This is a genomic window from Paenibacillus dendritiformis (genome assembly GCF_945605565.1).
In the GTDB taxonomy this organism is placed as follows: domain Bacteria; phylum Bacillota; class Bacilli; order Paenibacillales; family Paenibacillaceae; genus Paenibacillus_B; species Paenibacillus_B dendritiformis_A.
Window position 1 is genome coordinate 6,036,287 of sequence record NZ_OX216966.1, and the last position, 57,671, is coordinate 6,093,957.

Below are 57,671 nucleotides of genomic sequence, written 5' to 3' on the forward strand. Positions count from 1 at the left end.
CCTTTTGATCTTCCTGAATGTGGCCGTGCACATCATTCGTATGGGCAATCGTAATATGCTCCGTCAGCGCGGCTCCCAATGCTTCCGTAAATTGCTCGCGGGTGACTGAGGTGCCCGCAGGCAGCTCCAGCGCAACGCCCAGCTTCTGCGCAATCTCGGCCAGGCGTTCGGCGGAAGGCGCCTGTCTGTCATCGGCGCTCTCCTTCTCCGTAATCGCGCCCTGTCCGGCAGCCCAGTCAAGATAGCTCTGCGCCCAATAGCCCTTCTGCTCCGGAATCGCCGCCCCGGTGCCTCTCGCAATCAGCGCGACGGCTTCCCCCAACGACACAGGGCGCTCGAGTCGCAGATCCCCTTGCTCATAGCCTGCAATAATATGCTTCTGCTGCATCCATTCATTGTGCTCCACCGGATGGAGCGGAGCGGCAAAGGCCGATGCCGAGAACAGCATCCCCAATGCGCCGGTCACGAGAAATGAAGCCGCTTTCATTTGGAATCTCAAAAAATTCACTCTCCCTTTCATCTTGTTGATAGAATGACGACCAAAAGTGAACAAATGTAAATATACGAAATACTTTTTGTCAACTCATAGTATACATAGTTTATTTTTCGGCGGTCAAGATAAAGTTTCATGCCGAGATAGTAGAGAAAACATAGGATTTTCATAGATCATCGCTCCGCACAGAATGAACATTTGTAAAACCTATCGTTTCATATCGAATTGAAAACGAACTTTAGCCAAATTTCCGCCAGGCCATCCTTCCCCATTCGGAATTCATACTCCGTTCATATTCGTTGCTTAGGATGAAGGTGCATACATCGAACTGATCAGGAGGAATGCCGATATGAGTAACATGATATCCCGCGAGCAGTATGATCGTGCCGCGAGACTGCTGAACACCGAATGGCAACAGCATGTGTTCAACGGCCGCGCCGTTCCGAACTGGCTTGCCAGCGGGAACCGGTTCTGGTACCGCCGCGACGTGCGGCTTGGCAGTAAGAAGGGAACCGAGTACATCCTCGTCGATCCCGAGACGAACACCTCGAAGCCGGCCTTCGATCATGAACGCCTTGCTTCTTCCCTTAGCCAGGAGCTTGACCGGACGCTGGATCGCCATCATTTGAAGCTGGAGCGGCTGGAGCTGCCCGAGTCCTGCCATCTCATCCGCTTCGATATGGACGGGGAGCGCTGGGAATGCGATCTGTCCAGCTACCGGAGCACCCGCCTTCCGGCCCGGCCGCGGCCAGAGCCGTACGAACTGCCCTCTCCCGACGGGCAGTGGGGCGCCTACGCCGAGAAGCATAATCTGTTCGTCCGCCATCTCGAGAGCGGGGAAGTGCGGCAGCTCACCTTCGGCGGCGAGCCTTATTATGATTATGCAGGCAGTGTGGAGGCGATGAACCTGAATCTTCGCCCCGAGGGCAAGTCATTCCCGGCCGCCTTATGGTCGCCCGACTCCACGAAGCTCATGACGATGCGGCTCGATCAGCGTTCGCTCCGCGAGCTTCATCTGCTTCAACACGTGCCCCCTGCGACAAGCGGGGACCTGCGGCCTGTCCGGCATGCGATACGCTATGCTTGTCCGGGCGATCCCCATGTTCCGCTGGCCGACATCGTCATCTGCGATATAGAGCGGCAGGACAGCATCACCGTAGAGGCGCCCCGGATGATCCTGGGTTCCGACACTCCCTTCAGTCCGATGGCGCCGCAGGCCGGCTGGAGCAAAGACAGCAAGCAGATCTGCTATCTGTCCATGGCCCGCGATTACCGTTCGGCCAAGCTGATTGCCGCCGATGCGGAGACGGGATCGGCGCGAATCGCCGTCGAGGAACAGAGCGATACGTTCCTGTTCATCGATCTGTATCATTTCGGCAATCTGGACTTATACTTACGGCCGGATCCGAACTTCCGCCTGCTTCACGACGATACGGCCCTCTGGCTCTCGGAGCGCGACGGATACGCTCATCTGTATCTGTTCGACAGCCGCTCGGGACAGATCATCCGGCAGATGACGTCCGGCCAGTGGAACGTCCGGCGGCTGGCAGCCGTGGATGAGCGGCAGCAATGGGTCTATTTTACGGCCAGCGGCCGCGAACCGGGGCGCGATCCGTATTACCAGCACCTGTACCGCATCCGACTCGACGGGACGGGCTTGACGCTGCTGACGCCGGAGGATGCGGATCATAAGATCGCCTTCGCTCCGGATCTGAGCTGCTTCACGGACACGTATTCGCGCGTCGATCTGCCCCCGGTGTCCGTGCTGCGCCACAACGACGGCAGCCTTGTCCGGGAACTGGAGCGGGCCGATATCGAGCTGCTGCTGGAGCAAGGTTATCAGCTCCCGGAACGGTTCACGGTCAAGGCGGCGGATGGAGTTACGGATCTGTACGGCATTCTGGTCCCTCCCGCATCCTGCGAGCCGGGGCGGAAGTATCCGCTGATTGACTATTTCTATGGCGGGCCTCAGCTTCTCAATACGCCGAAATCATTCCTCTGGGAGTCCGCTATCGATTTCTCCGGCGGGGCCCAATCGTTCGCCCAGCTCGGGTTCGCAACCATCGTGATGGACGGAACGGGCACGCCTTACCGCTCCAAGGCGTTCCATGACGCGTCCGACGGCAGGCTGGAGCATGCGGCCGGATTGGCGGATCATGCCGCCGCCATCCCGCAGCTGGCCGAACAATTCCCGTTCATCGATCCGAAGCGCGTCGGCATCTGGGGCGTGTCCGGAGGCGGCTACGGCGCGGCCCGGGCGATCCTTGCCTATCCCGATGTCTATTCCGTCGCCGTCTCGGGGGCCGGCAATCACAACCAGCGGGCCTACATTACGGCATGGGGCGATCGCTTCCAGGGGCTGGCCGACAAGGAACATCCCGATCGGTATGCCCGTCAGGACAATGCCCAGCTGGCGGCCAATCTGAAGGGCAAGCTGCTGCTCGCGCACGGCGATATGGATGACAACGTTCATATGGCGCATACGATGCAGCTCGTCGACGCGCTGATCCGGGCGAACAAGGATTTCGATCTGCTCATCATGCCGAACGTCGGCCATAGCATTCAAATGAACCGCTATTTCATCCGGCGGAAATGGGACTATTTCGTGAAGCATCTGCTGGGAGCCGAACCGCCCGCCCAGTATGAGATTGCGCCGAAGGCGCAGCACTTGCCCGCAGAGGCCGCTCTGTCCATTCCCGACTAATCCAATGAAAATTAAATTGACAACCGCAGCAATCCTGTGTATGATTCTCACAAGACAATTTCATTTTCTTGACCTTATCAAGAGTGACTGAGGGAATAGGCCCTATGACGTCCGGCAACCTTACCCATTATGGTAAAAGGTGCTAAATCCTACAGAATGCACAGCATTCTGAGAGATAAGTGGTTCCTAGCGATGCAATGCAGCCTCTTTCTCTCATGAAAGAGGCTTTTTTTCATTCCGTAGATTAGAAGCCGGCCGGGCGAGACAATACAGCATGAATGTTGGAGTGTGAGAGAGATGATAGAGCTAAGGAATCTCGTCAAGGAGTACCGAAGCAAGACGGGAAGGTCGTCGGTGTCGATAGTGTCTCGCTGCATATAGAGAAAGGCGACATTTACGGCATCATCGGGCGAAGCGGAGCGGGCAAAAGCTCCCTGCTGCGCTGCATCAACCTGCTGGAGGAGCCGACTTCGGGCCGCATCCTCGTCGACGGCGTCGATCTGACCAAGCTGCAGGGCGAGCAGCTGCGGCAGGCCCGGTTGAAGATCGGCATGATCTTTCAACATTTTCACCTGATTCGATCCAAGACGGTGTATGAGAACATCGCCTTCGCGCTCAAGGCGAACCGGACATCCAAGGCGGACATCGAAGCGCGCGTGACCGAGCTGCTGGAGATGGTCGGCTTGTCCGACAAGTTCGACGTCTATCCGTCGCAGCTGAGCGGCGGCCAGAAGCAGCGGGTGGGCATCGCCAGGGCGCTCGCGAACGATCCGCATGTGCTCCTCTGCGATGAGGCGACATCGGCACTGGACCCGGAGACGACCCAGTCCATTCTCGACCTGCTGCAGAAGATCAATCGCGAATGGAAGCTGACGATCGTGCTGATTACCCATGAGATGGAAGTCGTCAAGGCAATCTGCGATCGGATGGCCGTCATGCAGAACGGCCGCGTCGTCGAGGAGGGGCCTGTCTATGATATCTTTTCGGATCCGAAGCATCCGATGACCCATTCCTTCATCAGCAGCCTGTTCCAATTCGAGCTGCCCGACCGCTTGCTCCGGAACAGCGCCGGCACCGTCGTCAAGATTCACTTCGTCGCGCCGCAGGCGGAGGAAGCCGTCATTACCGATATGCTCAAGAGATTCGACGTCCAAGGCAACATCCTGCATGGCAAAATCGAATATATCCATGATACGCCTCTCGGCATCCTCATCCTGGAGCTGAACGGCAATCCGTCCGAAGTGCAACGGGCCATGGATTATATCGCATCACGAACGCACCGACTGGAGGTAATCAGATAAGATGGACTCCCTCATACAGATCTTGCCCGATCTGTACAAGGCGTTTTTTCAGACCTTGTATATGGTGGGCATCTCATTAGTTGTCGCTTTAATTCTGGGTCTTCCTATTGGAATAATATTATTTGTAACGGATAAAGGACTGTTCCTGGAGAATCGCCTCACCCGCGTCATCCTCGGCTTCATCGTCAACATGATCCGATCGGTTCCTTTCATCATTCTGCTCGTGACGCTGCTCCCGGTAACGAAGCTTATTGCCGGCACTACGATCGGTCCGACGGCCGCATCCGTCTCCTTGTCGGTAGCCGCCATCCCGTTCTTCGCCCGGCTCGTCGAGACCGCGCTGCGCGAGATCGACAAGGGCGTCATCGAAGCGGCGGTGTCGATCGGAGCCACGCCCTGGATGATTATCAAGGATGTGCTGCTTCCCGAAGCGAAGCCCGGCATCGTGCAGGGGATCAACATTACCGCCATCAGTCTCGTGGCCTACTCGGCCATGGCCGGGACGGTCGGCGGAGGCGGCATCGGCGATCTGGCGATCCGGTTCGGCTATTACCGCTATGACAACACGGTCATGTTCACCACTGTCATCGTCCTGATCTGCCTCGTGCAGCTCATTCAATATGGCGGCGATTTCCTGGCCAAGAAGGTAGACAAGCGCTAACGCGAGGTTACAACATCATTTCACATATATGGAGGGTATCATCATGAAAAAGACAGCCATTCTTCTCTCGCTCATCCTGACGTTCGGCCTGCTGGCCGCCTGCGGCGATTCGTCCTCCAACGGGGACACTGCGAAGCAGGAAGAGAGCAAAACCTTAAAGTTCGGGGCCACCGCCGGCCCATACAGCGATATGCTGACGAAGGCGATCAAGCCGATCATGGAGAAAAAAGGCTACACGATCGAAATCGTCGAATTCGGGGATTATGTGCAGCCGAATCTGGCGCTCTCCAACGGCGATCTGGACGCGAACCTGTTCCAGCATAAAATCTATATGGATAACTTCGCCAAGGAAAACAAGCTGGAACTGACCGATCTCATCGTCGTGCCGACGGCGCCGATGGGCATCTACTCCTCGAAGTACAAGTCAGTCGACGAGATCGCCGACGGCAGCACCGTCGCTCTGGCCAATGATCCGACCAATCTGGCCCGTTCGCTGGGGCTGCTCCAGGACGCCGGCCTGCTGACGATGAAGGATGACATCGATCCGCTGCGCGTCTCGGAGAAGGACGTCAAGAACAATCCGAAGCAGCTCGTGCTGCAGCCGATCGAAGCCGGCCAGCTGCCGCGCGCCGTCGACAGCGCCGATATCTCCCTCGTGCCGGGCAACTTCGCCCTCGCGGCCAAGATGAATTTGCTCGATGCGCTGCAGTTGGAAAATATGCCGGACGACTACCGCAACCGGGTCGTCATCAACACGGCCGACAAGGACAAGGCCTTCGCGAAGGATCTGAAGGAAGCGGTCGAGTCGCCGGAATTCGAGCAGATTATCGATGAGCAGTTCCAGGGCTTCGGCAAGCCGGAGTGGATGCTGAACCGGAAATAAGTCCAAACCGTGGGGAGGGATAGGAAATGACAACGCTCGATCAGCCGCTGATCGTCAGAGGGGCTCCCGCCATCTACCGCTGCGAAGCCGGCATCTTGGAGAAGCTGGAGTCTCTGCTCCAGCCGTACGGCTGCCGCCGGGTGTGCGTCGTGCACGGCGAGCGCTCCTGGGAAGCCGCGGCTCCGTATTGGCCGCAGCAGACGGAGCTGACGCTTCTGCCGCTGGCGTACCGCGGCGAGTGCACGCTGGCGGAGGCTGGCCGGATCGCCCGCGAAGCGCGGGCGGCGCAGGCCGATATACTGCTCGGGCTCGGCGGCGGCAAAGTGATGGACCTCGTCAAGGCCGCAGGCATCGAAGCCGGACTCGACACGGTACTCGTGCCGACGCTCGCCTCGAACTGCGCGGCCTGGACGCCGCTCAGCGTGTTCTACGATGAACAGGGCCGCTTCACGCATTATACGCTTCATCCGAAGAGCCCGCTCATGGTGCTGGTCGATCCGCGAATCGCCCTGAGCGCGCCGGCCGCTTACCTGCGGGCCGGCATCGCCGACACGCTCGCGAAATGGTACGAGGCCGACGTGCTCGTCCGTCAGTGGAGCCGGCCGCCCGCGGCGGTGCAGATCGCTCATCTCACCGCCCGCCTGTGCCAGACCGCTCTGCTGGAGCACGGCCTGCAGAGCGTGCGGGATGCCGAGCGGCAGCAATTGACGGACGCGTTCACGCTCGCCGTGGAGACGATCATCATGACGGGCGGCACCGTCGGCGGCTTCGGCGACCATGCGGGACGGATCGCTGGAGCCCATTCGATCCATAACGGGTTGACGGCAGCCCCGGCGACGCATCACCTTCTGCACGGGGACAAGGTCGCCTATGGCATCCTTGTCCAGCTCGCGCTGGAGGGCAAGCTCGGCGAAGTCGAGCGGCTGCTGCCGTTCTACCGGGATATGGGGCTTCCCCGCTGCCTGTCCGATCTCGGGCTGTCCGCCTCGGATCGCGAGACGCTGGACCGCGTCGCCGCCGCATCGGTCCTTCCGCAGGAGTCGATTCATCTGATGAACCGGAAGGTGACGGCGGACGATGTGCGGCAGGCGATGCTGCAGTTGGAAGCCGTGACCGCCGGAACATCATAGCGATTGGAGGGCGGGGGCGCATGCTCCCGCTCTTTCTCTGCCTCGGCAATCACTTTTCTTAATCGCCTCGACAAAAAATTAGAAATATCACTTATCACCCGCTCGTTGTAAAATGGTGGAAAAAGGAGGGGTTGATTTGGTTAACGCAAGCTTGTCCGACCGTTTCGCACGCTTTGCGCGTCAAGAATGCGCAGGCTCCTGTGATCTGTACGAGCATCTGGCGCTGCGCATCGCCGCCGATGATGAATTGCTCCGGGTCGCCTCGCATGCAAGACCGGGTCAGCCGGTGCCGAACCTGCTCTTCGGCGCGGTTCAATACTTGCTGCTCTCCGGCGCCGATCACGAGCTGCGCCGCTACTATGACGGACTCGTCGAGGAGCCGGGAGACATCCGGCAATCGTTCCCGCCGTTCAAGGATTTCTGCCTCACATACGCTGACGGTATCGTGCCGCTCCTGAAGACCAAGATCGTACAGACGAACGAGGTCAGGCGCTGCGCCTATCTGTACCCGAGCTTCTGCCTCATCTACGAGAACATACGCAAACCGTTGGCGCTGATCGAGATCGGCACGAGCGCGGGACTGCAGCTGATATGGGATCAGTACGGGTACTCCTACGGATCCGGAGACGTGTACGGCAACCCGGCCGGAGAGGTCCGGATCGCGGCGGCCATCATCGGAGGCGGAGACACTGCCCCGCCGCTGCTGCCGCACAGTCCCCCTGTTACCGCCAGGATCGGCGTCGATCTGCATATCAACCGGCTGTCCGATCCGGAAGACCACCGATGGCTGCGGGCTTTGATCTGGCCCGGACACCGGGACAGAGTCGCGCTGTTCGACGATGCGGCCCGCTGCCTGACCGGACAGCCGGTGAAACTGATCGAGGGAGACGGGATCGAGCTGCTCCCGAGTCTCGCGGCCGGCATTCCCGACGACGCGGCCATCTGCGTCTTCCATACCCATGTCGCCAATCAGATGCCGCCGGAAGCGAAGCGGCGCCTGGAGCAGCAAATCAGGGAGATGGGCAGCAGACGCGATCTGTTCCACCTGTACAACAATATGTGGGACGCGAATCTGCATCTGGATAAATATATCGGCGGGGTTGAGCGCAGAACGGTGCTTGCCGAGACCGAAGGACACGGGCGATGGTTCCGCTGGATCGATCCCGGCATATAAAAAACCGAGCAGCGCCCTTCTTGACTGCCGTCCAATCGTATAGTAGTATTTCTAAATAAGACTAAAGGATGCCATTCAAGGAGGAGCTCTCCTCGCCTTGAACGTCCTTATCGAGAGGAGGTTGCCATCCGATGATCGAGGAATTGCGCAAGCTGGGCCTGTCCGAGCTGGAAGCAAGATGCTATCTGGCGCTGCATGCGGAGCCGAATATTTCAGGATATGAAGTGGCCAAAAAGGTCTCCGTCTCCCGCACCAACGTGTACGCCGCCCTGCGCTCCTTGACGGACAAAGGAGTATGCCGGGCGATCGAAGCCGACCCCGTCCTGTACGATGCCGTCCCGATCGAGCAGCTCGTCCGCATGCTTCAATCCGATTTCGAGCAGACCGCCCGCACGCTGGTGAAGCAACTGAAGTCTCCGCCGCAATCGGCGGCGTCCTTCTACAATTGGCAGGGCGACAACGCCATTCGCACCGCCATCCGGCGCCTCGCGGCCAATGCGGACAAGAGCATCGTCGTCGACATATGGGCCGAAGATGTCCATTGGGTCGAGGAACCGCTGCTGGAGGCGGAGCGAAGAGGCGTCTTCGTGACGCTGATCGTGATCGGGGAATGCGCCGTCCGCCTGAACCGCGTTCTGTTCCATCACCGGAGCGAGGCCTGGGACGCGTCGGAAGCGCGAAAGTTCTCGATTCTATGCGATTCCCGTTCCGCTCTGCTCGGCAGCTTCGGCAGCACCGTCAAGCTGTCCGCCCTGGAGACGAATCATCCCGCCGTCGTCGAGCTGCTGCTGAACGGGTTCTACCACGACGTCATTATGGAGCGGGTCGAGCAGGACTTCGGCCGCATGTTCACTGAACGCTACGGCGATCATTACGATGACATTATTCACCCTTACCGGAAATACTTAGATTAATTTTACGGAGTATTTCCTCTTTTTTTGGAGAAATTGTAGTAGTATTTATAAATACCTCTAAAATAAAAAACAATCTGACACAAGGAGAACTTACTATGAACAAAGTGTATGCACAGGCATCCCCGGCATTCGATGTCAGACGCTGGTGGGCCCTGGCCGTCTTATTGCTCGGCACGTTTATGGTTATCTTGGACTCGTTCATCGTCAATGTCGCAATCCCGACGATTCAGAGCCAGCTTCAGGCCAACGCTGCGCAAGTACAGTTCATCGTCGCAGCCTATGTGCTGTCCTACGCCGTGCTCCTCATTCCCGGCGCCCGGCTCGGGGATCGCTTCGGCCGCAAAAAGATGTTCATTGCCGGCATGCTTGTCTTCACCGCCGCCTCGGGACTGTGCGGCATGGCGACCAGCGCGGCGTTCCTTATCTTCGCCCGGGTACTCCAGGGTGTCGGGGCCGCCATGCTGATTCCTCAGGTGCTGACGATCATTCAAGTTATTTTCCCGCCCGAGGAGAAGGGCAAGGCGATCGGGTTCTACGGCGCGGTCAGCGGACTGGGACTTATCGCCGGACAGATTATCGGCGGCATCATTTTACATTGGAACGGCTGGGGATTGGGATGGCGTTCCGTCTTTCTCATCAACCTCCCTATCGGAATCGCAGCGGTGCTGTGCATAATTCCGCTGGTGCGGGATACGCGGGCGGAGGAGCAGAAGAGCATGGACGTGACCGGCATTGCGATCCTGACCTGCAGCCTGCTCCTCTTGATCTATCCCTTGGTCATCGGGCGGGAAGCCGGCTGGCCGCTGTGGGTATTCATCAGCTTCGCCGGAGCGGCGCTCAGTCTGCTCCTGCTGATGGTTCACGAAGCGGGACTGGCCAAGCGCGGGCGTCATCCGCTGATTCCCCCTGGCCTGTTCGCCGGGCGTGCCTTCACCCTGGGCGTGCTCGCGATATTGGCGTATCAAATCGGGAACAGCGGCTTCTTCCTCGTCGTCTCGCTGACGCTGCAGGACGGCTTGGCGCTGGCCGCGATGGATTCGGCGCTCGCCTTTGTTCCGATCGGCGCCGCCTTCTTCCTCGGGTCGCTATGGGGCCCCCGTTGGGCGCGAGACGGGCGGCCGGTTCTGGCCTGGGGCGCTCTCGCTCTGATGGCCGGCTATGCGGCCGTGCTCCTCGTGACGATGGCGGGGGGCGCCGAACTGTACTGGCAGCAGTTGATCGTTCCGTTCCTGCTCGTCGGGTTCGGCCAAGGGCTGGTCGGCGCTCCCCTGATGGGGACGATTATGTCCGCCGTCCGCCCGGAGCATGCCGGCTCCGCTTCCGGCATACTGAGCACCTGCATGCAGACCGCGAACGCGCTCGGCGTCGCTGTCATCGGCACCCTCTTCTTCTCGGCGCTCAGCCGGCACGAAGCAGGAAGCGGGGGAGCAGATGCGATCGTCCCGTATCTCGCCTCTTTCCAGGCGGCGCTGCTCTGCAGCCTCGGGCTGGCGCTCGTAACGCTGCTGCTCGTGACCGGGCTGCGCCGGGCCCAGCGAGCGCAAGCCGGAGACCCATTCTACGTAATGGCGGCTTGGCATGACTTGACATATAGACGCGTTGATGCGTATACTTCACACTGTAAGGAATTAACTTTGTAATGAGGTGGAAAGGAAAATGTTGCATTTATCGACTGTTCTTCAACGGGATTTGGCTTAAGACGGGATAGATCTGCCCATTTTTAGCTCTAAGCCAACCGAAGAACAGAAGATAAAGAACCGATTTCCTTTCATGCATATCGATCTGTATGGGTAAGGTGCGCGTTCGCCTTACCCATTTTTTGTATATTTTTTTCGCTTGCCGATACAATTGAAGACTGTCTTTATTTTGCTGTTCTCCCGGTTGGCTTCCTATCTTGAAGCGAATAAAGGAGAGAACCGATATGAGCATTGTCACGGTTGAACAACTGTCCCATACGTACGGGGACAAGAACGTATTTCACAATATTAGCTTCCGCCTCGTGCGGGGAGAGCATGCCGGACTGGTCGGCGGCAACGGCGCGGGCAAGTCCACGCTGCTCCGCATCCTGTCGGGCGAGCTGCTTCCCGATCGCGGCACCGTCGATTGGCTGCCGGGCATCCGCGCCGGATACCTGCAGCAGCATATCGATCTGCAGGCGGGAATGACCATTATCGAGTATTTGCGCAGCGCTTATGCGGAGCTATATGCGATGGAGGCCCGCATGAATCAGCTCGCGGCCCGGATGGCCGAGGCCGGGGACGATCTCGATTCCTTGTTGACTCGCTACGGCGAGCTGCAGCAGCAGCTGGAGCATTCCGGCTTCTATCTGATTGATACGAAGATCGAGGAGGTCGCTGCCGGACTGGGCATTCTCGCGCTTGGCCCGGATCGCGACGTGAGCGAGCTGAGCGGCGGCCAGCGCACGAAGCTGCTCTTGGGCAAGCTGCTGCTGGAGCAACCGGATGTCCTGCTGCTCGATGAGCCGACCAACTATTTGGATGACGTGCATATCGAGTGGCTTACCGGATATTTGACCCGGTATGAGCAGGCCTACCTCGCCGTCTCCCATGACGAGCGGTTTTTGAATGCGATCACGACGACGATTTTTCATTTGGAGCACCAGTCGATTCGGCGTTACCCCGGCAATTACGAGCAGTTCAAGCGCAGCTATGAATTGAACAAAGAGCAGCTGCAGGCCGCTTATGCGCGACAGCAGCGGGAGATCGAGCGGCTGGAGGACTTCATTCAGAAGAACCGCATCCGCAAGGCGAAGCAGGCCAAGAGCCGGGAAAAAATGCTGGAGCGGATGGAGCGGATCGACAGACCGTCCTCCGGGCCGCAGCCGCGCTTCGCCTTCCGGGTGCACGCCGATCCGGCGGGCACGGTCATCGAAGCAAGACGGCTTCAGATCGGCTATCGCGAGCCGTTGTTCGCTCCCGTCGATCTGACGGTGAAGCGCGGGGAGAAGATCGCCATCGTCGGCTACAACGGGATCGGCAAGTCGACGATGCTCAAGACCTTGCTCGGCCTTATTCCGGCGCTGGGCGGCAAGGTGCAATTCGGCGATCGCGTCAAGACGGCCTATTTCGCCCAAGAGGAGCAGCCTCCCGATCATAGCCCGCTGGAACATTTATCTGCATTGCGCCCGGATATGACGCTGAAGGACTTCCGGCGCCTGCTCGCCCAGTCCGGGCTGACCGAGAAGCATATCCGGAAGGCGATCCGTCTCCTGAGCGGCGGGGAGCAAGCCAAGGTTCGGCTGTGCGAGCTGATGCTGACCGACAGCAATGTGCTCGTGCTGGATGAGCCGACCAGCCATCTCGACGTCCGGGCGAAGGAGGCCTTTCAGGACGCGCTGCAGAAATATGCCGGCACGATCCTGCTCGTCTCCCATGAGCCGGACTTCTACGAGGATTGGGTCACCCAAGTATGGAATGTGCAGGAGTGGACGAAGAAATAACACGAGGGGCGCCGGCCATAGTTTTGCGCGTTACAGACCGGGCCGGGGCCCTTTGTCCCCTCAGCCGGCTTGCCCGCTGCCGAATCCTTCGTTAACGGGGCCGGCAGCAGGCAGCGAAAATAAACGATAACGTCAACCGCTTGCCATGCAACCGGTGGTTGAATAGGAGAATCAATAATCGATATGAATCATTTATATCTGCTTGAGATCGAGTTTGAATATAATGGACAGCAGCAGGCCATCACCCCGGTCCTGCTTCAGGATGGGAACGATACGATACTCGTCGACTGCGGGTATCCGGATTTCACGCATCTGCTTGAAGAAGCGGCCAACCGGGAGGGAATCCGTCTCGATTCGATGACGGCCTTGATCGTGACCCATCACGATATGGACCACATCGGCTCGCTGGCCGCATTGAAGCGGGCATACCCGCGCATCAGAATCGTCGCGCATGAGCTGGAACAGCCGTACATCGAAGGCGAGCGCAAGCCGCTGCGACAGCAGCAGGCAGAATCCACGATCGACGACTTGCTGGAGGAAGCCAAGCCGGATGCGGAGCAGTTCATTCGCTTCCTGCAGTCGATCGAGCCGGCCCAGGTCGATCGGGCGGCGGCCCACGGAGAACGGCTGCCCTGGTGCGGCGGCATCGACATTGTCCATACCCCCGGGCACACGTCCGGACATATCTCGCTGTATCTGCCCGCGAGCAAGACGCTCATCGCGGGAGACGCTGTCGTCATCGAAGACGGACAATTGAATATCGCCAATCCCCAGCATGCGTGGGATTTGAAGGAGGCCGTCCGCTCCGTCCAGCGCCTGCTCGACTACGACATTGAGCGAATCATTTGCTACCATGGGGGCCTATTCCGCGGCGATGCCCAGCAGGCGCTCCGGCAGCTCGTTCATGCCTATACGTCTTGAGCAGGAACGAATTCCGGGCGGAATTCAATGCTTCGGCCGGACGATGATCATTTCATAATGGAGGGGATGTTATGGAGTATATTCGTCCCGTATGAAACATGGGTAGCCGCGCCCTCATACAACCTGCTCGGAAGACTGGACAACCATCGTTAGAATGGCATCACATCCCCATGTTAAAAGGGGCTGTCTCATAAGCAGTTTTTAGCTGCAGCGAGACAGCTCACCTTACTTCTCACAGCGAAGTGGCTGAAAAAACTGTGAATATGCAGTTTTCCATGGTGACGTGTACACCGTTACAGGAGTTCCTGCAAAACGGCATCAATTTCAGACTATTCAATAGATCAAAGACAAAAAGCGATGAAAATAATGTACTTTTGCAGGAACTTCATCAAATAGCGCCTCAAATAACGAAAATTGCTGTATTAACGCAGGATTTCACTGCCTCATCCATCTTCTGTCGCTTTGCCCGCCGCCGTTTTCCCGCATCCACATTCTCTGTTGACCCGTTACCTCAATCATTATGCAATGCCTATGAGACACCCTCTTGCTTGTTGCTTGCGCCCGGCTTCTAACGGCGGGCTATGATGAGGAAGCGCGCCGAATTGGTCTGAATGCCCCGCTCCGTCCGGTTCAACGCGACGAACCGCTCGAAACGTTCGGCATCCCCTTCGACTTCTCCGAAGCAGGGGATGATCGGGGTATGCTTCAGCAGGAACAGCAGATCCTCTGCCGCCCGCATATATTCGACCGCATCGTATTCCTCACAATGAATCTCGGTGAAGCCTGCCTCCTTCAACTGCTCGGCGCAGCGGCACATCAGCGTTCCGTTCGGCTCGCCATAGGCCTGGCCGCGTCCGAACGCCTCCTTCACATTCCATTTGTCGCGCTCGCTCACCTGCTGCGTGACGAATACGCCGCCTTCCGTCAGCACCCGGGCCACTTCCCCGGCGTGGAATGGAGCATGGCGGCAAATGACGGCGTCGAACAGCCCGTCAGGGAACGTCAACTCTTCCGCATCCATGCATGCAAAGCGGACATGGCACGCGGACGAGCGGGCCGCATGACGCCGAGCTGTCTCAATCATGTCCGGCGAACGGTCGATCCCGATGGCCAGCCTCACGGCTTCCGCCAGCGGCAATAACGCCTCTCCTCCGCCGGTGCCGATATCAAGCAGCACATCGGCCGGCTTGCATAATTCCGTTACCTTCGCACCATAATCCCAAGCCGTGCCTTCGGTGACCGAACGCACAGACCGGAAATCCCAGCCGTTGATCGCTCCAATCCGGTCATAAAAAGCTTTTTCATCAAATGCAATCATCGTTCATTCTCCTTCCAATGGATATCGCCTGACAGGTAAATGCTCTGCTCCAATCGCTCCGGTTCCGGGTCCCAAGGGCAGACTGATCCCTTGATGGCTGGCACGCGTATTAACCCAGCCCGGAGACTATCTACCTCGAACGATTCGAAACGGCATTCCCATCACCCCGTTGGAAAGATATAATCAAATTATACGCATTCCGTAAGCACTTCAACAAGCGACATTATCAAGCGGCATCATCAAGAGGATACATTCAAGAGGTATTCAATCAAGAGGGGTTCATTAAAGCCCAACCTACCAATGGAAAGGAGAACGTCCATGCGATCAATCGAGCACGAGACCTAACAACCTTGCCCTTATGCCCGAGGTCCGCCGGATCGTATCCGTATAGAGTGACATTCGATTTGCGGAATAACGAACTGGAGGGACCTGGATATGATGACAAAAGACAAGCAATTTCAATGGTGGATAGAACAAGCGAATCAGCCGTTCTCGGGATGGGATTTCTCGTATATTTCCGGAACGGGCCGCATGAGCAGCGACTGCTTGGACTGGTCGTACGGCAGCATGGCCATTCCGCTAATGCAGGGCGCGCAATCGATGCTGGATATGGGAACCGGCGGCGGCGAGCTTCTATCAAGACTGAGACCATGGCCGAAATCCGTCTGCGCCACGGAAGGCTATCCGCCGAATCTGCCCGTCGCCAAGGAACGGTTGGAGCCGCTGGGCGTGACGGTCCTCCCGGTGGAGGATGACGAGCATCTCCCCTTCGAGACCGGCCAATTCGACCTCGTGCTGAACCAGCACGAATCCTATTCGCCGCGGGAGGTGCGGCGGGTACTCGCCGATGGCGGCTTCTTCTTCACCCAGCAAGCGGGCGGCAGCGATTGCTTCGAGATCAACGAACGGTTCAGAGTGCCGCTGAATGAAGAATTTGCGGAATGGAAGCTAGACATCGCCGCGCGGGAAGCGCAGGAGCATCGCTTCGAGGTCGTGAAGCAAGCGGAGCAATTCCTGAGCCAACGCTTCTATGATGTCGGCGCGCTAGTCTACTATTTGAAGGCCATTCCGTGGCAGATCCCCGATTTTGAGGTGGAAAAATATAGAGAAGAGCTTAACGGCATTCATCAGCTTATTGAGCGGCAAGGCTATTTCGAGGTGACGCAGCACCGGTTCTACTTGGTAGCCAAAGCGTTGTCCTAGTCCGGCCGCAACAGTGGCGCATCACACAAGGCCAGCCAGAATATCTGGCTGGCCCTTTTTTACGAATCCGATCCTGGCTCCCGCTCCAAATCCATCCCGAATAGATCCTTGAAGCCTTGCTTGCCGGCCGCCGTAACCGTGACGGCCCTTGTCCCCGTCAGACGTTGAATCCAGCGAAGCTCTAACCATTTATCCAGAAGGGCATGGCCCAGCGCGCCCGCCAGATGATGGCGCCGCTCGCTCCAATCGAGACAGCAATGGCTGAAAGAGCGCCGCTTGGCCCGGGTTCGCCCCAGATCGATGCCCACATCCGCCAAAAATTGCTCGCCGTTAGCCGTAACGGCGAATTCCTTCTCTCCCTTAATCAGGAGCCCTCTCGCCAGCAGCCCCTCCGTTACCTGTACCCCTGCAAATCCGGCCAGGTGATCATAGCAGGTTCTTGCATACCGAACCGCCTTGTCCTCCACCGATTGCTTGAGAGACGAAATGACAGGAGGCGGGGCGATAGACAGCATCGTCTCCATAACATGGGCCACTTCTTGATTCCGGATGCCGTAATAACGGTGCCGCCCATGCTTCTCTACACGGACGACATCCGCTTCCGACAGCTTGGCCAGGTGGAAGCTGGCCGTCTGCGGCTTAATGCCCGCCATATAGGCCAGTTCGCTCGCGGGATGGAAGCGGCCGTCCAGCAGCGCGGTCAATATGGCCGCCCGCGACGGCTCGCTGACAAGCGAAGCGATGATAGCGACGTTCGCATTGGCTTTCACAATGATCTCCCCTTTGCATTCCATATTTCGATGATAATTGAAATATTGCTATTTTACAATAAATACGAATGACAAAGCCAAAGGAGAATACAAACATGAACCAAGCGAAATCTGTCGCCAAGACCAAAGTTATCCGCCCGAAAATTTTATATTACGGGATGCCTGTCATCTTGCTGAACACATTGAATGAAGACGGAACGGTCAATATTAGCCCGATGTCCTCGTCCTGGGCCTTGGGAGATTCGATTGTCTTGGGAATCGGTCCCGGATCGAAGGCGCTCGAGAATGTGCAGCGTCATCCCGAGTGCGTCATCAATGTCCCCGGTCCGGATCTGTGGAAGCAGGTCGAGAAACTGGCTCCTTACACCGGGCGAAGCCCTGTCCCTGACTTTAAGAAACAGATGGGATTCACGTATCACAAAGACAAGTTCGAACTGAGCGGGTTGACTCCCGTTCCTTCAATGGCCGTGCAGCCGACACGAATTGCGGAGTGCCCGCTTCAGATCGAGGCTCAAATCCGGCATATTCGGATCTCGGACAGCGCGCTGCCGTTCGCCATCGTCGAGACGCAGGCGATTCAGGTGCATGCTCACGAGGAGATGATTATCGGAGAGCATCATATCAACCCGAATCAGTGGAGCCCCCTCATTTATAATTTCCGCCACTACTTCGGTCTTGGCCCTGCGCTGGGCAAGACGTTCAAGTCGGAGACCTAAGCGGAACCGACCGAGCCGGCGTCTTGGAACAACGATGAAGGCACGGACAGCCTTGCGGATCTTTCTGTCGACAACCGGCCGACATCAAGTATGATTAATGTATCGATACGATATATCTACTCGATATATTATTGTGCATGGCGAAGGGATGTCGGCAGATGCTGGAATATATTATTTTGGGCCTTCTGATGGAAGGCCCGATGAGCGGATATGAGATGAAGAAGACCATTGACAGCTCGGTTGGCCTGTTCTACCGGGCGAGCTACGGCAGCCTCTATCCCGCGTTGAAGCGGTTGGCGGATAAGGGGCTCCTGTCGGCAGCCGAGGCCGAAGGCGGCAGGAACAAAAAAGAATATACGCTGCTTCCCGCAGAGAAGGAACAGTTTGTGAACTGGCTGACCGAGCCGCTTCCCGTCTCCCGCAATGAAGTGCTGCTTCGCATTTTCTTTTACGATTACTTGGATGAAGACACGCGGCTAGCGCGCCTGGCCGAGTACGAGAACAAGCTTGAATCCGAGATGAGGCGGCTTCAGGGCGTGCAGGAGATTGTAGCGGGGGAACTGGAGCAGATTGAACACCCGGAGACCTACTATTACCGCGTGTCCGTGCTCACCTATGGATTGCATTATTTCGGAATGGAGAAGAAGTGGATGCAAGTCATTAAGCAGCGGGGGGAAATGAAACCATGACTTTACCAGACACAGAATCATTTTCGAAGAAGCGCCCGGTATTGACGGTCGTGTTGGTGCAGCTGCTATCATTGCTTGTCGTCTTCGCCGCCGGAGCGTATGCCACGATCAAGCAGCTTCCTTATACATCAGCGGTGATGATCGCCTTCATTCCGATTGCGCTTGCGCTGCTCTGTTACATGACAATCAAAAAGAGATGGGCGCACTACGGGTTCCGCTCGCCCTCCACTCTTCATGCCCGAGACTGGATCGACTACGTCCCTTTGCTTGTCGTGCTTGTCATTCTCAGCATCAAAAACTTTCATGACATTTCGCTATCCGAAGCCGGCTTTTTCCTGCTCTTCACGCTGCTCATCGCCTTCGTGGAGGAGATGATATACAGAGGATTGATTCTGAGGACCCTTATCCGCAAAAACGCCGCCGCAGCCGTGATCACATCCAGCGTTCTCTTCTCCTTGACCCATATGATCAATATGCTGTCGGGACAGAATGCGGCGGACACCGTTAAGCAGTTGGTCTATGCGCTGCTGGTCGGCTTCGTGCTCGCCCTGCTGATGGTGAAGCATCACAATATCTATCCGTTGATTCTGTTTCACTTCGTTCATAACTTTATTGAGTTCATCGGGAACGAGAGCAACCTAATCCATGCTTCCCTCGTTTTCCTCGTACTGGGCGCGCATTGTGTCTGGCTGCTGATCAGTGCAAGAACTTCCGCCCCCAAGACAACCGCTTCGCTCTGAACCTCATCGCCCGAACAACCTCCGCATGGACACGGTCTTCTCCGTATTTATGCGGTTTTTTACATATTCCTGTCCCTCCCGGGAAGACTAATTCAAAAATCGGGAAAGGCTGGGATAAGTACATGATGGAGGAAACCTGGGTCGTCATCGTTCGATCCATAATCGCCTTCTTCAGCCTCGTGATCTATACACGGCTATTAGGCAAGCAGCAAATGGGGTCCCTCTCCTACTTCGACTACATTAACGGCATCACGATCGGGTCATTGGCAGGGACGTTGGCGACCGATCTGTCATCGAAGGGCTGGCTGCATTTTATCGGACTTACCGTGTTCGTAATCATTACGTTTCTATTCCAGATTTGGACATTGAAAAGCCGATTTTTCTCCAAAGTGATAGATTCCGAACCGACCGTAGTGATTCAGCATGGCAAAATTTTAGAACAGAACTTAAAGAAAATGCGTATCCGCTTCGATGAAATCATGATGCTGCTGCGCGAGAAAGATACATTCGATATCACCAAGGTCGAATACGCTATCCTGGAGCCGAACGGGGGACTCTCCGTCTTGCTCAAATCCGAAGAGCAGCCGTTGACGCCGAAAGATCTGAATCGGACGGTCACGCCTGCCCGCATGATGACGGACGTCGTGCATGAAGGCAAAATTTTGACCAATAACCTCCAACGGAGGAATAAGACGACGAAATGGCTTCATCATGAACTCAAGAAGCAAGGGGTCGAAAATATCAAGCAAGTCAGCTTTGCCGCCATCCTGCCAGACGACACGCTATATGTTGACTTGTACAAAGATAATCTGTCCAATGAAACGGATAACCGCGAATAGTTCATAGCGAGGTGAGCAGCATGCAAATGAGAAAATGGCTGATGTTGGCCTTGGCCGCTCTTCTTCTCGTATTTTTCGGCGCCGTCCTCGGCTCGGGCAATTTTTTGAAGCAGCCGCTGGGCAAAGAGGACCGGCTTCTTGAAGCGGTCCAGTCCATAGAACAGCATATTGAGAAGAAGAATTGGAAGCAGGCCAAGGACAAAGTCGAATACGCCTCCAATGCATGGAGACGTATTGTCAATCGGATTCAATACAGCGTCGAACGCGAATACATGTACGATATTTCCGGCATCCTCAGCCGCATCCGGGGAGGAATCGTAGCCAAGGACGATGCCGCGGTCATGGAAGAAGTTTATTTTTTCTACGAGCTATGGGACAATCTCGGACGCTAACTCACGCACTCCCGCGTCAATGCTTCATACATCCGCTCCAGCGCCGCGACCCCTTGCTCCTCCGCTGCCTTGGCGGCCTTCAGGAGAGCCTCCGCCTCGCTTGCGCTGGCCGGATCGTTAGGCTCTCCGCCCTGCGGGAAGGGGAACAGCCGCTGCAGCCCGCGGAGCGCTTCCGCCACGGCTCCATAATGCTTCGCCGCTTCTGCGCCAAGCCGGCGGAGCGCTTCCTCCCGCTCGGAATCCCCCGTCCATCGTTCCGGGAACGACTCCAGGAAGCGAACCCCGAACTCGCGGGCGCAGCAGACGACCGCCGTATTATACGCATTGCCGAACGGATCAACGGTCCGGTGGCGGAAGGCCTCCATCCAGGCGTCATAGCCCGCCAGGCCGTGCTTGTATTCCGCCGACAAGGACGGCGCCTGTCCCCGCGCGAATTCAATTATCGACCGCAGTCCCTTCGTCCACGCCTCCAGCGGATCGACGTCATGACTGTCCGTAACCCGCAGCATATAGACGAACTTCATCGGCAGCTCGTTCAGCTTCGTGTAAGGAAGCGCCCCATCCTGCCGCGGATCGCGGCAGTACAGCTCCTGCTTCTCATCGTCATAGCCGTAGATCAGCCCGAACTCCGGCACGAACAGACTCCAACCGATAACCGGCAACCCCCGATCGATGCTCGCTTGGGCGAACTCGATCGCTTCCCTTAGCTGCTCGGGCGTTGCGGGCGTAGAGAAGCCGTGCAGCGGCTCCGTCGCGAAGCCCAACAGATGAAGGCCATCCTCCAGCAGCTGTTCGGGATCGAACATCGTGGGACCGGCCGCGTTCACATCCCCCGGATGAATATTAATGCGGAAGGCATGTCCCGACACCCCCATGACATCGGTCAGTGTATAGTGCTCCTTCTTGTCGGTGTACGGCAGCAGCGCATAGATCGCCTGCGCGGCGGAGGTCCATGTCATCGTCCAATCGTTGCAAGTTGTGGTCATTTTTCCGTGCTCCCCTCGGATTATATTCGCAGTGGCGTGGCCAATACGCGGCGCGTCTGCCGTCCGGCCTGCTTCTTCTCGGAGGCATAGTCTCGAAAATAAACCCGGATGCGCTCGCGCTGCACTTTGGTCCGCGATCGGGACAGTGCCGTATAGACCGAACCGGGACTTGTATCGAACAAGCGGGCGATCTCGGATGGCGGAAGCTGGCGGAACACATGCGCTTCGAACATTTGTCTTTCCCTGGCCGTCAAGCAGGACAGCAGCTCCCGGATCTGCTCCATCAGCTCGCGCCGAAGCAGCCACGCCTGCGGGTCCTGCATCTCGCGCGGGGGCGCGGTGCAGAGCCGGTGCAGCACCCGGTCCAGTTCCGAATCCTCCGCGGGCCGCCTTGGGGCCAAGCTCGACCAGGGCCGTTCTTTGCCATATGGGCCTCCCCGCCGCAGCTTCATATTGGCCTGATTGCGCACGATGCGCTGCAGCCAATATTGGAAGCGGGACGCTTCCAGCAGCGTCTCCAGCCGCAGGAACGCATTCAGCAGCGCTTCCTGCACGATATCCTCCGCCAATTGGTCATCGCGGGCCATGGAGCAGGCCCATCCCAGCGCCCGCTCCCGGTGCCGCCGCACCAATTCGCCGAACGCTTCCCGGCTGCCCGCGCGGGCGGCCTCTACCAGCTCCTCGTCGCGTTGCGGACGCTCCGCTTCCTCCTCATCCATTCCGGCATCCGGCCTCCACTCCGCCCTATGCATATACGCTTCCCCTCCTCCTCAGGAACCAAGACAGCCGCACTCCGTAAGAGCCACTTATACAAGATGCCGCCCGGCCCGAAAATCTTACCGGCCGAAATCAAAATATATGAAAATTACTATGGAACAGCCTCTTCTTCTCTTCATTTTAAATAAAAAAACAGCAGCAATCGACAGATAATGTACTGAATTTGCAGATTTATGAATAAAAATGTAGACGAATTGACCCGTGTATGATATCACTAACATAAGGTGAAATAGGTGAATATTAGGAGGAAATGATGAGTTTTCGAGCACAATTTCTGCGAACGTTAATCATCAGCTTCTTTGCCATGCTGATGGTTGTCCTCATCGTATTGTTCCCGCGCGACCTCGATATCCAAATGGATAGTTACCGGATGAACGTCAACTATGACTTTAGTTGGGCAAAGTACGGGAACAATATCAAAGGCTTTTTTGCCAATCTCATCGAGAAGGGAAGCCTCGGCATCGATCGCTACAACCTGCCGATCGTAACAGTCGTGCTGACTTCCGTGGCCAAAAGCCTTGCCGTCATCGTCACGGCGCTTATTCTTAGCTTCGGACTCGGCGTGCTGAAGGGAATTATGGACTACAAGCTGTCACGGACGAAGTGGAGCTTCTTCGGCAACTGGACGACCTGGCTTTTTCAATCGCTGCCCGATTTTCTGGTGCTGCTGCTGATCCAGTGGTATGTCATCCGCTATCTGCCGTTTATCCGAATTTTCTCGCCGGATCAATGGTATTCCTTTCTTCTGGCTGCCGTGCTGGTATCGATATATCCGACGATGTATATCGCACGCATCACGAGCGCTTCCATCGCGGATCAGGACGGCAAAATGTACATAATGGTAGCCCGTGCCAAAGGCTTGACCCAGCGTCTCATTTTTTACAAGCATGTCTTCTATAACAGCTTCGGCACGATATTGACACATCTCTCCTCCCTCTTCGTCTATGTATTGTCCAATCTGCTGATGGTCGAGTACTTCACGAACTTCCCGGGAGCGGCCTATCGATTATTTCTTGCCATCGATTACAGCGTGAACTTCGGAACCGGCCCCAATTATGAGCCCGGTGTCATCATCGGCATCGCCTTCTTCTTCATGATCATGGTGCTTATCGTCCAATGGATCAGTCTGGCGGCAAGAAGACATTTCGAAGCGAGGTAAGGAAGGAGAACGACATGAAAAATATTACATTGTGGATCGGAGCCGCGATGCTGGCCATACTCGTATTCTTTATGTTTTTCGGCCCCGAGCTTCCCTTTGTCGACAAAGAATTGCAAGAAGTGAAGCACCGCTTCAACGAGAATAACCGGCTGCAGCTGCCGCCTTATCCGCCTTCGGCGCTCAATCCGCTAGGCTCGGACAAGAGCGGCGTCGACCTGCTGAGCAAGCTGATTCTCGGCACGAAATCGACCATTCTCATCGTATTGACGATTACGACGGTGCGCTATTTGATTGCGATCCCCCTTGGGCTGATGGCGCGGCGCAAAAAAGGAATCGCGCATTTTATCGTAAACAGCTTGAATCAGGTATTCTCTTTTTTGCCGTCGATCTTTTCGGCGGTGCTGTTGGTGAGCGTCCCTTTTATCCAAAACTCGGGCAATCGGCTGTGGTGGGTCATCTTTTTCGTGGCCGTCATCGAGGCGGGCCGCGTCGCCCATATCGTTCAGGAGCATACGCATAAGTTGTCGCGGGAGCTGTATGTCGAGGCGGGCAACAGTCTTGGTTTGAGTCCCTGGCGGATGTCCAAAAGCTACTATATGCCGGCGATCCTTCCTGAATTGATTGTCAACTTCTGTCTCGATATGGGCAAAGTGATGCTGATTATCGGCCAGATGGGCGTATTGAGCATCTTCCTGACCCATCAATGGATCGAGGTCAATTATTTCACGCCGAAGTTTTTGAACACCAGCCTGGACTGGGCCTCGCTGCTCGCTGAGCACCGGGCCGAAATCTATGTGAACAAATTCGGCTTCATTTTCTATCCGGCGGCCGCGATCGCCTTCGCCATTCTCACCTTCAATATTTTGGGTGAGGGGCTGCGCCGCCATTTCAACCGCCGCATGAACGTATTGCTGTAACCCGCTCATAGCTTGAGGGCAGATACCAGCGCAGCCTGCCGGCTGCGGCTTGGCGTCTGCCCTCTCTCCGTTAGGCTGCCGCTCCCGCTTCACCTCTGCTGCATATGCGCATCTCCACTCCTCCGCATATGCAGGCCTAACATCGCCTGCGCCTCCTCGACCTCGCCTGCGTCCTACCGCAGCAGGATCGACGAGATGGGTCGATTGCTCCATGAACTGGCAGCCGGTCCATCCTCCTTCCGTCACCACGCGGCCTGCGGCATGCTCCCATCCATTGGCCGAGGGCCATCCCGCCGCCCCGCCGGACCAACTCCTCCTTCAAGCGCAGCACCTTCTCCACGCTGGTTCCGCATACGGACCTACACCGGCCCCCGCCGCGCCACCAATCCTGCAAAATTACAGTATTGTTTTTTGGGGCAGGCGCACTCGACGCCAATCCTGCAAAAACTACATCATTTTTCCTGAAGCCCCCACGATCCCCCCGTTTTTTCACGAAATTGATGCACCTGCACAGGAATTTCTTCTTTTCATCACCGAAACAGCTAAAAATACTGCACTTTTGCAGCTTTCGCCCCTCATCGCTACCACCACGCTCCTGTCCTCTCGCCAACTCCGCCCCCCCTCTCCTCACCCGCTCCTGTCCTCTCGCCCTTCCTCGCCTCACCACGCTTCTGTCCTCTCGCCAACTCCACCCTTCCTCCTTCCTCACCACCACTGTCCACTGATTCCAACCTCGACCTCCATCTGCCACAGAGCAAAACCACAACCAACCTTCCGACATTCGCCAATGCTTCTTGACAACGGAACCTCATTTAACTATTATCTAATTTAACAAATACTTTATTAGATGAATATTAAATCACACAAAATGTGAGGTGTGAGACATACCATGCAATTGGAAAAAATCGTGGCGTATCATAAGGCGCTCTCCGACCCGACCCGCATCAAAATGCTCGTCCTTATCGCCCAGGAGGAGTACAGCGGGCAGCGGCTGGCCGAACGGCTCGGCGTCACCCCGGCCACCATTACCCACCATGCCGCCAAGCTGAGGGAGGCCGCCCTCATTAACGAGCGCCGGGACAAAAATACGATCTATTTTTCATTGAACCATTACTTTATGAAAACAAATGCCACGGCGACCTTTGATTTCATCTATCGCCATGCCGTGCAGAAGGAGGACAGCCTTATGCAGGACCAAGAAGCCCAACAGAAATACCAGCAGTCCGTTATCAACAATTTCTTCACGGCAGATGGCCGCTTGAAAACAATCCCGGCCCAGTTGAAGAAGAAGCTGATCGTGCTCGAGCATCTTGTCTCGCGCCTGGAGCGCGGACGGAAATACACGGAACCGGAAATCAACGCGTTCATCCGATCCTATCACGACGATTTCGCGACCTTGCGCCGGGAATTCGTCATGCAGCATTTCATGTACCGGGAGAACAGCATCTACGAGCTGAATCCGCCGGAAATGTGGGCCTCCTGGAGACAGCTCAAATAAACCGTGCCCGTGCGCCTCGGGCAAAGACGAGACAGGAGCCGGCGTTGGCTGACAACCTTCAAGAACATGTAAGCAATAGATCGCGATTCTGGAAAATACGGGGAGGGGACTGGAAATGTTCATCGTTAATGTCGAAGCGGCGATTTATCGCGACGGAAAGTGGCTGATTATCGAACGCAGCCAACAGGAGGAGCATGCTGGCGGCACGTTCGCGTTCGTCGGCGGCAAGGCCGAGCGGGAGGGGGCCGTGCCCGATATATTGGAGAAGACCATCGCGCGCGAAGTGATGGAGGAAGTCGGGCTGGCCCTTACCGGGACGCCCCGCTACGTGAACAGCTCCTCCTTCGTCACGGATCGCGGGGAGGCTGTCGTCGACATTGTCTTCCTGTGCGAAGCAGAGCCCGGGGAGCCCCGCATCGCCAGTCCGGAGGAGGTGGGGGCCGTCATCTGGATGACTGCCGAGGAAGTGCTAAGCCATCCGCTCTCCCCTCCCTGGCTGAAAAGGAACCTGCAGCAGGCGGACCAAGTGAGGCGGCAAACGCGGCAGCAGTGACGGACAGCGCAACCCGGGGACGGGGGAACGCAGAATGGAACAACAGTGGAACGAAGCAAACGCGGAAACGGGCAACAGTGCACCGGTACAACGCGGAACCGAACAATAGCGGAACCGTGGCAACAGCACACCGGTGGAGACGCGAAACAGAACAAACGCGCAACAGAGCAACAACGCAACGGAGCCAACTCGGAACAGAGTAAACGCAGAACCGAGCAACAGCGCACCGTTGCCAACGCGCAATGGCCCGGTCCGGGGCTGGATCGCATCCAATCCCGGACCGGGCCGCCTCATTCGCGCCGCTTCCTATGGCCGGCTGGCATCGGCATAGCGCAGCACGACGCCAATCGTATCCTTCGGCGACTGCTTGTAGCGCGCGTAGGCGATGTCCGCCTTCTCCATCGGCAGCTCCGCCGAGATAAGCGGCTCGACGCGAATCCGCCCCGCTGCCAGCAGGCGGACATATTCGGCCACATTGCGGCCCTCTGTCCAGCGCACATAGCCGAGCGGATAATCGAATCCGCCCACCTCATAATCGCGCGCATAGCGTCCCGGGCCGCCTGCCCGCGAGATGAGCACCTCCGCTTCCTTCGTGAACATGCGCTCGCGGTCGAATTCCATTTTCAGGTCGCCAACGATGACGACCTTGCCCCGATCCCGCAGCCAGCCGAGCGACTTGTCGATCAGATCGGTGGCGCTGCCGCCGGCGCAGAGCAGCACCGCATCGGCGCCCTCCCCGTTCGTCAGCTTCCGAATCGCCGCTTCCAGTTCCTGCGGGTCGGCGTCGACCGCCTCGATGCCGGCTTGCCTCAGCATCGCGCACCGCTCCGGCAGCAGGTCATAGCCGATGACGGTATAGGCTGCCGCATGGGCCACTTGCGCGATGATCTGCCCAAGGATGCCGAGGCCGACCACCACGACCCGCTCCCCGAATTGAAGCTGCGCCTGCCGCAGCGCGTGAATCGCGATGGCGCCGAGTCCCGCGAAAGACGCTTCCCGCAGCGACACCTGCTGCGGCAGCGGCGCGGCGAGATGCTTCGGCACGGCGAGCAGCGAAGCATGCTTGACGAACGGCGCCCCGTAGCAGGCCACCCGGTCTCCCGGACGGAGATGGCTGACGCCCTCGCCGACCTCCCTGACGATGCCTGCGGCGCTGTAGCCCAGGGCGAACGGCCCCTGCACATTTTTCTGCATCGACATCTCGGTTCCCGGACTTATCGCCGAATAGACGGTATCCACCAGCACGAAATGAGGCTGGAGAACCGGCGCCTCCTTTTCCACGGTGTGGACGACGCCATCTGTAGATACGACTGCTCTCATGGGTAATCTCCTCTTTCTCTGATGTTAAGACTTGATACCGGACATGGCGATCCCTTCCGTGAAATACCGCTGGAAGAAGACGAAAATAAGGAAAGTCGGCACAAAAGAGATCGCCGCTCCCGCCATTTCGATCCCGAAGTTCCCTTCCTTCGTCAGCAGGGACGCCAGACCGACCGTAATCGGGTACATCTCTTCCGATGTCATGAAAATCAGCGGCGTGAACAGATCATTCCAGCAGCTGATGAACGCGAACGTCCCGATCGTCGCGATGGCCGGCTTCGCCAGCGGCAGCATAATGCGGAAGAAAATCGTGAAGTCCCCTGCGCCGTCGATATAGGCCGCTTCCTCCAAATCTTTCGGGATCGTCATCATGAACTGCCTAACGAGGAATACCCCCATAATGGCCCACAGCTCCGGAACAATAATGGCTCCGTACGTATTGATCCAGCCGAATTGACTGAACATGATATATTTTGGAATAATGAGCAGCTGTCCAGGCACCATGACGACAGCCATCATGAGCCAGAACACAATCTCCCTGCCGGGGAACTGCTTCTTGGCGAAAATATACCCGAGCACCGCCCCGAAAAAAATCTGGGTCGCCACCGGAATGAGCGTAATGACAAGCGAGTTCTTAATCCAATGCAGGAACGAACTCTGCCCGATAATGTACGTGAAATTGTACAGCGTCGGATTCGTCGGAATCCAGAACAACGGATCGGCCGTTGCCTTCTCCACCTTTTGCAGCGAACCGAGAATCATCATCGCAAAAGGAAAAAAGAACAGGATGCCGAGAATGACGAGAAGCACATAAATGGCGGCCTTATGCTTCAAACGAATATTCATGCGAGCCCCTCCTTCGGATGCCGGCGTTCACTGCGGGCGCGCATCAGTAATGCACCTCTTTGCCCAGCACGCGGCGCTGTACGAGCGATATCGCGAAAATGATGAAAAACAGTATATACGCAAGCACGCTGGCATATCCGAGGCGAAGTCCGGTGAAGCCTTCCTCATACAAGTAATACACCAGAGTCGTCGTTGCATAGTTCGGTCCCCCGCCCGTAATGAGGAACGCGGAATCGAAGACTTGAAAAGAACCGATCGTCGTAATGATGGCAACGTAAAAATGAATCGGCAGCAGCAGCGGGAACGTAACGCTCCAGAACGTGCGCCAGCGTCCTGCGCCATCGATCTTGGCCGCCTCGTACAAGTGGTTCGGAATCGATTTGAGTCCGGCGTAATAGTAGACCATCGTGCTTCCCGCCACTTTGAAAATACTCAGCCCCGCCAGCACCGGCAGCGCCTGCGACGAATTCGAGAAGAACAGCTGCGGCTCGATGCCGAACCAGCTGAGCGCATAGTTGATCATGCCATATTCGGTTCCCTTGAACAGCCACGCCCAGATTCCCGAGATAATGACGAAGGAAGTGACGACGGGCAAGAAGTACAAGCCCTTGAAAAAGCCGGCCGCGCGCACGCCCGAGTTGACGAGCAGCGCCAGCAGCAGCCCGACTCCCATCGTCGGAACGATATAGTAGACCGAGAAGAGAACCGTATTCCAGATCGCCTTCCAGGCAATCTCGTCCGTGAAAAAATAACTCCAGTTCGCAAGCCCGACGAAGGACGGCGAGCCGATAATGGGCCAATCCATGAACGTCAGCACCAGACTGAAGGCCAGCGGGAACACCTGGAACACAAGAAAATGGATCAGTATCGGAATCAAAAATACGTACACGATGGCATTCCGCCGGAACTCCTGCCGGAACCCCTCTCCCGGCGGCCGCCGTGCGGCAGATTCCCGAGCGGCGGCTCCCTGCTTCACTGTTAGCACGTGCTATCACCTTCCATCCCTGTTAATGAGCCGGCAGCGCCACGCGAGGCAGCGGGCAGAGCGGCGGCCGGCAATAGCCGGTCCGCGCTCTCCCGCCGCATGCCGCCAAGAGTTAGCTTTTATTCATGTCGTCCTGAATCGCCTTCGCCGCCGCATCCGCCGCTTCCTGCGGCGATTTGCCGCCTTCCAGCATCGCGGCGAGTTCGGCCTGAATCTTCGGCATAATGGTGCGCGCTACCGGGCTCATTACGCCAGGACGGGTATAGGCCGTTACTTCCAGGAAGATTTCCATATCTTTATCCCCTTCATAGATGGACGCAGCCGATTTCCGGGTCGGGATATAATTGGCCAGCTTATTGAACTTTTTCTGCGCTTCCGTATTAGTCATTACTTTGATGAATTCCACCGCTGCTTGCTTGTTCTTGCTGTTCTTCGGCACGGCGAACATGCCGACCGTCCCGAAGCTGGCTTGCTCCGCGCCTTTGAGCGGCGGGCCTGCCGCATAATTGAACTTCTCTTCCTTCAGCACGGTTTGGGTCAAGCCCGAGCCCCAGACCGCCAACATTTTGCCGGAGAGGAATTCCGCAGATTGATCCTGGTTCGAAATGGAATCCTTCGGAATCCAACCCTTGTCGTACATATCTTTAATCATCTGGAACGTGCGGACGCCTGCTTCATTGTTGATGACGATCTCGCCGTTTCCGTTGATGACGTCGCCGCCTTGCTGCCACAGAATCGGATACAGCGTTGCGTTGCAGCATGCGGCGCCGCCGTTGAAGTCGCGGGCGTAATAGCCCTTGGCCACGGCCTTTTCGGCCCACACACTGAACTCATCCCAGGTCTGCGGCAGCGCCGAAGCGTCCTCGCCAATCTCCTTGATGATGTCCGCATTGTAGAACATGAGCTGCGATTCCTGCAGAATCGGCAGCGCGTACAGCGTATCCTGATACGTGCCCGCCGCCAGCGCGCCCGGTGTGAAATCATCCATCTGATTGTCTTCCATATAAGGGCTTAGCGGCTCAAGGACATCCTTGTTGGCGAACTGCGGGATCTGGTCGGGAAGCTGATAGAACACATCCGGCCCGTTCCCTGCCGCCAACGCCGTCAATATTTTTTGCTCCCGGTTCTTCCACGGGATTTCCTCCAGCTTCACCTTCACATCCGGGTATTTGCTGTTATACTCCGAGATAATGCCGTCGAAGACCGCTTTCATGTCGTTCTTTTTCTCCTCCGACACATAAGGATGCACCCATACCGTGATCGTGCCGGACAGCGCTTGCTCCTGCTGCCCCTCCGGCTGGTCAGCGCCCGGATTGGCCGCTTCCTTCCCCGGGGACTCGGAGCCTCCCGCTCCTCCCGAGCCGCAAGCCGTCAACAGCATGGACAGCGCCAGCACAAATGCCAGCATCAACAGACTGGAACGTTTCCTCATCTTGATCAGACCATCCCTTCTATTCATAACTTTTATAATCTAGATGTAGACCAATCCCCTTCGCTTCCGTCCCGGCATCAATTTCTTATAACTTCAAATGAAAATGATTAGGCAGTCCCCGCCTCCCTTCCCTTTGATATTTTTATGAAGTGCGAATTTCTCCCGATCATCATGCATGGAATGCAATGACCCAGACAAGTTGTAGTTCATATCTGGTATGTAAACAATCATAGACCTGAAAGAAAGCGCTGTCAATCCTGTTTTAAAAGAGACGAATTAAAGACAGAACGGAACGTCGCGGCCATGCCCCGGTCGAACTCTTGCACGCCACGACCAAAAAACCGCCCTTAACGGGCGGCCCTATCGGACAGCAGGCCTTCCAGCCTGCTGCACATTGATTGTTCGTCCTCGAGACGCGACCAATACAGCTTCAACGCATTGCATACGTGCTGCAGGTCCGCGGAACGCAGCCCCAGTTCCGTAAAGAAGCGGAGGGACGGAATAATCTCGCGGTACATCGAGAAGCGGCTCGGCCGGGGGAACATTTCCTTCCCGTTCCATTCCGCCGCCTTCTTGTGCGCCGGGATGCTGAACGTATGCTGCCGGATGTGAAGCTGGGCTTCGTATGAGAGCAAATAATCGACCAGTTCAAGCGCCGCTTCCTTCGCCGCCGACGTCCGGTTCACTATCAGGCCGATGGCGAGCAGCAGCGACTTGGCCTCGTTCAAGTAAGGCAGCGGCGCCACATCGAATGCGAACGGCGCATCCTTCAGGTGATTCAGGCTGAAGTAGGTCGCGATAATGACCGACAGCTTGCCCTGCAGGAACAGCCGCTCCGCATCCATATCATTCTCCGACAGATAGGCCGGATACGCGCTCTGCCTGTCAATCAGCTCGCGGGTCAGCCGGAGGCCCTCCATCAGCTTCGTTCCGCAGACGGGGACATTTCCCGCTTCGTCGGGCTCGAATCGCCCGCCGCTCTGCAGCAGGAACACCGGCCAGCGGTTGTTCGAGAGCATATGGAAATAGAAGCCGAACGTGCCCGGCTCCCGGCCGAGCCGCTCCGCCGCAGCCATCAGCTCGGGCCACCGCCAGCTGCTGTCCGGCTCGGGCAGATCATGCGCCAGGAAATGCTCCCGGTTGTAGCAGAGCATGACCGGCGAGAAGATAAGCGGCAAGCCCAACAGCCGCCCTTCATGCCGGAAGCAGTCCGCGATGAACGGATACAGCTCCGGGCGGGGAGCCAGCGGCTCCAGCAGCTCATGATGCCCCTCATCCGCAAGCCAGCGGAAATCGTTGTAATTCACCGTCGCCACATCAAGCATGTCATGCCCGATATAACCGGAGACTGCATCGGGGTAATTTTCGTACGGAAGGGGAACGAGCTCTACCCGGATATGCGGATGAGCTTGCTGGAACCCCTCGATGAGCTGATCCAGCGCCGCCTCCTGGATGACAGATCGGTAATATCCGAACCGCAGCAGCACTGTGCCGGACGCCCCCGGATCCGCGATCCGGTTCCCGACCCGGGGTACCTTCTCGATCAGCTTCTCCTCGACGAGCCGCTCCAAGCCTTTACGGACCGAGTTTTTGCTCAATTGGAATTGCTCCGCCAGCGCCACCTCCGAGGGCAAATAATCGCCGACGTCCCGGCGGCCCGTAATAATATCGTCCCGCAGCACGGTAACCATTTCGTCCAATCGCTGTCTAAACGTAGTGCGGCTTGGTCTGCTCGTCATCCTGTACTCTCCTTCAATCTATCGTTCGAATTCTAGTATATATCTAGTATATTCCTTCATGATATCGGCCAGAAGTCGAAAAGTCAATGAAAGGCCTCCCTTCCTTGCCCCCTCTTTCCCCTCGCACCCCCATCCACTACAATAGAGGAAAGAGCAGCTTCCCGAAGGGGGATGCCGCCGTATGATAATCAATGCTGTGGAGGATGCCAATTGTGAAAATCGATCGCCTGCTCAATATCATCATTCTGCTTCTGAATCGCCCGATCGTGCAGGCCAAAGACTTGGCCGAGCGCTTTGAGGTCTCGATTCGCACCATTTACCGCGATATCGACGCGATTAACCAGGCCGGCATTCCGATCGTGACCTACCAGGGAGCGAACGGCGGCATCGGGCTCGCCGAAGGCTACCGACTGGACCGGAACCTGCTGACGAACGAGGAACTGGCCGCGATCGTGACCGCGCTCCAGAGCGTGTCCTCCTCCTATCCGGATGAAGGGCACGCCATGCTGGTGGAGAAGATCAGCAGCATTATTCCCGCCTCGCAAGCGGAAGACTTCCAGTTCCGGACGAAGCAATTTGTCGTTGATTTATCCCCCTGGGGGAACCATGACAAGCTGGAAGCGATGATTTTGACGCTGAAAAAAGCAATTGAAGAGCGGCAGGCCGTCCGCTTCTCCTATCGCAACGCCGAAGGAGAGGCAACGGAACGGAACGTGCATCCCTACACCCTCGTGTTGAAGGGTCATGCCTGGTATTTATACGCTTATTGCACCGGCAAGCTCGGGTTCCGCTTCTTCAAGCTCGTCCGCATGAAGCGGCTGAAGCCGCTCGACAGCCGCTTCGAGCGGGAAGACATCTCCCTGGAAGAACGTCCATGGGACAAGGAATGGCATGCGCCAGAGCGCACCGTCTCCCTCACGCTTCGCTTCGGCCCCGGCATCCGGCATGCCGCTGAGGAGTGGTTCGGGGCAGAATCGCTGCAGGACGATGAGACGGGGCATTTGATCGCCAATGTCTCCTTGCCCGACAATGCTTGGCTGTACGGCTTTATTCTCAGCTTCGGCCCCGAAGCCGAGGTGCTGGAGCCGGAATCGGTCCGCCACCGCATTCGCGATCTGGCCGCTGGCATCGCGGCGAACTACCGCTAATCGCTCCGTCCGCAATCACCATCGCGCACTTCAGGCATATATTTACTGCAAAGGACCCTAATCGGGTGATTGTCCGGCATGCTGGCGGGGCGTCTCAACCGCTCCGCGAGCGGCTGCGGCAGTTCCCGATCAGACCGGTTAGATCTGACCGCTTTCCCATAAAAAGCAGGATTCCGGAGAAACAGGATTTCGGTGATACAGGATTCTGTTGAAGCAAGATCTAAAGGACCAAGGATACCAATGAACAGTCTCTGATGAAGGAGAGAAAACGCGATGGTGAAGCTGAAGACGGCAGCGGAGATTGAGCAGATGAGAGGGGCGGGGCAGCTCGTCGCGGCCTGCCACCGCGAGCTGGCGAAGCGCATCCGGCCGGGTGTCAGCACGCTGGAGCTGAACGATTTCGTAGAGCGTTACATTGAAGAGCAGGGCGGGCAGCAATATACGAAGGGCTACAAAGGATTTCCGTATGCGACCTGCGCCTCGGTGAACGATGTCATCGCCCACGGATTTCCCAGTCCGGAGCCGCTGCGGCAGGGCGATATCGTCAAAATCGACGTCGTCGCGGTATACGATGGGTGGGTGGGAGATTCCGCATGGTGCTATGCGGTCGGCGACATATCAGCCGCCGCGCGCCGGCTGATGCGGGTCACGAAGGAATGCCTCGATCTCGGCATTCAGCAGGCGGTCCCGGGCAACCGGATTGGCGATGTCACCCACGCTATCCAGAGCCATGCCGAGGCGAACGGCTACTCCGTCGTCCGCGATCTGCTCGGGCACGGGGTCGGCCGCGCCCTGCACGAGGAGCCGAAGTTCGCCCATGTCGGCAAGCCCGGGCGGGGCTTCCGCCTGCAGGAAGGCATGGTCATCACGATCGAGCCCATGCTCAACGAAGGCACGCATGAGATGTGGATCGACGATGACGGCTGGACCGCCCGCACGTGGGACGGCCGCTTGTCGGCCCAATACGAGCACACCGTGGCCATCACGAAGCATGGCCCGGTCATACTGACAGAGCAGCGCTAAGACATCCGCTGCTCTGTCTTTCTATTATCCGGCAGGCCAGCTCGTTTATGCAGCCGAGCCTGCCGGGAGGCTCCGTCGCCGCCTGCATCGGCCGCGGCGCTGCTTACGCGCAGCCGCAGCAAGGATGCACGCGCTGCGCGAACGCCTCGCACGGGTACATATACCCGTAGACTCGGCCGAAGCCGCGGCGCTTCAGCAGACGTGCCGCCTTGCGAATATGCCGCTTCCGCGCCCCGATCAGCACGACCGTATCCCCAGGGCTCAGCACCTGGCTCCACACATAAGGCAAGCGGCCGACATACATCGACACCGTCTCCTCCATATGGCGGCAATAATAGTCGGCAGGCTCGCGCACATCCACCTGCTTCACCGGGGAGCCCCCCTCGCGAAGCGCCTGGAGCTCATGCGACTGCAGATACCGAAGATCTCGCACGGGCCGGTGCGTCCACGCGGCATACAGAAGCCCCAAAGTCAACAACATGACGAGAATCCACATCGGCTTCTCCCCCCTAATATATACCCCCTACTGTATAAAATAGGGCAAAAAAAATATCTATATCCAACATTAATACCCTTGCGGGTATGTATTATACACAAATCCGGCCGCATTGTAAATGCACCCGACATGTCCGCCATCGACACCTCCCCAGTTAATGCAGTTGCTTGCCAATCTGCAATTGAATTCAATATTTTCTGGCGCCTGGCGCATATTAAGGAGAAAAGGAGGCATTTTCATGATCAAGCAAATCGCGACCGTCGCGGTCTATGCCGAAGATCAGGAGCAAGCCAAGCGCTTCTGGACTGAACAGGTCGGCTTTACGGTGACGGCGGAGCATCCTATGGGTCCCAACGCGTTGTGGCTGGAAGTCGCTCCGGCAGGTGGCGGGAGCCGCCTCGTCCTCTATCCGAAATCGATGATGAAGGGCTGGGAAGAACAAAAAGCCTCCATCGTATTCGAATGTGACGACATCATGTCTACATACGCAACGATGAAGGCCAACGGAGTTGAATTCAATGGCGAACCCAATGAGATGCAATGGGGAACCTACGCCAGCTTCTCCGACCCGGACGGCAACCAATTTTTGCTGAAAGGCTGACAGCTTCCTGCTAGGAAGGGGCCGCTTCTCCCCGGCGGTGAAGCGGCCTTCCTAGTCGGCCAAGCCACATCCCCCTTCCCCCGCTGTGCGGGCCATGGGGCATGGGCAAACGCTCTCGCCGGCCAAGTTATTCCCGCCATCCTCCGCTCGTCTCAACCATGGGCAGGTTTTCTACAACAGTCCCCTGTATCTATTTGTTCGGCGTCGCCGTGCCGAATCGTTCCGATAGCTTGTTCATATGCCCCTCGGCAATCTCGGATAGACCGATTCCGTATTTCTCCGACAGAATCAGCAGATTGGCCAACACATCGCCCAACTCCTCAACCAGCTCCTGTCTGAGCTCCGCCGAGGATAATTGCGTCTCATCCGGACGATCCCGGCCGATTTCCAGAGCCCGCACTACTCTGGCCACTTCCCCGACTTCTTCCATCAAAAAGCCGACTCGAATAAAAGAGTTATATTGCGACCATTCCCGCGACTTGTAAAATTCACTTACCCATTCCTGAAATGCATTCATATCCATTTCCGTTCTCTTTCCTTCCTTATGTAAGATGTCTATACTAGATAATGCGTACTATCGAATTGAAGGAGATGCCATACTTATGAAAAAAATATGTGTATTTGCCGGCTCCAACCTGGGCAACCACCCCGACTTCGCCGCCTTGGCGAAAGAACTTGGCCAAGCATTGGCCGAACAACAATTCGAACTGGTCTATGGCGGTTCAACTGTAGGGCTGATGGGCGAAGTCGCCAACGAGATGCTCCGTCTCGGCGGCAGAGTGACCGGCGTCATGCCGCGCGGCCTGTTCCGCGGAGAGTTGATGCACAGCGGCTTGACCGAATTCATCGAAGTAGCGGACATGCATGAGCGCAAGGCGACCATGCACCGCCTGTCCGATGCATTTATCTCCCTCCCAGGCGGGCTCGGGACATTCGAAGAACTGTTCGAAGCGCTAAGCTGGGCTCAGCTCGGCATCCACAAAAAGCCGATCGGCGTGCTCAACATTCAAGGCTACTTTACGCCGATGATCGAGATGATTCGCCACTCCATCCAGGCCGGATTTGCCAGAGCCGAGCACGAACAGCTACTGCTCTCCTCGACCGATCCGCGTGAGCTGCTAAGCATGCTGGAAAGCTATAAAACGCCGGAGTTCGGCAACAAATGGAATCAGCTTGACTAAACTGCGTCCGCTATTGTAACTATGCAAGTTCATCTGTGGAGATTTCCGCGTGGCCTTCCAGGCTCTCCACAGATAGAACATAGCATAGGCTTCCCAACCGTCTCAACTGCCGGCATAGCGTCGTATCTCATCCAAGCCGAATAACACTCCCGACTCCATCCACCGCTCGTTAACATTGCTCCTGCCCTGCACCCTTCCCATTCCTTCTGCGCGCATACTATCTAATACTTTATCTTATTTTTTCGATAAGAACAAACGATCGCTTCTCCTGTTGCCTTTCTTGTGAGGGGACCTCTGTTTTCCAATTCCCTGGCCAAGCATGGTGTCTTCCGTTCCTTAACAGCACTCTCCCATCGAATCAGAATCCTGGCCGAATATGTTTTGAGTACTCCTTTGCAGTACTATCCCTTCCCATCAGAATCGCTCCCTGAAATGTTACCCCAAAAAAATCCCTATTTCCAATCCGTAATATTCCATTTTCATCTTGATATAAGAACTAATGTTCGATATAATTAAAACAGAACAAACGTTCTTTTTGAAGGAGGTTGACGATGGTGGTGGATAGTCTGGAGAACATAACTACCCTTGAGGAATTATACCGCCGCTTCCCGACGGAATCGGCATGCGCTGATTACCTTGTTCAATGGAAATGGCCGCACGGCTTCTCTTGCCCGCGATGCAATCATCATAGCGCTTATATGACGAAGACTCGCCGGCTTCCTATCTATCAATGCCGCGCTTGTCGCCATCAGACCACGCCCACCGTCGGCACCGTTATGGAAGGCAGCCGCACGCCTCTGCGCAAGTGGATGGCGGCCTTCTGGCTATTTTCCCGTGCTCAGGAAGGAATCAATGCCGTTCGCCTTCGCTCCCTCATACAGGTTACATATAAGACCGCCTGGTCGATGCTTCATAAGATACGGGCTGCAGTCAGCCATGCCCACGCTAAGAAGCGGCTTTCCGGCGAGGTTCATGGCATTGTCGTTTTCTATGGCAGAGCCTACCGTCCATCTGTCGAACTCCATCCAGGGGAATGCGCTCTCATTGTTGCTGAATCCATCGAGCCGGAAGGGGAGCTTCCTCAGCTCAAGATGACGCTGGTTGACCGACAGCATGTTATCGAAAAACGCCTGTACCGCTCCGGTAGCGAACAGTTTATTAACGATCACGTCGAGCCATGCTCTGCTGCTCGCGTCTCCATTATCGATCAGTTTTTTCGAGTACGCAGAAATAGCCCTTTATATCAGACATTCCGACAAGCATGCCGTTGGCTGAACGATACGTTTCACGGAATCGGGTCCAAGTACTTGCAGCGCTATGTAGATGAGTTTATTTTCCATGAAAATTTGGATAAGTCCGTAAGTCCGTGGTCACGGTTGCTTTCGTTATGCACATCCGTTGGGCCCCGTTCATTCCATGGCACTGGACTACATACAAGAGCTAACGCATTTCACTCGATATCACTTGCTGCTTAATTCTTTTTATTGTCCGTCTATTTCTATCCGGCTTGCACACATAGTGCCAGCTAGCTTTATTGGGTTGTTAAATCTGAGCCCATGGGAGAGTGCTAATAAGGACGTAGAACCCCCTGGATCATCCCTGCCTATCAACTTAGTTCATCATCCAGAATTCAATTATCTTGCCCTAGCACCCCAGCTCACCATCCAGATTCATTTATCGTGGCCCATAACTTGGTTCATCCTCCAGATTCACTTATCGTGGCTTATCAGCCTAGTTCCACGATCCAATCCTGGCCTCTTATCCTGGCCCTCATCCCTGAGAGTGGCCTCCGTGCACAAATTTTCACTGGAATTGGATACCACAATCATCCAATCGTATACTGGTCAATTCTGCTATTTTCACATATGATTATTCGGTAGTCATTCTAGTAATTGCCACGGTACGAAAAACAAGAATATCGAAAGGATGGTATCCAGAACAATGAAAGCAATGAGAAAAGTGATCAGCGGGCTTCTGGCCGCCACGCTTCTGCTGGCACCGGTATCCGCGTTCGCGGCGGAAAATGTAAAACTGAATGTCAATTTCAATGAAGCACGCGTCAAAGTGAACGGCAAACTTGTGCAAAGCAACGTCTTGCTGTATAAGTACAAGGTCTACGCTACCGTCGAAGGGATGGCTAATCTGTTCCAACTCGATTATTTGTACGATGAAGACAGTACTTCCTTCTATCTTGGCATGCTTCCGGCCGGGGCAATCTCTGACGAGGTTATTGAAGCATGGGATTCGCTCGGCAAAGAGGCAAAGAAGACCGGCGAGTTGGGAGAGGTCGCTGGCGATCGCAGCGTAACTGGCATAGTGAATGAATACAAGGTAAGCATTCACGCCATCCCGATTGAAGACGATACCCTCTCGATCGGAGGGAATTTATATGTTTCGTTCCAGGCAGTTGCCGATATTTTAGGGCTCAAAATGAAATATGATAAAGCCACGAATACAACCTATGTCGGGTCGATTCCGGACTCCATTTTGAACCCTCCGAAGAAAGATTCCGCCAAAAGCAAGACGGCACAGAACAAAAAGTCAAAAATGTATGATGTGGCCGCAAGCGGAGATATGAAGGGTTGGCGCTTGCTGAAGGGCCATCCTAATGAGAAAAGCATAGCCGTTTATTACAAACAAGATGGCTCCATGTTGCAAATGGAATTCAAAGATATCCGCAAGGTCGATTTGAAGCGCAAAGTGCAGTGGGTGGATGATAATGGATATAAGCATACCAACACCGTTGGTGAAATCTACCACTTGTTCACACTAAGCAATGAGTACACTTCGGACTGGTTCAGCTCCAAATTCGGCAAGCTGTATACCGATTGGATGATGGTTCAAGCCTTTCATGGCGAGAACCTCGTGGAAGATTATCTGAGATCGAAAGGCAAGCTGAAGTAAGCGGCATCTGTTCATCACGATGTTGTGCTATGGCGATCCTGGCCAAAGCGTTATAATAGAATCGAGTGTAAAAACACGGTCCGGTTGGTAGTCCGGGCGCATTCGCTTCCGCAATGAATATCGCTGATGCGGATGTCAGTAACCTTCCCCCCTCGGGATGTCCCTCACTCGAAGTCAATTGAGGGGGAATGGAATGTGAAATTAACCGTTTATTTTGAGGCCCCGTTCTGGGTGGGCGTAGTTGAGGAGCATTTCGGCAATCAAGTGAAGGCCTGCCGTCATGTGTTTGGCGCCGAGCCGAAGGATGCCGAGGTGATGGAATTCGTGATTACCCGGATGAATCCGCTAATGGAGCAGATTCAATGCGGCGTTGGAACGGAGACCGCCTGCAAGCGTGCTGTCAATCCGAAGCGGCTTGCCAGAATCGTCGCCAGAGAGATGCAGCGGCACGGAATATCGTCGCAATCTCAGGAAGCGCTGAGGCTGGAGCTCGAGTCGAGGAAGAAGGAACGGACGATACGCTCCCGCGAACAGCGCGAGGCTCTCAAGGAGAAAAAACGGAGCATTCGCATCCAAAAGAGAAAAGATAAACATAGAGGCAGATAGCCTCCCTGCAATCTTGGAAGCCCCGAACGCGCGAGCGTAGCGGGGCTTCTCTCTATTTTCGATATCCGATACAATAGTACAGTATCCTTCCCTGACTGTCGAAATTCATTTCCCGGGCAATCATTCTATGTCGATTTCACCAGGCAGGAACTTCCATCCTCGATCATCTCTTATCCAGGTGCTATGCGTGGCGGCGCTTGGGCGAATGCTGATCCAGCAACGTTCGCAGGCCATCGAGATCCTCCAGCAGCTGCGAAGACAGCTCACCTAGCTGTCGATAGCTCTCGATGGCTTGCTCCGTCTGTCCCGCGTCAATCTGCCGAGCTGCCGTCTCCGCCAGAGAATGCACTTGATCATGCCGTTCAACCATCTCCCGGAACGCCGGCTGCTGAGTCAGCATCGAACCTGGATTGGACTTCTGCGCTTCAATCCATTTGCCTAGACGGCATTGGTGTGAATTGCCGATAATATGGAGATCGCTCTTATCGTAGCCAAGCATCCGGTTATAGATCCACCATTTCCATAACAAATGGTCGGTCTTGAGAACCCGAAGAAGCTGAGAATCGTTCAAATGATGGAACCACTGCAGCGACTCTGAGCGCAGCCCTTCCACAGAGCGGCTCGTATGATATAAATGTTCCCCCGTGTCTCTTGCCAGCGTGACGACCTGCCGGGTCTGATCAACGATTTCTTTCATATGCTCCGTTATTTCCACCGTGGCCGCCGCTTGCTGCTCGACAATCGAAGCTATCGACTCTTCCGACATTCCCATCTCGTCGATGGCACGCATCATTTCCTCCAACTGCTCGAATGCCCCACGGTTCTTCTCATGCTGCAGCTCCATCTTGCCGGCCATCAGGTCGGTGCGTTCCTGGACGGATGTTGCCAGGTGCTGGATGTTGGCGATGACTTCATATACCTCACCCACGGAGGTCTTGGTCTGTTCCGACAGCTTCCGCACCTCGCCCGCCACAACAGCGAACCCGCGCCCTTCTTCGCCGGCCCGCGCCGCTTCAATCGAAGCGTTCAGTGCAAGCAGATGAGTGGAATCCGCAACGGAGTTGATCATAGCAACGACTCCGGACAGTTCCAGCAGCGACTGCTGAAGTTCCTCGAACCGTGATTTGGTGTCACGGAACAAGTCGGTCATTTCCTCCAATCCGTCTATCGTCTGCTCGACGATGGAACGGTTATCCTGGAGCGTGCCGAGCATTTTTTCCGTCGTAGCCGCAGCTTCGGTCGTCTGCGAGGATACTTCCTCGATAGAAGCGGTGAGTTGCTCCGCGGACTCCTGGATATGCTGCGCATCCTTCATCGATGCTTCGGCAGACATCAATAATGTATGTATTCCGTCCATTTGAATCAGCTTCTCCATCGTCTCGCTGTTCGTATCAAGCAAGCGGAACTCGTAAGCGGACTGATAGGCCTCCAGCACGATCTGGGCATCCAGCATCAGAATGCGGTGCAGGGCCAGCAGGAGGTCCGATGCTTCAGCGGTTCGAAAGTCCTGCAGGATCAACGGGACAAGGTACTCGTATATTCGTAAAAAGGAGGATACGAACCATTCCGGCGCCAATTGGATATGGCTATGCACAATGCCAATCCGCTGCCGTATCCGAATGTACTCTTCATCCAGTTGAACATTCGGAATGGAATTCAGATAGATGATGAACGTCCTGGCCAAGCGTTCACGCGTACTGTGACGCTCGATTAATTGCTTCATCTCGGGAATTTCGAACAGAAGCTCATAATGACGATCGGTAATGGCTTTGGCATACTTTTCGAAATAAGGGGTCAAACGCTTCAACAGCTTCAAGTCATGGGTCGTCATCTGCAGAAACATCAGCTTGGTTCGAAGTGAGGGAAGCGTTTCCATTTGTACGGCCTCGATATCGCCTGGCATCTTCGGCTTACGGTAAATCAAAATATCCTTCCTTTCTGCAACCAGTCATGATTTCTGTATTCAATAAGTTTTTTCACACTTATTTCATGATACCATATTTTTCTGTGACAATAGTCCTGAATTTTTTATCGGTTGCGGATGACAAAATCGTAAGCATGGCGTAAGTCAATTCAATAGGACCCGGAACGTGCCTTCGATACAATGAACATAACATACGACAGGACCGATGACGGAAGGAAGATGGCCAATGAGGCTAACGGACGTTTCTACATACAATACACCCTTGCTGCGGCATGGCGGCATGCTTGTCTCCCTGCTTGCCCTTCTGGCCGTCCTTACCGGGTGTGCGGGGAAGGATAGCAGCGCGCAGGCTTTGCAAGCGTCATCTCCCATTCAGTACCAAGTGAATGCCGTCTGGGATGATGCCACCCATTCGCTTCATGCGACGACGGTGCTGCATTTTCGCAATGAATTCGATCAGGCCTTGAAGGAGCTGGTCTTCCATTGGTATGCCGACAGCTACCGCACTCCGGACACGCAGCCGGTTCATGAACGGAAGCTCAATCAGCATCTGGCATCCGAAGGGATACTGGGGGCCGCTCTGTCCGACCTGCCTGCCAGCGGCGGAGTCACCACCACCGCCGTAACGCTGGAGAACGGCCAGCCTCTGGAGTACGAGCATATCAATCAGTCCCTGACCGTACAACTGAAGCAGCCCCTTGCCCCGAACGGCTCCGTGTCTCTCCGCATCCGTTACGAGATACAGCTCCCGTACGGGGCCTGGCGGCTGGCCTACAACGAACAATTCGCCGGCGGCACCTATTGGACGCCGCAGCTTGCGGTATACAACCCGCTGCGCCATGCCTGGAACCGGGTGCCGAATTATCCCGGATACCCAAGCGATTATTTTTACGCGGCCGATTACGACGTTCATCTCCAGCTGCCTGCCTCCTGGATCGTCGTCACGACAGGACAGCAGTTGGAGCATCGCGTGCAAGACGGCGTGCAATCCACTCATATCCGCGCCAATGGCATCCGGCAGCTCGCGTTCTACGCCAGCCCGGACTATAACGAGACGAAACGGCCGCTCCCGGACGGGAGCTCCCTCGCGGTCTACACATTGGACGACGGGGAACGTCCGTCCGAACAATGGCTTGACGCCGCAGCCGATGCTATCGCGTTCTACTCCGATGCGATCGGGGAACTGCCGGCAAAGCATTGGGCATTCGTCGAAGCTCCATATGCCGGGATGAACGACAGCCTTGATGGCATCGTCCTGTTCGGCCGGGAAGAGAAGCTGAACGGTCCGCTCTCGCCCGACATGCTTCGCTTGATTGCGAAGCAGTGGTTCGGTTCCGCGATCGGCATCAATTCACGGACCGACGGATTCCTTAATGAGGGGATGTCCGAATTCGCCGCACGCTTTTATCGGCATCAGCGGCTGCAGGAGCCTTGGCCCTCCGCCTCGACAACCGATTACCGGGCACTCGCGCTCCCTGCGGCCCAGCTCGGGGAGGACGCCTTGACCATCTACCGCGACCGGGGCGCCGAGCTGCTCGCCGCCTGGACGCAGGACATCGGCACCGATGCCGTTCCCGTGCTCTGGAAGAGCTACTACAACCGCTATCAGGGGCAATTCGCGACTATCGAAGGCTTCCTCAATGTAGCAGAGGATGCGCTCGGGCCGGAGTCGCATGACCGGCTCTGGCAATTGCTGAACAATCCACCCTCATCATAAGAAGAAAGAAGCCACCCGTGGAATCGGGTGGCTTGCTTGTTTTAACCTTTATAACGCTTAATGAATTCTACCGCTTTGCGGATGTCGGTCTCCGGAGAATCGCCGACTTCGCGTTCGATGGTCAAGTAGCCGGTATAGCCGATATCAACCAAGGCTTGGAAATAAGCATCGAAGTCTACTTTGCCTTCGCCGAGCGGCACTTCCTTGAACGGCCCATCAGTCGCCATGTCCGCAATCTTCTCATGCGACATCGGCTCGAATCCGAGCATGCCGTAGACGAGGCGCGGATCGACTTCACGCAGACGGACACCGTCCTTGACGTGCGTATGAACGATATAATCCTTCAGCGTATGAACGCCTTGCACCGGATCGTCCCCCGTCACCATCACCATGTTCGCCGGGTCGAAGTTGACGGCGACCCCTTTTCCCGACAACGTATCCAGGAACGACTTCAGATGTGCCGCCGGCTCAGGACCGGTCTCAATCGCAAAATGCGCGCCCAGGCTGTTCGCGTATTGGCTCAGTTCTTCACAAGCCTGCTGCATCGCATAATAAATCTCGTTCTGCTCATGCGGCACGATGCCGATATGCGTCGTAACGACATTGGTTCCCATATCAAGCGCCAGATCGAGGATGCGCTTCGACTTCTCGATTTTGGCCGGATTCGCTTCCTTGTCCTGGAAGCCATGTCCGCCCAGATCACCGACCAACGCCGATATTTTCAAGCCGAGCGAATCGATATACTTCGCCAGTTCTTTGCGCGCATCCTTCGACAAATTATCCGGGTCCATCTCCCCGCTGACCGCATAGATTTGCACGCCGTCCGCGCCTACTTCCTTCGCCTTAGCCAGAGCTTCCCGAAGCGGAAGACGGAAGCTGTCCGTAATGACACCGATTGGATTCGTTAACAATGCCATGATGAATCACTCCTTAATCAAGTTTATGATGTTAATGCGCTCTTGCACATGTTCGGAATTCAATTTAGGAGGCTGAGTGGCCGGTCTAGCGGTTCGGGTAGCCCGTCCCTTTCCGCCGCTTGGCGGCATGCTTTTGGAAGAGGGCTACAAGCTCATCCTTCAGTTCGCCGACCATGAGCCCGCTGGCAATCTCCGCCACCGTCCAACCCGATTCAATCGCCCATGGTCCCCAGCCCATGTCGGACGGCGATCCGAATACTTCACCGAGCTCGACGTCATACGCCCGTGCCCAGGCGCCGTCGATGTCCGGATTCGCGCTGCTGAGCTGGGACTGGACCATGAAGTCCGAGCTCTCCTTCCATAAGTCAAGGAATATGCTGTCGCCAGTCACGAAGTAAGCCTGCATCCAAGCCATCGGCAGCCAGTTATTGGAATAGAGCAGGTCGACGACAGGATGCCCGTTCTCGGTGACAAGCGAGTTATCCCGCATCCCGTTCTCTTCCCACATCGGCGCCTTATAGCCTTCATCCCATTCCAGATAAGCGCCGCTCGGATGCTTGAAGCGCTGCAAATCCTCGGTTACCCGGTACAGCCACTCGCGATGCCGTTCATCCTGCGTCGACCAATAGAGCCAGCTTAGCGGCAGCACGAGGCGGCACAACTCCTGCGTCTGGCTCTGCTCCCGCACCGTATCCGGGTAGACGCTCATCAACGCCTCCAGCCCTTTGCGCCCGGCATCGAGGAACAGCCGGATGCCGGTGAGCTGGTACGCGAGCAGCAGCGCCGCGTAATAATAAGCGTTGTAATGCGCGCTCGGGAATTGGGACGGCTCGCTGCGCATTCTGTGCAGCTCCTCGGGATGGCGGTCGAATATCATATTATTCGTTCGCGACACCCGCATGCCATCCGATCCCGTCGTCTTCAGCAGGAAGTTGAGCGCCAGCAGACAGTCGTCCAGATGACGTTCGCTGCCCTCCACGAAGCACTGCCACATTTGCGGCAGAATGGCGCGCGACACGTCATCCTGATAACAGATGCTCCACGCCTCTGCGTTAAAACGCATCATGCCGGACCACGGGACATCCTCTTTGCACAAAAAGTACTGGAATATATAATCATGCAGGCGATTGGCAATGGCGAGGCTGCGCTCGTCGTTCGTCACCTTGTAATGCATGAAGTAGGCCATCGCCGTCTCGCCGATGCAATCGGCCCGCTGTTGGCGGCTCAGCCGCTGGCTGCCGTCACCGTAGATCTCGGTGCCCCAGCCCTCGTGCACCCCGGTGCGGCCTTCATCATACAGCACGCCCGACTGCTCGAACCAGCGGATGGCGCGTTCTGCGGCTTCTCTGTAGGAAGCCGCCCGCCTTCCGTCAGGACCGGTGCTGACGACCGGCTGCAGCGGAGACAGAGCCGCGACCTCGACCCGGCGATCCAGCAGCCAGCCGATGACAAAGGCGACGACATGCCGGATGCGCTGCAGCGGAGAATAGCGTGCGCGCAGCCACGGGCAGAGCCGGAAGCCGCAGACGAGCAGCGTATCCTGCTCGAACCAGAGCGCGCGGTCGGACACTTCCCCGAAGAAGGAATCGTCCAGCTCCACGCGATCATGCGCATGCACTCGCGCATACTGCAAAATCGGCACATCATGCAGGCACGCCCCAGCGAAGGGCCGCAGACGCAGGCCGCACTGGTCATCAAGCAGCGCGCCGAGCGGCAGCCCCGCCAGATCCGTCTCCTTGGAGCAATAGATGAGACGATGATAGCGCGTCGACTGCGGCGGCTCGCAATAAACGTGGCCGATGCTGGCCACATATTCCGCGAATATCCGCTTGCCGGCCGCAATCTGCCTCTCCAGCAGCACGCGCTGATGCGCGGGGAACAGAAGAGGAATCTCTTCCGTTCCGCCGAGCAGCGCAATCGCTTCATACGCATCCAGCACCCCTTCCCGCACCTCATCCGGATGCAGGACGGCCACATTCGGCTCAATCAGCCGAATCGCCTGCAACAAATCATTATCATTGCTGCGTGTTATTACAGCTAAAGCGGGGTATATGCCGTTCATGCTGTTCTTCCTCCCTCCCGCTTCTTCGCCATGGCATTAAGAGAAAACAATTTCGGTTCCCTTCGCGCTCGACTCGTAAATAGCGCAAAGGATTTTCATTAGTTCAACGCCGTCTTCCACCGGACAGATCGTCTCGGTGCGGCCGAGGCAGCAATCGATGAAATGATCGACTTCTTTTTGGAAACCCCGTTCGAAATCAAAGCTGAGGTGGTCGATTTGCGGCGTCATGTTCAAAATCGTATCATGCTTCTCTCCCATAATGAGCAGCTGCGGCTCGACTTCCGCGCCGCCCTTGTCCCCGAACAAGCGGACGCTGATCTCGTCCTGCTTCAAATGCAGCGCGAAGCTGACATCGACTGCGAGCGACGCTCCGTTCTCGAAGCGGATAAGCGCGTTGGCCATATCCTCGACCGTGTTCACGTTCGCGTCGTAATCCGCTGCCTGGTAGAAGGACAGATTCTCGATATGGTTCCGGTTGCCAAGACGGTTGTACGCATTGCCGCTGACCGATTTGACCTTCGGCTTGCCCATCAGATACCAGCACAGGTCGATGACATGGACGCCCAGGTCAATAAGCGGCCCGCCCCCGGAACGCTCCACATCGCTGAACCATCCGCCCGGATTGCCCAAGCGGCGCAGACAGGATGCCTTCGCATAGTAGATTTCGCCCAGGTCGCCGGCGTCGATGAATTTTTTCAGCACGCGGGTATTCATGCCATAGCGGCGGACATAGCCCACTTGAAGCGTTTTGCCGCTTTTCTTCTGCGCTTCTTGCACCGCCAGCGCCTGCTCCACCGTCTTGCAGAGCGGCTTCTCGACGAGGACATGCTTGCCCGCTTCCAGCGCGGCAATGGCAATCTCAGCGTGAGAATTGTTCCATGTGCAGATGCTGACCGCTTCTACGTCCGGATTCGCAAGCAGTTCATGATAATCCGTATAAATCTTCGCATCGGGAGCCCCGAATCGCGCCGCCTTCTCCTTCGCCCGATCCGCGTTCAGATCGCAGACCGCAATCAGCTCGACTTCATCGTTTTTTTGATATCCTCCAAAATGCATTTCCGAAATGGAACCTGCGCCAATGACGCCTACTTTGACTTTGCTCATGATGACCTTCCTCCCATAGATATGATAAGAAATGGTTGCTTAACTACTGCTATAAAATAATCGTATTATGACGCGTTTACACTTCAGACCAGATGCGCCGCGCATTTTCGATTCCGATTTTCGTGCCTCTGAGGCAATCTTCCATGCCCTCGAATTCGATACTGACATATCCGTCATAGCCCGCTTCCTTCACGGCGCGGATAATATCGTACATTGGCAGATCGCCTTGGCCCACGATAGCGCCGCGCAAGTAATTGCCGTGCAGCGAGCGGAACCAGCCTTCGCCCGGATTGCGGTCCGCCGGACGGATGTAGAAATCCTTCAGGTGAACCATCGACGCCAGCCCGATGTTGTTACGGACGGCATTCAGCGAATTCTCGTCCGCGCACGTGAAGTTGCCCACGTCCATCGTCGTGCGGAAGTTCTCGCGATCGACCGCCAGCACGAGACGCTTCACCCGTTCGCTTGCCTGAATGTAGAAGCCGTGGTTCTCCACGCTTGTCGTAATGCCGAAGCCCGCCGCATAGTCGGCGATTTGGCGGCATGCCTCCACGAGCGCCGGGAAATCCTGCTCGAAGTAGCTGACGTCGGTCTCCGGATAGGACCGCCATGCGACATCATGACGCATGCGCTTCACGCCGAGACGATGAGCCACGTCCACATGCGACTTGACGCGCGCCACTTCCTTGGCGAACGCTTCGTCGTCGAGTCCGGCGAAGTTCGCCCCGATGCAGTAATTGGACAATTCCAGCCCGGCCTCCGCCGCCTTCTCGCGAATGGCGTCCACCCGCTCGGGATGATTGGCCAGATCGAGATCCATATCCACGATCTCCGCATGATCGGCTCCCTGCGCCTTCATCCAGTCCAGCACGTCCAGTACCGTCATCCGTTTGTCCTGCAGCGCGGCATGCAAGCTGTAAATACTGACTCCTAATTTCACCCTGGCTCACTCCATTTCGTCTTGGTTCAACCGGATGCTCCCCGCCCTGCTGCTGCAAACGGTTACACTTCCGGCCGCTCCTCTCTCCTCTATTATAGAAAAGCCCGGGCAAAACACATTGAACAATAGTCCACAATTGTTGGACTTTCTTACACAAATAAACCCGGCAAGCCGGGGCTGCAGGGCAAATGCATAAATGAATACGTTCTTTTGGGCAGGGACGACACAGTGTGAAGTAAATAAATATTCAGCTCTAATCATCCCCTGGACTCTTACGAGCTCTATCCCATCGGCGCAGGAAGCGAACTGTTCATTCTCTCTTATGGACATTATCCCATCGACACAGGAAACGAACTGTTCGTTCTCTCTTATGACCAATATCCCATCGACACAGGAAGCGAACTGTTCGTTCTCTCTTATGACCAACTATCCCATCGACACAGGAAGCGAACTGTTCGTTCTCTCTTATGACCAACTATCCCATCCGTTCAGAAAGCTTGCATGCAGCAGTCTCCCTCTTGCGACCAGTATCCCCTTGGGACAGAAAAAAATTGACCTGACTTAATGGGATAATACTGATAAGGACATAAAAGGGTGTCAAACAAGCAGGCAGCGAATCTGAACCGATGGAGAGTTATAATGAACGTGAAAACAGCTCCGTATTTGCTTCATTTCGTAGGTTAAAATGGAAAGTAGGAAAACCACCATTTCAGAGCTACAAAGCAAAAGGAGCTGTTCATTATGAAGGATACCACAAAATACGTCGGTTTAGATGTCTCGAAAGAAAAAATTTCGGTCGCCACTGCGGAAGAAGGCAGAGAGCAGGCCCGCTATTGGGGAGAAATTCCCCATAAGCCGGAAGCTGTACGCAAACTAGTCAAGCAATTAGGTTTGCCATCGACACTGGAGGTTTGTTACGAAGCCGGACCTACAAGGTACGATCTGTACCGCTGGCTTACTTCAATGGGGGGTTCTTGCAGCGTCATTGCACCCTCGCTCATCCCGGCTCGTCCTGGTGACCATATTAAAACCGACAGACGGGATGCCCTAAGACTAGCCCAACTGCTTCGGGCCGGCGAATTAATTTCTGTCTTTGTTCCTTCTCGTGAAAATGAAGCTTTACGTGATTTGGTTCGAGCTAGGGAGGCCGCCCGTGAAGATCTGCATCGTGCCCGGCAGCGTGTCGTTCATTTCCTGCTCCGACACCAGATTCATCATCCACCTACCATGAAAACGCGATGGACAAAGACCTATGTTCAATGGTTAACCAGACTTACTTTTGAACGAAGTGCCGAGCAGGTTGTTTTTCAAGAATACTATCATACCATCGTGGAATGCGAGATGCGGTTAAAGCGACTGGAAGAGGCGATTGTCATGGAGGCGGCAGAGGGAGCGAATGCGTCCGTGATTCAGGCTTTGCAAGGACTCCGTGGAATTGGTCTAGTTAACGCGGTGACCATTGCAGCGGGAATTGGAAGCTTTGAGCGCTTCAAATCTCCCATGCAGCTTATGGCTTTTCTAGGTCTTGTTCCTCGGGAATACTCTTCGGATGAATCGAATCGGATAGGCAAGGGGCGATGCCCCCTGCACCCCCTCACTCGCCGTGTGACAGCTCCCCAGCCATGACTGGGGATGAAAAATAGTGTGGGTAAAAGGAGTCGTTTGTCAAGGGAAAGCACCTTGACAAACTTACGGAAAATGCATGTCTGAAATATTGGGCCCGAAGGCAAAGAGAAGGTATAAGGGAGAAATCCGCGTATTGTTCACTGCGTTAATAAGGCTGACGTATGTCCGCTTTATGAACACGCGAGGAGAGTTGACGGAAGCTCCCTTTGTCGCAGGTATAAAATGTGGTACCCAACCCACGGATAGCAGTGTGCCAGCCGACGACTAGCATTTTACCTTCGTGCCGAGTATTTGAGCGTTTCGAAGTGGAGTTGGACAGGTCACGTTCATAGCAGTAAACATAAGAGCCCGGAGACAAACCACTGCGCTGCCCCACCCGCCGGTTTCAACGCGAGGCGCTAACCGTCTTTAAGGCGCATCCGCCTTGGCTCCGGCCTGCTCCAGCAGCCGCGCGATCTCGGTGAATCCGCGGGATTGGGCATGGCTGAGCGCGCTCACCCCATCACGATCCGGGATGTTCACGTCCGCTCCATGCCGGATCAGCAGCTCCACCGCCCGCTGGTGCGGTTCCCCGCCGCTGCCCAGCACGACCGCCTCCATCAGGGCGGTCCAGCCGAGGTTGTTCACATGGTTCACATCCACATCCGACGACGTCAGCAAGTACTCGATGACGTCGAGATGCGCATGCTCCGCCGCCGGGATAAGCGCCGTTCCGCCGAAGCGGTTCGTCCGCTTCGTGTCGGCGCCCGCTTCGATCGTCAGCTTCAAAATATCGAGCAGTCCCTCCGCTCCCGCGTACAAATACGGGTTGTCCCGGTTATCCGCCTGGATATTGACATCCGCCCCCGCTCCAATCAGAAGGCGAACGACCTCCGTATGTCCGCCGAGCGTCGCCAGCATCGCCGGCGTGCGCCCGCTCCCGTCCTGGGCATTGACATCGGCGCCTTCCTTAATATATCGCCGGACTTCTTCCTCCTTGCCCTTCTTCGCCGCATCAAGCAGCGCGGCATTGCGGGCCTTCACTTCCCGGCTTCCGCTGTCCTTCCCCGGCTCGGCCTGAATATGGCCGCCTGCGGAGCGATCCTCCGCAGCGCCGCAGCCCGACGCCAACACGAGCGACAGGCAGAGCAATACTGCGCGCAGCATCATGAATCCTCCTCCTCGATCAGTCAATTATCTCGCTCTACTGTATCACGTCCCCATCGATACCTAAAATATTTTCATTGTTCGCGTTCCATATGATTCGGATCTGACGGGGCCCGCAGGCCCCGCCCGGCATCATTCCTCCGCCTCATGGACAATGCTCAAGCCTTCCACATGCTTGCGCTCCATCAGCTTCCGCTTCTTCCGGTTCTCTTTGGTCTCGAACACGATGTCCATATCATAATCTTCCGGATACAATTCCTTGCCTTCGATATACAACGACAGCCGCTTATGATTGATTTTGAACTTCTGCCGCTGGATTAACACCCCGACATTGCCCCGTGCATCCGCTGTCTCATATACGATTCCGGTCCGTCCCAGATACGAGATATAGACGCAATCGCCAATCTCCAGCGGACGGTCCCGCATCGCCTTCCCTGCAGCCGAATTCTCCGCTGCTCCGCTCTCAGGCGAAGCGGCCTCCTTAACAGACGCGGACGCCTCCGAGGCGGGCATCGGCCGGGACACCGATTCCGCTGGGGAATCGCCGGCATGCAGCCACGCGGCGTCATAGCCCGCCGTTGTCCCTGCTTCCGCATCCACGCGCAGCCCCGGCCCTTCCTCCCGGCGTGCCGCCAGTTCCTCCGACCGGCGGATCAGCTCCGGGTTCAGCCCGAGCTTCCGCGCGATGAGGAAGGCGTAGCTGCTGCCGGCTTCTCCGATGCAGAGCCGGTAGAGCGGCCGCAGCGTATCCGGATCGAACTCCATGCGCGCGTTGCGGAAGCCCGGCGTGACGCCGGCGAAATGCTTGATCTCGTTGTAATGAGTTGTCGCGATGACCATCGTCCCGCGCCGTGCCAGCTCCTCCAGCAGCGCGATCGACAGCGCGACCCCTTCTCCCGGATCGGTGCCCGACGCCATCTCGTCGATAAGCACGAGCGTCGCCCCGTCCGCATAGGTCAGCATGTCGATGACTCGCGTAATATGAGCCGAGAACGTGCTGAGCGACTGTTCCAGGCTCTGTCCGTCACCGATATCGGCCGCGATATGGCGGAACACCGGGAAGCTGCTTCCTTCCCCGGCAGGGACGAGCAAGCCGGACTGCACCATCAGGCACAGCAGCCCGACCGTCTTGAGCGCCACCGTCTTGCCTCCCGTGTTCGGCCCGGTGACGATCAAGGCCCGGTAACCCCGGCCGATCTGAATATCGAGCGGCACCGTGCCCCCGCCAAGCAGCGGGTGCTTCGCCTGCCGCAGATCGACCACGCCGTTCTCGTTCAGCCGGACCGGCTTCCCTTCGATCGATTGCGCGTACTTCCCCCGCGCGAACACATAATCATACCAGCCCACCGTCTCCGCATTGCGGCGCAATTCCTCGGCCCGCCCTTCGAGCATCTCAGTCAAATAGCTGAGGATCTTCGCCTCTTCCTTCCCTTCCTCGATACGAAGCATCGCCAGTTCCTGCTGCAGTACGGCCAGCTCCTGCGGCTCGACATAGACCGTCTGTCCGCTGGACGATTCGTCAACGACGCTGCCCTTGATCTGCTTCCGGTATTCCTTTTTGATCGGAAAAACATAGCGTCCGTTCCGCTGGCTGACAAGGCTGTCCTGCAGCAGTGAGCGGTACCGGTTCAACAAGGCGTCAATTTTGCCACGAATTTTGTCTTCGACGGCCATCAATTTGCGACGGACCTTATGCAATTCCTTACTCGCCTCGTCCCGAATCCGGCCGTGCGCAAGGCAGCGGTCAATCTCGGACGCCACCCCGTCCAGCGGATGCATCGACGCCGCATAGGCGGCTACCGTCGGAGCAATCCCCTCCTTGGCCCGCATATAGGCGATCAGCTGCGAGCAGCTGTGCAGGAACTGCCGCACATGCGCAATATCCTTCTCGCCGAAAAGATACCCCGATCCAAGCAGAGACAGCACCGTGTCCATCCCCTGCAAGGAAGGGATCGGGACGCTTGCCCCCTTGGCGAGCATTCGGGCCGCTTCTTCCGTCTCCAGCAGCGCGTGCTGCACCGCCTTCGCATCGGTGAGCGGCTTCATCTCCTCAATATGCCGCTGCCCGGCATAGGAGAGGGCATACTTCATTACCTCCTGCTTCACGCGTCCATATTCCAGGCGCTCCAGCATGTTTTCATCCATTGGTCTGTACTCCTTCTCATTTCTTCATCCAATACAGATGTCCGCAGACGACAAAAAAGGCAGAAGAATGCGCAATTATCGCATCTTCTGCCTTCAGTCATAACGTATCGCGACCCGACGCTCCCCGGTTCGGTCCGGGCAGCGCAACCAGGTGCCAGGATCTGAAGCGCGCGCCATAGGCATGCGTCTCCCTTCACCTGAACACAAAAAAACCGTGCTCTAACAACAGCACGGATTGGTATCGCCTGCAAGACGTTACTCTCGGCTTTCAATGAATATCCGCTGTTCTTAACTAATTCCGGAAGCCTGAAGCACACATGCTCAAATAAACGTCCCGCAAGACGCCATTTTTGAACCCGTGCAATGCTTCCTTATAGAATTGATTAGTTAAGAACGACCGCCGACATTAACATCTCTCCCTGTAAATGGATGACTTCATCGTAAACGATGGCGCTCGCAAAGTCAAGAATGGCTCCAGGCTCCCCAGAGCCGCTGACTGAGTCCGGTTCTCCCGTCAGCCCGGGATTGATAATTGATATCCTGCCGGCTGAAGTGATATGAAGCGTCTTACTCCAGCCGCCCGGGCGCCTTCTTCTTGTACTGAGAGGGAGACAGACCGGTATGACGCTTGAATATCCGCGAGAAATAAGCCAGATCGTTAAACCCGACGCCGAAGCAGATTTCCGTAATCGACATATCGGATTCCAGCAGACAATCGACCGCTTTTCGCACCCGCAGATCAATCAAATAATCATTGAAGGTCTTACCGGTGAAGCGCTTGAACAAATAGCAAAAATACGTTTTCGACAAGCTGAACTCGCGGCACAGCCGCTCCAGCCTCAGCTCTTCGGCGTAGTGAAGATGAATATACTCGGTGACGGAGGTAATCACGTCCCGGTATTTCTCCACCCGATCGTCCTCTTCGCTTGTCTTGTCGGCCGGCTTCGTATACTCGCGGATAATAATCGCCAGCAGCCGAAGCAGATCAGCCTTCAGCACCAGCTCGTAATAACGGCGGGTATGCTGATACTCCTCCAGCATCTCCTGCAGCAGCCGCCCTACCTGGATATCGGTATCACCCGTCAAGGCCACCTTCGGCGTCGACTGCTTCTCATCCATCAGGAACTGCTCCAGATAGGAAAAGTCAACGCCCCGCTCGCCGTCGCGCTCCGCCGGATCAAGGACGAAATGCGGCAAAAATTCGCAGCCGATGATCTCAACCTCTTGCCCGGCGACCATCTCGACCCGATGGACCGCGAACGGCGGGATAATGAATAAATTCCCTTTGACCATATGATAACTGTGATGGTTAATCGTATGCTTGAACTCGCCTTTCAGCACGTACCAGATCTGAATGTAGTCATGAGTATGATCCCAGATGTTGCCGATCGACTGATCCAACCGGTACACCTTGCAAGGAAGATGGGCCTGCAGCTCCTGCTCCGAACGAAATTCGATGACGCCGCGCGCCTCAGCCTCGCTGTCATGACCGCGCCTGCCGTCATGTGACATGTACATCACCCTGTCTGTCCATTTAAGAGGTTGTTCACAAAGTCCGCTTTTGCTATTCAAGAAGTAACCTAGGGAAGAAAACCGATCTTATTGAACGCGGTTTCTGATTGCCGGTCATCTCTTATTGTACAACGGTTGTATGAGTTTGCCCATCATCGATTGCAATTCGTCCATTATCTGTAGAAATGATTACCTCAGCTTAGGAACGGGAAGCTGTCGTGGAAGCGGCCCGGTCAACGGAATCCGGAAGCCGGTTCGGCGTGCGGCTGAGCAGATAGACGAGCGGGAGCCCGAGCAAGGTCAATCCGACGCTAAGCAGGTTGATATCATTGATGCTCATCGTGTATGCCGTATCGTGCAGCTGCGACGGATCGGCGATGATGCCGTTGAGCCCGGCCACATGCGTAATGGTGCGCGAAGCCAACAGCGAGGTGAACAGGCTGATGGACAATGACGCCAGCCCTTGCCGCAGCCAGCTGTTAATCGAAGAACCGTAGCCGGACAGCTCTCGCGGAATCGCCGTCATTCCCGCATTTGTCGCCGGCGTGTTCGCCAGGGCGATGCCGACGTTGCGCACAGCCATCCAGGCCGTAATATACCAATGCGGCGAATCGAGATAAAGCCGGCTCATCGCAAAGGTGGCGACAGCCATCAGCAGAAGCCCGACGGTAATCATGCGAACCGGCCCGAAGCGGTCGTACCAGCGCCCGGTGAAGGGCATGACGAAGGCCATCAGTGCGGATGCCGGCAGCAGGACAAGACCCGAGGTCAGCGTCGAAGCGCCCTGAACCTTCTGCAGGAAGAGCGGCGTCAGCAGCGCTCCGGCATACAAGCTTATCGTGAAGATGCACACGAGCATCATGCTGACCGTGTACCGTTTGTACATGAACAGCCGGAAATCGAGCAGCGGCTTCTCCTGACGCAGGGAATGGCGGACAAAGAAGGCGATAATGACCGTCCCGCCGAGCAGGAGCCCCATCGTCTTCCCTGACAGCCATCCCCAGGCGGAGCTGTTGCCGAAGGCCAGCAGCAGCGCCAGGCTTCCGGCAACGACGCTGACGAATCCGATCTTGTCAAAATGCCCCTGTCGGTCCAGCCGGTAATACGGAATGAACCTCGCTACGGCAAGCAGCGCCACCGCCCCGATCGGCACATTGAGCCAGAACAGCCAATGCCAGTCGCCCACGTGCACGATGAAGCCGGCCAGCGTCGGCCCGACGGCCGGAGCGAGCATCGCCGACAAGCCCCACAGGCTGATTGCGGTCGCCTGCCGCTCCTTCGGAACGGCCTGATAGACGATCGACATCGTCGTCGGCATAATAATCCCGGTGAACGCGCCCTGCAGTACGCGGAACGCAATCAAGCTCCATTCGCTCCATGACAGAGCGCACAGAATGGAGCAGAGAACGAAGCCTCCCAGGGCGATCATATAAAGCCGCTTGGTGCTGAAGCGGTTGCCGAAATAACCGACCACAGGCGCAATGACGCCCGTCGCCAGCATAAACCCGGTTAACACCCATTGAATCGTCTGGAGCTCCGCGTGAAAATGATCCATCAGCACGGGAAGCGCGATATTGATCGTGTTGGTGCTCAGTACAGCCAAAAAATTGCCAAAGAAAATGGCGAACATGATACTCCAAAAGGAGCGGTTCGTCATCGTTTCTCCGTCTCCCATCCTTCCACAGCCTTTCTCATTTGCCTATATCGCAGAAAAACACATCACATGCGATAAGATTTGCAGACAGCCTATGCGCATTCATGCGGCCGCTCCCGGTATGAGCGCCTGAGGCTCTTCCTCCAAAATTGTAAAGGCGGGATAGTTGTAATGTCAATATTGACATATGCAATTATTAAACCATCCCCCAGCTGAATAACCGCAGAACAGGCCTGGCTTGAGTGCTCGACCCGCCAAAACGCAAAAAGGCCCGCAGCCTGATCGGCGATCCGGCTGCGGGCTCCAGGCCGCGTTACGTGGCGGAACGGGTGGAATCGGCCTGAACGCCGTTCTTCCGCGACTTGCGCTCCGTGAGGTTCCATCGTTTCTGGAGGATGGCGAGCAGCACATCCGCGACGATGGCGAGCAGCGCCGCCGGGATCGC

51 protein-coding genes, 2 pseudogenes and 1 riboswitch (2 of these 54 running past the window's edge) are annotated in these 57,671 nt (G+C 56.3%); of the genes and pseudogenes, 31 read left to right on the top strand and 22 right to left on the bottom strand.

The features are described from left to right. A protein-coding gene (locus NNL35_RS27140) for a bifunctional metallophosphatase/5'-nucleotidase (RefSeq protein WP_006676574.1) crosses the window boundary here: on the bottom strand, nt 1–487 show its 5' end (the start). Its footprint begins 1,376 nt before the window's first position; 487 of the gene's 1,863 nt are visible here — the first part of the coding sequence; it begins with the start codon at nt 485–487; the stop codon falls past the left edge of the window. Between the two features lie 355 nt (nt 488–842). On the opposite strand from NNL35_RS27140, the gene NNL35_RS27145 reads away from it, so the two are divergent. The 12 genes and pseudogenes from NNL35_RS27145 (at nt 843) to NNL35_RS27195 (ending at nt 14,213) form a co-directional block, all read left to right on the top strand. After that, nucleotides 843–3,197 (top strand): S9 family peptidase, encoded by a 2,355-nt coding sequence (locus tag NNL35_RS27145; protein ID WP_006676573.1) that lies wholly within the window; start codon nt 843–845, stop codon nt 3,195–3,197. Nucleotides 3,198–3,268: 71 nt separating this feature from the next. After that, a riboswitch (SAM riboswitch) is annotated at nt 3,269–3,379 on the top strand. 115 nt (nt 3,380–3,494) lie between these two features. Next, nucleotides 3,495–4,498, top strand: a pseudogene (locus NNL35_RS27150) (methionine ABC transporter ATP-binding protein). A 1-nt stretch (nt 4,499) separates the two neighbouring features. Next, nucleotides 4,500–5,159 carry a methionine ABC transporter permease gene (locus NNL35_RS27155; RefSeq protein WP_006676571.1) on the top strand — a complete coding sequence of 220 codons (660 nt, stop codon included), beginning with the start codon at nt 4,500–4,502 and terminating at the stop codon, nt 5,157–5,159. A 43-nt stretch (nt 5,160–5,202) separates the two neighbouring features. Beyond that, nucleotides 5,203–6,042 carry a MetQ/NlpA family ABC transporter substrate-binding protein gene (locus tag NNL35_RS27160; protein ID WP_006676570.1) on the top strand — a complete coding sequence of 280 codons (840 nt, stop codon included), beginning with the start codon at nt 5,203–5,205 and terminating at the stop codon, nt 6,040–6,042. A gap of 26 nt (nt 6,043–6,068) precedes the next feature. Then, entirely contained in the window at nt 6,069–7,172 is a 1,104-nt protein-coding gene (locus NNL35_RS27165) for an iron-containing alcohol dehydrogenase family protein (protein WP_006676569.1), read from the top strand. A gap of 112 nt (nt 7,173–7,284) precedes the next feature. Next, on the top strand, nt 7,285–8,346 hold the full coding sequence (locus tag NNL35_RS27170) for a DUF2332 domain-containing protein (RefSeq protein WP_050979397.1): 1,062 nt from the start codon (nt 7,285–7,287) through the stop codon (nt 8,344–8,346). Between the two features lie 131 nt (nt 8,347–8,477). After that, the gene (locus tag NNL35_RS27175) at nt 8,478–9,260 is read left to right on the top strand and encodes a TrmB family transcriptional regulator (protein WP_006676567.1); all 783 of its coding nucleotides are present in this window, start codon (nt 8,478–8,480) and stop codon (nt 9,258–9,260) included. A 95-nt stretch (nt 9,261–9,355) separates the two neighbouring features. Then, nucleotides 9,356–10,900 carry an MFS transporter gene (locus tag NNL35_RS27180; RefSeq protein ID WP_006676566.1) on the top strand — a complete coding sequence of 515 codons (1,545 nt, stop codon included), beginning with the start codon at nt 9,356–9,358 and terminating at the stop codon, nt 10,898–10,900. A 281-nt stretch (nt 10,901–11,181) separates the two neighbouring features. Further along, nucleotides 11,182–11,739, top strand: a pseudogene (locus NNL35_RS30835) (ATP-binding cassette domain-containing protein); the annotation flags it as partial. Nucleotides 11,740–11,763: 24 nt separating this feature from the next. Then, entirely contained in the window at nt 11,764–12,720 is a 957-nt protein-coding gene (locus tag NNL35_RS30840) for an ABC-F family ATP-binding cassette domain-containing protein (protein ID WP_476703981.1), read from the top strand. A 183-nt stretch (nt 12,721–12,903) separates the two neighbouring features. Continuing rightward, complete coding sequence (locus NNL35_RS27190) at nt 12,904–13,641, top strand: MBL fold metallo-hydrolase (protein ID WP_006676564.1); 738 nt, start codon at nt 12,904–12,906, stop codon at nt 13,639–13,641. A 242-nt stretch (nt 13,642–13,883) separates the two neighbouring features. Beyond that, entirely contained in the window at nt 13,884–14,213 is a 330-nt protein-coding gene (locus NNL35_RS27195; RefSeq protein ID WP_254553920.1) for a hypothetical protein, read from the top strand. Here the strand turns inward: NNL35_RS27195 and NNL35_RS27200 are convergent. After that, a complete protein-coding gene (locus tag NNL35_RS27200) occupies nt 14,210–14,959 on the bottom strand; it encodes a class I SAM-dependent methyltransferase (RefSeq protein WP_006676563.1) in 750 nt (249 codons plus the stop codon). The genes NNL35_RS27195 and NNL35_RS27200 overlap by 4 nt on opposite strands. Nucleotides 14,960–15,397: 438 nt before the next feature. On the opposite strand from NNL35_RS27200, the gene NNL35_RS27205 reads away from it, so the two are divergent. Continuing rightward, nucleotides 15,398–16,162 carry a class I SAM-dependent methyltransferase gene (locus NNL35_RS27205; RefSeq protein ID WP_006676562.1) on the top strand — a complete coding sequence of 255 codons (765 nt, stop codon included), beginning with the start codon at nt 15,398–15,400 and terminating at the stop codon, nt 16,160–16,162. Nucleotides 16,163–16,221: 59 nt separating this feature from the next. On the opposite strand, the gene NNL35_RS27210 is transcribed toward NNL35_RS27205, so the two are convergent. Then, nucleotides 16,222–16,932 carry an ArsR/SmtB family transcription factor gene (locus tag NNL35_RS27210; protein WP_040731007.1) on the bottom strand — a complete coding sequence of 237 codons (711 nt, stop codon included), beginning with the start codon at nt 16,930–16,932 and terminating at the stop codon, nt 16,222–16,224. Nucleotides 16,933–17,027: 95 nt separating this feature from the next. Between NNL35_RS27210 and NNL35_RS27215 the strand changes: the two genes are divergently transcribed. From NNL35_RS27215 to NNL35_RS27235, 5 genes are all read left to right on the top strand, one after another. After that, nucleotides 17,028–17,648 carry a flavin reductase family protein gene (locus tag NNL35_RS27215; RefSeq protein ID WP_006676560.1) on the top strand — a complete coding sequence of 207 codons (621 nt, stop codon included), beginning with the start codon at nt 17,028–17,030 and terminating at the stop codon, nt 17,646–17,648. 158 nt (nt 17,649–17,806) lie between these two features. Next, on the top strand, nt 17,807–18,337 hold the full coding sequence (locus NNL35_RS27220; RefSeq protein ID WP_006676559.1) for a PadR family transcriptional regulator: 531 nt from the start codon (nt 17,807–17,809) through the stop codon (nt 18,335–18,337). After that, nucleotides 18,334–19,077, top strand: coding sequence for a CPBP family intramembrane glutamic endopeptidase (locus tag NNL35_RS27225; protein ID WP_006676558.1), 744 nt, complete (start codon nt 18,334–18,336; stop codon nt 19,075–19,077). The genes NNL35_RS27220 and NNL35_RS27225 overlap by 4 nt, the downstream gene beginning before the upstream one ends. Before the next feature lie 122 nt (nt 19,078–19,199). After that, nucleotides 19,200–19,916, top strand: a complete 717-nt coding sequence (locus tag NNL35_RS27230) for a DUF421 domain-containing protein (RefSeq protein WP_050979396.1) — start codon at nt 19,200–19,202, stop codon at nt 19,914–19,916. A gap of 26 nt (nt 19,917–19,942) precedes the next feature. Then, nucleotides 19,943–20,308: a DUF4363 family protein gene (locus NNL35_RS27235; protein WP_006676556.1), complete on the top strand. Its 366-nt coding sequence runs from the start codon at nt 19,943–19,945 to the stop codon at nt 20,306–20,308. Here the strand turns inward: NNL35_RS27235 and NNL35_RS27240 are convergent. Further along, a complete protein-coding gene (locus NNL35_RS27240; RefSeq protein WP_040731000.1) occupies nt 20,305–21,294 on the bottom strand; it encodes a hypothetical protein in 990 nt (329 codons plus the stop codon). The genes NNL35_RS27235 and NNL35_RS27240 overlap by 4 nt on opposite strands. A 20-nt stretch (nt 21,295–21,314) precedes the next feature. Beyond that, on the bottom strand, nt 21,315–22,046 hold the full coding sequence (locus NNL35_RS27245) for an RNA polymerase sigma factor (RefSeq protein WP_050979395.1): 732 nt from the start codon (nt 22,044–22,046) through the stop codon (nt 21,315–21,317). Between the two features lie 278 nt (nt 22,047–22,324). Here NNL35_RS27245 and NNL35_RS27250 point away from each other — a divergent pair, with 278 nt between their 5' ends. The 4 genes from NNL35_RS27250 to NNL35_RS27265 all read left to right on the top strand — a co-directional run bounded on the left by NNL35_RS27250 (nt 22,325) and on the right by NNL35_RS27265 (nt 26,198). Further along, nucleotides 22,325–23,230: an ABC transporter permease subunit gene (locus NNL35_RS27250; RefSeq protein WP_006676555.1), complete on the top strand. Its 906-nt coding sequence runs from the start codon at nt 22,325–22,327 to the stop codon at nt 23,228–23,230. Between the two features lie 14 nt (nt 23,231–23,244). Beyond that, complete coding sequence (locus NNL35_RS27255) at nt 23,245–24,147, top strand: ABC transporter permease (protein WP_006676554.1); 903 nt, start codon at nt 23,245–23,247, stop codon at nt 24,145–24,147. A gap of 889 nt (nt 24,148–25,036) precedes the next feature. Beyond that, nucleotides 25,037–25,645 carry a DUF2087 domain-containing protein gene (locus NNL35_RS27260; RefSeq protein WP_006676553.1) on the top strand — a complete coding sequence of 203 codons (609 nt, stop codon included), beginning with the start codon at nt 25,037–25,039 and terminating at the stop codon, nt 25,643–25,645. Between the two features lie 115 nt (nt 25,646–25,760). Beyond that, nucleotides 25,761–26,198, top strand: coding sequence for an NUDIX hydrolase (locus NNL35_RS27265; protein WP_006676552.1), 438 nt, complete (start codon nt 25,761–25,763; stop codon nt 26,196–26,198). A gap of 306 nt (nt 26,199–26,504) precedes the next feature. On the opposite strand, the gene NNL35_RS27270 is transcribed toward NNL35_RS27265, so the two are convergent. The 5 genes from NNL35_RS27270 to NNL35_RS27290 form a co-directional block, all read right to left on the bottom strand. Further along, nucleotides 26,505–27,518: a zinc-dependent alcohol dehydrogenase gene (locus NNL35_RS27270; protein WP_006676551.1), complete on the bottom strand. Its 1,014-nt coding sequence runs from the start codon at nt 27,516–27,518 to the stop codon at nt 26,505–26,507. Nucleotides 27,519–27,542: 24 nt separating this feature from the next. Next, nucleotides 27,543–28,364 carry a carbohydrate ABC transporter permease gene (locus NNL35_RS27275; protein WP_006676550.1) on the bottom strand — a complete coding sequence of 274 codons (822 nt, stop codon included), beginning with the start codon at nt 28,362–28,364 and terminating at the stop codon, nt 27,543–27,545. 43 nt (nt 28,365–28,407) lie between these two features. Beyond that, complete coding sequence (locus NNL35_RS27280; RefSeq protein ID WP_006676549.1) at nt 28,408–29,340, bottom strand: carbohydrate ABC transporter permease; 933 nt, start codon at nt 29,338–29,340, stop codon at nt 28,408–28,410. A gap of 121 nt (nt 29,341–29,461) precedes the next feature. Then, the gene (locus tag NNL35_RS27285; RefSeq protein WP_254553921.1) at nt 29,462–30,808 is read right to left on the bottom strand and encodes an ABC transporter substrate-binding protein; all 1,347 of its coding nucleotides are present in this window, start codon (nt 30,806–30,808) and stop codon (nt 29,462–29,464) included. 320 nt (nt 30,809–31,128) lie between these two features. After that, nucleotides 31,129–32,520, bottom strand: coding sequence for an extracellular solute-binding protein (locus tag NNL35_RS27290; RefSeq protein ID WP_006676547.1), 1,392 nt, complete (start codon nt 32,518–32,520; stop codon nt 31,129–31,131). Between the two features lie 212 nt (nt 32,521–32,732). Between NNL35_RS27290 and NNL35_RS27295 the strand changes: the two genes are divergently transcribed. Together NNL35_RS27295 and map are read left to right on the top strand one after the other, a co-directional pair. Further along, on the top strand, nt 32,733–33,668 hold the full coding sequence (locus NNL35_RS27295; protein WP_006676546.1) for a helix-turn-helix transcriptional regulator: 936 nt from the start codon (nt 32,733–32,735) through the stop codon (nt 33,666–33,668). 273 nt (nt 33,669–33,941) lie between these two features. Next, on the top strand, nt 33,942–34,691 hold the full coding sequence (map, locus tag NNL35_RS27300; RefSeq protein ID WP_006676545.1) for a type I methionyl aminopeptidase: 750 nt from the start codon (nt 33,942–33,944) through the stop codon (nt 34,689–34,691). A gap of 103 nt (nt 34,692–34,794) precedes the next feature. Here map and NNL35_RS27305 read toward each other — a convergent pair whose 3' ends face one another. After that, nucleotides 34,795–35,187: a rhodanese-like domain-containing protein gene (locus tag NNL35_RS27305; protein WP_006676544.1), complete on the bottom strand. Its 393-nt coding sequence runs from the start codon at nt 35,185–35,187 to the stop codon at nt 34,795–34,797. Nucleotides 35,188–35,425: 238 nt separating this feature from the next. Between NNL35_RS27305 and NNL35_RS27310 the strand changes: the two genes are divergently transcribed. Next, nucleotides 35,426–35,788, top strand: a complete 363-nt coding sequence (locus tag NNL35_RS27310) for a VOC family protein (protein WP_006676543.1) — start codon at nt 35,426–35,428, stop codon at nt 35,786–35,788. 190 nt (nt 35,789–35,978) lie between these two features. Here the strand turns inward: NNL35_RS27310 and NNL35_RS27315 are convergent, their stop codons facing one another. After that, nucleotides 35,979–36,311, bottom strand: coding sequence for a MazG nucleotide pyrophosphohydrolase domain-containing protein (locus NNL35_RS27315; protein ID WP_006676542.1), 333 nt, complete (start codon nt 36,309–36,311; stop codon nt 35,979–35,981). Nucleotides 36,312–36,390: 79 nt separating this feature from the next. On the opposite strand from NNL35_RS27315, the gene NNL35_RS27320 reads away from it, so the two are divergent. From NNL35_RS27320 to NNL35_RS27335, 4 genes are all read left to right on the top strand, one after another. Continuing rightward, entirely contained in the window at nt 36,391–36,969 is a 579-nt protein-coding gene (locus NNL35_RS27320) for an LOG family protein (protein WP_006676541.1), read from the top strand. A gap of 557 nt (nt 36,970–37,526) precedes the next feature. Next, complete coding sequence (locus NNL35_RS27325) at nt 37,527–38,444, top strand: transposase (protein ID WP_006676540.1); 918 nt, start codon at nt 37,527–37,529, stop codon at nt 38,442–38,444. Between the two features lie 466 nt (nt 38,445–38,910). Continuing rightward, a complete protein-coding gene (locus tag NNL35_RS27330) occupies nt 38,911–39,873 on the top strand; it encodes a hypothetical protein (RefSeq protein ID WP_006676539.1) in 963 nt (320 codons plus the stop codon). Between the two features lie 195 nt (nt 39,874–40,068). Beyond that, nucleotides 40,069–40,479: a YjdF family protein gene (locus tag NNL35_RS27335; RefSeq protein WP_006676538.1), complete on the top strand. Its 411-nt coding sequence runs from the start codon at nt 40,069–40,071 to the stop codon at nt 40,477–40,479. 181 nt (nt 40,480–40,660) lie between these two features. Here the strand turns inward: NNL35_RS27335 and NNL35_RS27340 are convergent, their stop codons facing one another. Further along, complete coding sequence (locus NNL35_RS27340; protein ID WP_006676537.1) at nt 40,661–42,403, bottom strand: protoglobin domain-containing protein; 1,743 nt, start codon at nt 42,401–42,403, stop codon at nt 40,661–40,663. 226 nt (nt 42,404–42,629) lie between these two features. On the opposite strand from NNL35_RS27340, the gene NNL35_RS27345 reads away from it, so the two are divergent. Then, nucleotides 42,630–44,120, top strand: coding sequence for a gluzincin family metallopeptidase (locus NNL35_RS27345; RefSeq protein WP_006676536.1), 1,491 nt, complete (start codon nt 42,630–42,632; stop codon nt 44,118–44,120). A gap of 41 nt (nt 44,121–44,161) precedes the next feature. Here NNL35_RS27345 and NNL35_RS27350 read toward each other — a convergent pair whose 3' ends face one another. The 4 genes from NNL35_RS27350 to NNL35_RS27365 form a co-directional block, all read right to left on the bottom strand. Continuing rightward, the gene (locus NNL35_RS27350; RefSeq protein WP_006676535.1) at nt 44,162–45,037 is read right to left on the bottom strand and encodes a sugar phosphate isomerase/epimerase family protein; all 876 of its coding nucleotides are present in this window, start codon (nt 45,035–45,037) and stop codon (nt 44,162–44,164) included. Between the two features lie 85 nt (nt 45,038–45,122). Continuing rightward, nucleotides 45,123–47,099: a hypothetical protein gene (locus tag NNL35_RS27355; RefSeq protein ID WP_006676534.1), complete on the bottom strand. Its 1,977-nt coding sequence runs from the start codon at nt 47,097–47,099 to the stop codon at nt 45,123–45,125. Between the two features lie 36 nt (nt 47,100–47,135). Further along, nucleotides 47,136–48,203, bottom strand: a complete 1,068-nt coding sequence (locus NNL35_RS27360) for a Gfo/Idh/MocA family protein (protein WP_006676533.1) — start codon at nt 48,201–48,203, stop codon at nt 47,136–47,138. A 76-nt stretch (nt 48,204–48,279) separates the two neighbouring features. After that, complete coding sequence (locus tag NNL35_RS27365) at nt 48,280–49,143, bottom strand: sugar phosphate isomerase/epimerase family protein (RefSeq protein ID WP_040730975.1); 864 nt, start codon at nt 49,141–49,143, stop codon at nt 48,280–48,282. 741 nt (nt 49,144–49,884) lie between these two features. On the opposite strand from NNL35_RS27365, the gene NNL35_RS27370 reads away from it, so the two are divergent. Further along, nucleotides 49,885–50,769, top strand: a complete 885-nt coding sequence (locus NNL35_RS27370) for an IS110 family RNA-guided transposase (protein WP_254553922.1) — start codon at nt 49,885–49,887, stop codon at nt 50,767–50,769. A 408-nt stretch (nt 50,770–51,177) separates the two neighbouring features. Here the strand turns inward: NNL35_RS27370 and NNL35_RS27375 are convergent, their stop codons facing one another. From NNL35_RS27375 to NNL35_RS27395, 5 genes are all read right to left on the bottom strand, one after another. Beyond that, nucleotides 51,178–51,918, bottom strand: coding sequence for an ankyrin repeat domain-containing protein (locus tag NNL35_RS27375; RefSeq protein WP_006678114.1), 741 nt, complete (start codon nt 51,916–51,918; stop codon nt 51,178–51,180). 129 nt (nt 51,919–52,047) lie between these two features. Further along, the gene (locus tag NNL35_RS27380) at nt 52,048–54,060 is read right to left on the bottom strand and encodes an endonuclease MutS2 (protein WP_006678113.1); all 2,013 of its coding nucleotides are present in this window, start codon (nt 54,058–54,060) and stop codon (nt 52,048–52,050) included. A 567-nt stretch (nt 54,061–54,627) separates the two neighbouring features. Further along, a complete protein-coding gene (locus NNL35_RS27385; RefSeq protein ID WP_006678112.1) occupies nt 54,628–55,572 on the bottom strand; it encodes an AraC family transcriptional regulator in 945 nt (314 codons plus the stop codon). 199 nt (nt 55,573–55,771) lie between these two features. Further along, the gene (locus NNL35_RS27390) at nt 55,772–57,229 is read right to left on the bottom strand and encodes an MDR family MFS transporter (protein ID WP_006678111.1); all 1,458 of its coding nucleotides are present in this window, start codon (nt 57,227–57,229) and stop codon (nt 55,772–55,774) included. Nucleotides 57,230–57,539: 310 nt separating this feature from the next. Further along, nucleotides 57,540–57,671, bottom strand: the final stretch of a protein-coding gene (locus tag NNL35_RS27395) for an ABC transporter permease (protein WP_006678110.1). It continues 570 nt past the right edge of the window; only the last 132 of its 702 coding nucleotides appear in the window; its start codon lies beyond the right edge, outside the window — the gene reads right to left on this strand; its stop codon occupies nt 57,540–57,542.

What these genes read in the sequence shown, in the direction of transcription:
- NNL35_RS27260 (WP_006676553.1), top strand. Translation starts at nt 25,037, where the DNA reads ATGCAATTGGAAAAAATCGTGGCGTATCATAAGGCGCTCTCCGACCCG.
- NNL35_RS27360 (WP_006676533.1), bottom strand. Translation starts at nt 48,203, where the DNA reads ATGAGCAAAGTCAAAGTAGGCGTCATTGGCGCAGGTTCCATTTCGGAA.
- NNL35_RS27175 (WP_006676567.1), top strand. Translation starts at nt 8,478, where the DNA reads ATGATCGAGGAATTGCGCAAGCTGGGCCTGTCCGAGCTGGAAGCAAGA.
- NNL35_RS27285 (WP_254553921.1), bottom strand. Translation starts at nt 30,808, where the DNA reads ATGAATAGAAGGGATGGTCTGATCAAGATGAGGAAACGTTCCAGTCTG.
- NNL35_RS27310 (WP_006676543.1), top strand. Translation starts at nt 35,426, where the DNA reads ATGATCAAGCAAATCGCGACCGTCGCGGTCTATGCCGAAGATCAGGAG.
- NNL35_RS27250 (WP_006676555.1), top strand. Translation starts at nt 22,325, where the DNA reads ATGAGTTTTCGAGCACAATTTCTGCGAACGTTAATCATCAGCTTCTTT.
- NNL35_RS27245 (WP_050979395.1), bottom strand. Translation starts at nt 22,046, where the DNA reads ATGCATAGGGCGGAGTGGAGGCCGGATGCCGGAATGGATGAGGAGGAA.
- NNL35_RS27305 (WP_006676544.1), bottom strand. Translation starts at nt 35,187, where the DNA reads ATGTGGATTCTCGTCATGTTGTTGACTTTGGGGCTTCTGTATGCCGCG.
- NNL35_RS27275 (WP_006676550.1), bottom strand. Translation starts at nt 28,364, where the DNA reads ATGAATATTCGTTTGAAGCATAAGGCCGCCATTTATGTGCTTCTCGTC.
- NNL35_RS27265 (WP_006676552.1), top strand. Translation starts at nt 25,761, where the DNA reads ATGTTCATCGTTAATGTCGAAGCGGCGATTTATCGCGACGGAAAGTGG.
- NNL35_RS27255 (WP_006676554.1), top strand. Translation starts at nt 23,245, where the DNA reads ATGAAAAATATTACATTGTGGATCGGAGCCGCGATGCTGGCCATACTC.
- NNL35_RS27155 (WP_006676571.1), top strand. Translation starts at nt 4,500, where the DNA reads ATGGACTCCCTCATACAGATCTTGCCCGATCTGTACAAGGCGTTTTTT.
- NNL35_RS27355 (WP_006676534.1), bottom strand. Translation starts at nt 47,099, where the DNA reads ATGAACGGCATATACCCCGCTTTAGCTGTAATAACACGCAGCAATGAT.
- NNL35_RS27165 (WP_006676569.1), top strand. Translation starts at nt 6,069, where the DNA reads ATGACAACGCTCGATCAGCCGCTGATCGTCAGAGGGGCTCCCGCCATC.
- NNL35_RS27200 (WP_006676563.1), bottom strand. Translation starts at nt 14,959, where the DNA reads ATGATTGCATTTGATGAAAAAGCTTTTTATGACCGGATTGGAGCGATC.
- NNL35_RS27290 (WP_006676547.1), bottom strand. Translation starts at nt 32,520, where the DNA reads ATGACGAGCAGACCAAGCCGCACTACGTTTAGACAGCGATTGGACGAA.
- NNL35_RS27205 (WP_006676562.1), top strand. Translation starts at nt 15,398, where the DNA reads ATGACAAAAGACAAGCAATTTCAATGGTGGATAGAACAAGCGAATCAG.
- NNL35_RS27215 (WP_006676560.1), top strand. Translation starts at nt 17,028, where the DNA reads ATGAACCAAGCGAAATCTGTCGCCAAGACCAAAGTTATCCGCCCGAAA.
- NNL35_RS27190 (WP_006676564.1), top strand. Translation starts at nt 12,904, where the DNA reads ATGAATCATTTATATCTGCTTGAGATCGAGTTTGAATATAATGGACAG.
- NNL35_RS27240 (WP_040731000.1), bottom strand. Translation starts at nt 21,294, where the DNA reads ATGACCACAACTTGCAACGATTGGACGATGACATGGACCTCCGCCGCG.
- NNL35_RS27375 (WP_006678114.1), bottom strand. Translation starts at nt 51,918, where the DNA reads ATGATGCTGCGCGCAGTATTGCTCTGCCTGTCGCTCGTGTTGGCGTCG.
- NNL35_RS27270 (WP_006676551.1), bottom strand. Translation starts at nt 27,518, where the DNA reads ATGAGAGCAGTCGTATCTACAGATGGCGTCGTCCACACCGTGGAAAAG.
- NNL35_RS27350 (WP_006676535.1), bottom strand. Translation starts at nt 45,037, where the DNA reads ATGGCATTGTTAACGAATCCAATCGGTGTCATTACGGACAGCTTCCGT.
- NNL35_RS27235 (WP_006676556.1), top strand. Translation starts at nt 19,943, where the DNA reads ATGAGAAAATGGCTGATGTTGGCCTTGGCCGCTCTTCTTCTCGTATTT.
- NNL35_RS27230 (WP_050979396.1), top strand. Translation starts at nt 19,200, where the DNA reads ATGATGGAGGAAACCTGGGTCGTCATCGTTCGATCCATAATCGCCTTC.
- NNL35_RS27170 (WP_050979397.1), top strand. Translation starts at nt 7,285, where the DNA reads ATGGTGGAAAAAGGAGGGGTTGATTTGGTTAACGCAAGCTTGTCCGAC.
- NNL35_RS27160 (WP_006676570.1), top strand. Translation starts at nt 5,203, where the DNA reads ATGAAAAAGACAGCCATTCTTCTCTCGCTCATCCTGACGTTCGGCCTG.
- map (WP_006676545.1), top strand. Translation starts at nt 33,942, where the DNA reads ATGGTGAAGCTGAAGACGGCAGCGGAGATTGAGCAGATGAGAGGGGCG.
- NNL35_RS27330 (WP_006676539.1), top strand. Translation starts at nt 38,911, where the DNA reads ATGAAAGCAATGAGAAAAGTGATCAGCGGGCTTCTGGCCGCCACGCTT.
- NNL35_RS27145 (WP_006676573.1), top strand. Translation starts at nt 843, where the DNA reads ATGAGTAACATGATATCCCGCGAGCAGTATGATCGTGCCGCGAGACTG.
- NNL35_RS27390 (WP_006678111.1), bottom strand. Translation starts at nt 57,229, where the DNA reads ATGACGAACCGCTCCTTTTGGAGTATCATGTTCGCCATTTTCTTTGGC.
- NNL35_RS27315 (WP_006676542.1), bottom strand. Translation starts at nt 36,311, where the DNA reads ATGGATATGAATGCATTTCAGGAATGGGTAAGTGAATTTTACAAGTCG.
- NNL35_RS27385 (WP_006678112.1), bottom strand. Translation starts at nt 55,572, where the DNA reads ATGTCACATGACGGCAGGCGCGGTCATGACAGCGAGGCTGAGGCGCGC.
- NNL35_RS27380 (WP_006678113.1), bottom strand. Translation starts at nt 54,060, where the DNA reads ATGGATGAAAACATGCTGGAGCGCCTGGAATATGGACGCGTGAAGCAG.
- NNL35_RS27370 (WP_254553922.1), top strand. Translation starts at nt 49,885, where the DNA reads ATGAAGGATACCACAAAATACGTCGGTTTAGATGTCTCGAAAGAAAAA.
- NNL35_RS27320 (WP_006676541.1), top strand. Translation starts at nt 36,391, where the DNA reads ATGAAAAAAATATGTGTATTTGCCGGCTCCAACCTGGGCAACCACCCC.
- NNL35_RS27220 (WP_006676559.1), top strand. Translation starts at nt 17,807, where the DNA reads ATGCTGGAATATATTATTTTGGGCCTTCTGATGGAAGGCCCGATGAGC.
- NNL35_RS27225 (WP_006676558.1), top strand. Translation starts at nt 18,334, where the DNA reads ATGACTTTACCAGACACAGAATCATTTTCGAAGAAGCGCCCGGTATTG.
- NNL35_RS27180 (WP_006676566.1), top strand. Translation starts at nt 9,356, where the DNA reads ATGAACAAAGTGTATGCACAGGCATCCCCGGCATTCGATGTCAGACGC.
- NNL35_RS27345 (WP_006676536.1), top strand. Translation starts at nt 42,630, where the DNA reads ATGAGGCTAACGGACGTTTCTACATACAATACACCCTTGCTGCGGCAT.